55 protein-coding genes and 1 riboswitch (2 of these 56 cut by a window edge) are annotated in these 55,983 nt (G+C 70.7%); of the genes, 21 read left to right on the top strand and 34 right to left on the bottom strand.

What is annotated here, in order from left to right:
- From HCT63_RS04640 to HCT63_RS04605, 8 genes are all read right to left on the bottom strand, one after another.
- A protein-coding gene (locus HCT63_RS04640) for an HAD family hydrolase (RefSeq protein ID WP_243842879.1) crosses the window boundary here: on the bottom strand, positions 1–569 show its 5' portion. 73 nt of this gene lie to the left of the window's left edge; the window shows 569 of its 642 coding nt (coding positions 1–569); it begins with the start codon at positions 567–569; its stop codon lies beyond the left edge, outside the window.
- Between the two features lie 303 nt (positions 570–872).
- Positions 873–3,491 (bottom strand): ABC transporter permease, encoded by a 2,619-nt coding sequence (locus tag HCT63_RS04635; RefSeq protein WP_167001583.1) that lies wholly within the window; start codon positions 3,489–3,491, stop codon positions 873–875.
- Positions 3,488–4,228, bottom strand: a complete 741-nt coding sequence (locus HCT63_RS04630) for an ABC transporter ATP-binding protein (protein WP_182397141.1) — start codon at positions 4,226–4,228, stop codon at positions 3,488–3,490. Before HCT63_RS04630 ends, HCT63_RS04635 begins: the two co-directional genes overlap by 4 nt.
- Positions 4,225–4,779 (bottom strand): PadR family transcriptional regulator, encoded by a 555-nt coding sequence (locus HCT63_RS04625; RefSeq protein WP_167001582.1) that lies wholly within the window; start codon positions 4,777–4,779, stop codon positions 4,225–4,227. The genes HCT63_RS04630 and HCT63_RS04625 overlap by 4 nt, the downstream gene beginning before the upstream one ends.
- Before the next feature lie 145 nt (positions 4,780–4,924).
- A complete protein-coding gene (lon, locus tag HCT63_RS04620; protein WP_167001581.1) occupies positions 4,925–7,264 on the bottom strand; it encodes an endopeptidase La in 2,340 nt (779 codons plus the stop codon).
- Positions 7,265–7,301: 37 nt separating this feature from the next.
- Positions 7,302–8,378, bottom strand: coding sequence for a YihY/virulence factor BrkB family protein (locus HCT63_RS04615; protein ID WP_167001580.1), 1,077 nt, complete (start codon positions 8,376–8,378; stop codon positions 7,302–7,304).
- Positions 8,379–8,435: 57 nt separating this feature from the next.
- Positions 8,436–8,843 carry a VOC family protein gene (locus tag HCT63_RS04610; protein ID WP_167001579.1) on the bottom strand — a complete coding sequence of 136 codons (408 nt, stop codon included), beginning with the start codon at positions 8,841–8,843 and terminating at the stop codon, positions 8,436–8,438.
- The gene (locus HCT63_RS04605; RefSeq protein WP_167001578.1) at positions 8,840–9,001 is read right to left on the bottom strand and encodes a hypothetical protein; all 162 of its coding nucleotides are present in this window, start codon (positions 8,999–9,001) and stop codon (positions 8,840–8,842) included. The genes HCT63_RS04610 and HCT63_RS04605 overlap by 4 nt, the downstream gene beginning before the upstream one ends.
- A gap of 87 nt (positions 9,002–9,088) precedes the next feature.
- Here HCT63_RS04605 and HCT63_RS20355 point away from each other — a divergent pair, with 87 nt between their 5' ends.
- A complete protein-coding gene (locus HCT63_RS20355) occupies positions 9,089–9,571 on the top strand; it encodes a CGNR zinc finger domain-containing protein (protein WP_167001577.1) in 483 nt (160 codons plus the stop codon).
- Between the two features lie 83 nt (positions 9,572–9,654).
- Here HCT63_RS20355 and HCT63_RS04595 read toward each other — a convergent pair whose 3' ends face one another.
- Complete coding sequence (locus HCT63_RS04595) at positions 9,655–10,119, bottom strand: type II toxin-antitoxin system PemK/MazF family toxin (RefSeq protein ID WP_243842878.1); 465 nt, start codon at positions 10,117–10,119, stop codon at positions 9,655–9,657.
- Between the two features lie 51 nt (positions 10,120–10,170).
- On the opposite strand from HCT63_RS04595, the gene HCT63_RS04590 reads away from it, so the two are divergent.
- From HCT63_RS04590 to HCT63_RS04560, 7 genes are all read left to right on the top strand, one after another.
- Positions 10,171–12,036, top strand: coding sequence for a helicase-associated domain-containing protein (locus tag HCT63_RS04590; protein WP_167001576.1), 1,866 nt, complete (start codon positions 10,171–10,173; stop codon positions 12,034–12,036).
- Positions 12,033–12,869: a thioesterase family protein gene (locus HCT63_RS04585; RefSeq protein ID WP_208322266.1), complete on the top strand. Its 837-nt coding sequence runs from the start codon at positions 12,033–12,035 to the stop codon at positions 12,867–12,869. The genes HCT63_RS04590 and HCT63_RS04585 overlap by 4 nt, the downstream gene beginning before the upstream one ends.
- 171 nt (positions 12,870–13,040) lie before the next feature.
- Complete coding sequence (locus HCT63_RS04580; RefSeq protein WP_167001575.1) at positions 13,041–13,613, top strand: CGNR zinc finger domain-containing protein; 573 nt, start codon at positions 13,041–13,043, stop codon at positions 13,611–13,613.
- Positions 13,610–15,244, top strand: coding sequence for a DNA repair helicase XPB (locus tag HCT63_RS04575; RefSeq protein ID WP_167001574.1), 1,635 nt, complete (start codon positions 13,610–13,612; stop codon positions 15,242–15,244). Before HCT63_RS04580 ends, HCT63_RS04575 begins: the two co-directional genes overlap by 4 nt.
- A 28-nt stretch (positions 15,245–15,272) precedes the next feature.
- Positions 15,273–15,971: a haloacid dehalogenase type II gene (locus HCT63_RS04570; RefSeq protein WP_167001573.1), complete on the top strand. Its 699-nt coding sequence runs from the start codon at positions 15,273–15,275 to the stop codon at positions 15,969–15,971.
- Positions 15,972–16,029: 58 nt separating this feature from the next.
- Entirely contained in the window at positions 16,030–16,617 is a 588-nt protein-coding gene (locus tag HCT63_RS04565; protein ID WP_167001572.1) for a TIGR03086 family metal-binding protein, read from the top strand.
- Positions 16,618–16,730: 113 nt separating this feature from the next.
- Positions 16,731–17,246 (top strand): calcium-binding protein, encoded by a 516-nt coding sequence (locus tag HCT63_RS04560; RefSeq protein ID WP_167001571.1) that lies wholly within the window; start codon positions 16,731–16,733, stop codon positions 17,244–17,246.
- A 4-nt stretch (positions 17,247–17,250) separates the two neighbouring features.
- On the opposite strand, the gene pflA is transcribed toward HCT63_RS04560, so the two are convergent.
- Together pflA and pflB are read right to left on the bottom strand one after the other, a co-directional pair.
- The gene (gene pflA / locus HCT63_RS04555; protein ID WP_167001570.1) at positions 17,251–18,060 is read right to left on the bottom strand and encodes a pyruvate formate-lyase-activating protein; all 810 of its coding nucleotides are present in this window, start codon (positions 18,058–18,060) and stop codon (positions 17,251–17,253) included.
- A complete protein-coding gene (gene pflB, locus HCT63_RS04550) occupies positions 18,060–20,324 on the bottom strand; it encodes a formate C-acetyltransferase (RefSeq protein WP_167001569.1) in 2,265 nt (754 codons plus the stop codon). Before pflB ends, pflA begins: the two co-directional genes overlap by 1 nt.
- 163 nt (positions 20,325–20,487) lie before the next feature.
- On the opposite strand from pflB, the gene HCT63_RS04545 reads away from it, so the two are divergent.
- Complete coding sequence (locus tag HCT63_RS04545) at positions 20,488–21,060, top strand: hypothetical protein (protein ID WP_167001568.1); 573 nt, start codon at positions 20,488–20,490, stop codon at positions 21,058–21,060.
- Between the two features lie 43 nt (positions 21,061–21,103).
- Positions 21,104–21,460 (top strand): hypothetical protein, encoded by a 357-nt coding sequence (locus HCT63_RS04540; protein ID WP_182397140.1) that lies wholly within the window; start codon positions 21,104–21,106, stop codon positions 21,458–21,460.
- Between the two features lie 119 nt (positions 21,461–21,579).
- Here HCT63_RS04540 and HCT63_RS04535 read toward each other — a convergent pair whose 3' ends face one another.
- From HCT63_RS04535 to HCT63_RS04495, 9 genes are all read right to left on the bottom strand, one after another.
- On the bottom strand, positions 21,580–23,721 hold the full coding sequence (locus tag HCT63_RS04535; RefSeq protein WP_243842877.1) for an AAA family ATPase: 2,142 nt from the start codon (positions 23,719–23,721) through the stop codon (positions 21,580–21,582).
- Positions 23,722–24,258: 537 nt separating this feature from the next.
- Positions 24,259–24,987 carry an SRPBCC family protein gene (locus HCT63_RS04530; RefSeq protein WP_167001566.1) on the bottom strand — a complete coding sequence of 243 codons (729 nt, stop codon included), beginning with the start codon at positions 24,985–24,987 and terminating at the stop codon, positions 24,259–24,261.
- Positions 24,987–25,841: a xanthine dehydrogenase family protein subunit M gene (locus HCT63_RS04525; protein WP_167001565.1), complete on the bottom strand. Its 855-nt coding sequence runs from the start codon at positions 25,839–25,841 to the stop codon at positions 24,987–24,989. The genes HCT63_RS04530 and HCT63_RS04525 overlap by 1 nt, the downstream gene beginning before the upstream one ends.
- On the bottom strand, positions 25,838–28,318 hold the full coding sequence (locus tag HCT63_RS04520; protein WP_167001564.1) for a xanthine dehydrogenase family protein molybdopterin-binding subunit: 2,481 nt from the start codon (positions 28,316–28,318) through the stop codon (positions 25,838–25,840). Before HCT63_RS04520 ends, HCT63_RS04525 begins: the two co-directional genes overlap by 4 nt.
- Positions 28,315–28,821 (bottom strand): (2Fe-2S)-binding protein, encoded by a 507-nt coding sequence (locus tag HCT63_RS04515; RefSeq protein ID WP_167001563.1) that lies wholly within the window; start codon positions 28,819–28,821, stop codon positions 28,315–28,317. Before HCT63_RS04515 ends, HCT63_RS04520 begins: the two co-directional genes overlap by 4 nt.
- A 246-nt stretch (positions 28,822–29,067) precedes the next feature.
- The gene (locus HCT63_RS04510; protein ID WP_167001562.1) at positions 29,068–30,201 is read right to left on the bottom strand and encodes an XdhC/CoxI family protein; all 1,134 of its coding nucleotides are present in this window, start codon (positions 30,199–30,201) and stop codon (positions 29,068–29,070) included.
- A gap of 82 nt (positions 30,202–30,283) precedes the next feature.
- Positions 30,284–31,381: a VWA domain-containing protein gene (locus HCT63_RS04505; protein WP_167001561.1), complete on the bottom strand. Its 1,098-nt coding sequence runs from the start codon at positions 31,379–31,381 to the stop codon at positions 30,284–30,286.
- A gap of 3 nt (positions 31,382–31,384) precedes the next feature.
- Entirely contained in the window at positions 31,385–32,269 is an 885-nt protein-coding gene (locus HCT63_RS04500; protein WP_243842876.1) for a MoxR family ATPase, read from the bottom strand.
- A 9-nt stretch (positions 32,270–32,278) separates the two neighbouring features.
- On the bottom strand, positions 32,279–32,890 hold the full coding sequence (locus HCT63_RS04495; protein WP_167001560.1) for a nucleotidyltransferase family protein: 612 nt from the start codon (positions 32,888–32,890) through the stop codon (positions 32,279–32,281).
- Between the two features lie 56 nt (positions 32,891–32,946).
- On the opposite strand from HCT63_RS04495, the gene HCT63_RS04490 reads away from it, so the two are divergent.
- Positions 32,947–34,212, top strand: coding sequence for an ArgE/DapE family deacylase (locus tag HCT63_RS04490; protein WP_167001559.1), 1,266 nt, complete (start codon positions 32,947–32,949; stop codon positions 34,210–34,212).
- Between the two features lie 22 nt (positions 34,213–34,234).
- Here the strand turns inward: HCT63_RS04490 and HCT63_RS04485 are convergent, their stop codons facing one another.
- The 3 genes from HCT63_RS04485 to HCT63_RS04480 are packed head-to-tail and all read right to left on the bottom strand — an operon-like array spanning position 34,235 to position 36,125.
- Entirely contained in the window at positions 34,235–34,864 is a 630-nt protein-coding gene (locus tag HCT63_RS04485) for a hypothetical protein (RefSeq protein WP_167001558.1), read from the bottom strand.
- A 5-nt stretch (positions 34,865–34,869) separates the two neighbouring features.
- A complete protein-coding gene (locus HCT63_RS20645) occupies positions 34,870–35,004 on the bottom strand; it encodes a hypothetical protein (protein ID WP_279587724.1) in 135 nt (44 codons plus the stop codon).
- 38 nt (positions 35,005–35,042) lie between these two features.
- On the bottom strand, positions 35,043–36,125 hold the full coding sequence (locus HCT63_RS04480; RefSeq protein WP_167001557.1) for a hypothetical protein: 1,083 nt from the start codon (positions 36,123–36,125) through the stop codon (positions 35,043–35,045).
- A gap of 78 nt (positions 36,126–36,203) precedes the next feature.
- Here HCT63_RS04480 and HCT63_RS04475 point away from each other — a divergent pair, with 78 nt between their 5' ends.
- Both HCT63_RS04475 and HCT63_RS04470 read left to right on the top strand, forming a co-directional pair.
- Positions 36,204–37,025, top strand: a complete 822-nt coding sequence (locus HCT63_RS04475) for an N-acetylmuramoyl-L-alanine amidase (RefSeq protein ID WP_167001556.1) — start codon at positions 36,204–36,206, stop codon at positions 37,023–37,025.
- Positions 37,026–37,040: 15 nt separating this feature from the next.
- Complete coding sequence (locus HCT63_RS04470; protein WP_167001555.1) at positions 37,041–37,919, top strand: metallophosphoesterase; 879 nt, start codon at positions 37,041–37,043, stop codon at positions 37,917–37,919.
- Here HCT63_RS04470 and HCT63_RS04465 read toward each other — a convergent pair.
- Entirely contained in the window at positions 37,874–38,536 is a 663-nt protein-coding gene (locus HCT63_RS04465; RefSeq protein WP_167001554.1) for an FMN-binding negative transcriptional regulator, read from the bottom strand. The two genes, HCT63_RS04470 and HCT63_RS04465, sit on opposite strands and share 46 nt — an antisense overlap.
- Before the next feature lie 79 nt (positions 38,537–38,615).
- Here HCT63_RS04465 and HCT63_RS04460 point away from each other — a divergent pair, with 79 nt between their 5' ends.
- Both HCT63_RS04460 and HCT63_RS04455 read left to right on the top strand, forming a co-directional pair.
- Positions 38,616–39,182 carry a SigE family RNA polymerase sigma factor gene (locus HCT63_RS04460; protein ID WP_167001553.1) on the top strand — a complete coding sequence of 189 codons (567 nt, stop codon included), beginning with the start codon at positions 38,616–38,618 and terminating at the stop codon, positions 39,180–39,182.
- Complete coding sequence (locus HCT63_RS04455) at positions 39,179–40,357, top strand: hypothetical protein (protein ID WP_167001552.1); 1,179 nt, start codon at positions 39,179–39,181, stop codon at positions 40,355–40,357. Before HCT63_RS04460 ends, HCT63_RS04455 begins: the two co-directional genes overlap by 4 nt.
- A 90-nt stretch (positions 40,358–40,447) precedes the next feature.
- Here the strand turns inward: HCT63_RS04455 and groL are convergent, their stop codons facing one another.
- Entirely contained in the window at positions 40,448–42,079 is a 1,632-nt protein-coding gene (groL, locus tag HCT63_RS04450; RefSeq protein ID WP_167001551.1) for a chaperonin GroEL, read from the bottom strand.
- Between the two features lie 258 nt (positions 42,080–42,337).
- Here groL and HCT63_RS04445 point away from each other — a divergent pair, with 258 nt between their 5' ends.
- Positions 42,338–42,811, top strand: a complete 474-nt coding sequence (locus tag HCT63_RS04445) for a dihydrofolate reductase family protein (RefSeq protein WP_167001550.1) — start codon at positions 42,338–42,340, stop codon at positions 42,809–42,811.
- On the opposite strand, the gene HCT63_RS04440 is transcribed toward HCT63_RS04445, so the two are convergent.
- A complete protein-coding gene (locus HCT63_RS04440; protein WP_167001549.1) occupies positions 42,801–43,733 on the bottom strand; it encodes a LysR family transcriptional regulator in 933 nt (310 codons plus the stop codon). The genes HCT63_RS04445 and HCT63_RS04440 overlap by 11 nt on opposite strands.
- Positions 43,734–43,807: 74 nt before the next feature.
- Between HCT63_RS04440 and HCT63_RS04435 the strand changes: the two genes are divergently transcribed.
- Positions 43,808–44,755, top strand: coding sequence for an EamA family transporter (locus HCT63_RS04435; RefSeq protein WP_182397139.1), 948 nt, complete (start codon positions 43,808–43,810; stop codon positions 44,753–44,755).
- Positions 44,756–44,775: 20 nt separating this feature from the next.
- On the opposite strand, the gene HCT63_RS04430 is transcribed toward HCT63_RS04435, so the two are convergent.
- From HCT63_RS04430 to otsB, 4 genes are all read right to left on the bottom strand, one after another.
- Positions 44,776–45,054 carry a MoaD/ThiS family protein gene (locus tag HCT63_RS04430; protein WP_167001548.1) on the bottom strand — a complete coding sequence of 93 codons (279 nt, stop codon included), beginning with the start codon at positions 45,052–45,054 and terminating at the stop codon, positions 44,776–44,778.
- Positions 45,055–45,069: 15 nt separating this feature from the next.
- Positions 45,070–46,272: a threonine synthase gene (gene thrC, locus HCT63_RS04425; RefSeq protein WP_347877920.1), complete on the bottom strand. Its 1,203-nt coding sequence runs from the start codon at positions 46,270–46,272 to the stop codon at positions 45,070–45,072.
- A gap of 105 nt (positions 46,273–46,377) precedes the next feature.
- Positions 46,378–46,519: riboswitch (SAM riboswitch) on the bottom strand.
- Positions 46,520–46,591: 72 nt separating this feature from the next.
- A complete protein-coding gene (locus HCT63_RS04420; protein WP_167001547.1) occupies positions 46,592–48,253 on the bottom strand; it encodes an alpha/beta-hydrolase family protein in 1,662 nt (553 codons plus the stop codon).
- Positions 48,237–49,085 carry a trehalose-phosphatase gene (gene otsB / locus HCT63_RS04415; protein ID WP_208322265.1) on the bottom strand — a complete coding sequence of 283 codons (849 nt, stop codon included), beginning with the start codon at positions 49,083–49,085 and terminating at the stop codon, positions 48,237–48,239. The genes HCT63_RS04420 and otsB overlap by 17 nt, the downstream gene beginning before the upstream one ends.
- Positions 49,086–49,149: 64 nt before the next feature.
- Between otsB and HCT63_RS04410 the strand changes: the two genes are divergently transcribed.
- Positions 49,150–49,839 (top strand): CPBP family intramembrane glutamic endopeptidase, encoded by a 690-nt coding sequence (locus tag HCT63_RS04410; RefSeq protein WP_167001545.1) that lies wholly within the window; start codon positions 49,150–49,152, stop codon positions 49,837–49,839.
- 7 nt (positions 49,840–49,846) lie between these two features.
- Here the strand turns inward: HCT63_RS04410 and HCT63_RS04405 are convergent, their stop codons facing one another.
- From HCT63_RS04405 to HCT63_RS04395, 3 genes are read right to left on the bottom strand one after another with little or no spacing between them, the layout of a single operon-like run.
- Complete coding sequence (locus HCT63_RS04405) at positions 49,847–51,481, bottom strand: alpha/beta-hydrolase family protein (protein WP_167001544.1); 1,635 nt, start codon at positions 51,479–51,481, stop codon at positions 49,847–49,849.
- A gap of 45 nt (positions 51,482–51,526) precedes the next feature.
- Positions 51,527–52,030, bottom strand: a complete 504-nt coding sequence (locus tag HCT63_RS04400) for a LytR C-terminal domain-containing protein (protein WP_167001543.1) — start codon at positions 52,028–52,030, stop codon at positions 51,527–51,529.
- 10 nt (positions 52,031–52,040) lie between these two features.
- Positions 52,041–52,349 carry a DUF3263 domain-containing protein gene (locus HCT63_RS04395; RefSeq protein ID WP_167001542.1) on the bottom strand — a complete coding sequence of 103 codons (309 nt, stop codon included), beginning with the start codon at positions 52,347–52,349 and terminating at the stop codon, positions 52,041–52,043.
- A gap of 89 nt (positions 52,350–52,438) precedes the next feature.
- Here HCT63_RS04395 and HCT63_RS04390 point away from each other — a divergent pair, with 89 nt between their 5' ends.
- Genes HCT63_RS04390 through HCT63_RS04380 form a run of 3 tightly spaced genes read left to right on the top strand, consistent with a single transcriptional unit; the run spans position 52,439 to position 55,628 of the window.
- On the top strand, positions 52,439–53,467 hold the full coding sequence (locus HCT63_RS04390) for a Gfo/Idh/MocA family oxidoreductase (protein ID WP_167001541.1): 1,029 nt from the start codon (positions 52,439–52,441) through the stop codon (positions 53,465–53,467).
- A 49-nt stretch (positions 53,468–53,516) separates the two neighbouring features.
- Positions 53,517–54,992 carry a trehalose-6-phosphate synthase gene (locus tag HCT63_RS04385; protein WP_167001540.1) on the top strand — a complete coding sequence of 492 codons (1,476 nt, stop codon included), beginning with the start codon at positions 53,517–53,519 and terminating at the stop codon, positions 54,990–54,992.
- A gap of 45 nt (positions 54,993–55,037) precedes the next feature.
- On the top strand, positions 55,038–55,628 hold the full coding sequence (locus HCT63_RS04380; RefSeq protein WP_182397138.1) for a GNAT family protein: 591 nt from the start codon (positions 55,038–55,040) through the stop codon (positions 55,626–55,628).
- Positions 55,629–55,635: 7 nt separating this feature from the next.
- Here HCT63_RS04380 and HCT63_RS04375 read toward each other — a convergent pair whose 3' ends face one another.
- Positions 55,636–55,983: the end of an MFS transporter gene (locus tag HCT63_RS04375; protein WP_167001539.1), read on the bottom strand. It continues 861 nt past the right edge of the window; the window shows 348 of its 1,209 coding nt (coding positions 862–1,209); its start codon lies beyond the right edge, outside the window; the stop codon is at positions 55,636–55,638.

The following is a 55,983-nucleotide window of genomic DNA, read 5'->3' as shown; positions in this document are numbered from 1 at the left end:
GCCGCCCCTGCGGCGCCGAGCTCGTCGCGCGAGCACGGTCCGGTCGTGACGCCGACACCAGGGATCCCGACGAGCTCCGCCGCCTCCATGTCGTGCACGTGGTCGCCGATGTAGGCGACCGCTCCGAGCTCACGCAGGGCGTCTGCCTTGCCCGTACGCCACGCCCTCCCCCGGACCTCGTCGGCCTCGAGCCCGAGGTGGTCGAGGTGCCGCTGGGCGTCGGCAGAGTTCTTGGCGGTGATGACGGCGACCCGGCCGCCGCGTTGGCGGACCGCGTCGAACGCCTCGCGTGCTCCACCGAGGGGGGCGATCCGCGCCACGGCGATGTCGGCGTAGAGCGCACGATAGAGATCGGCCATCGCCGGGACGTCCGCGTCGGGGAACCAGTGCGCGAGCTCAGACTCGACGGGTGGACCGAGCCGCGAGACGACCAGGTCGGAGTCGAGGGGCACGCCGGTCCGCGCGGAGAGCTCGTCAAAGACGGCCTTGATCCCCGGACGCGAGTCGATCAGCGTCATGTCGAGGTCGAAGCCGAGGAGCGGGGAGGTCCCGAGATCGTGAGTGGGCACCCCCGCAGGCTACGCGGCCCTGCGCGCCATCACGACGACGCTAGCCTCACGACGAAGACTTGGGCTCCCTGCCCGCCGTGCGTTCCAGGCCGCTGGCAGTCGCGCGCCTGAGCGCGACGAGCTGGGCGATCCGGAGCCGTGCGGCCCGTCTTTGGCGTTCTGCAAGATCGATGTGCGACATCAGTGCCCCCTACACCTTGTGCCGTACCTTGTGACCACTGTAGACGTCGGTGCTACTCAGAATGTTTCCGTTCTCCGGTAACGGTTGCGTAACAGTGGGTGACGGGCTAGTGACTTCCAGCGTCATTGCGCGAGCCTCCGGGTGAGCGGAACCCGGCCGCGGGTGACGATCGCCGACGCCCCTGCGGCGATCAGCGGGACCACGAAGACGAGGGTCGCGAGGATCCCCCAAGGAATGTCGATGACCGGCCCGCTGCCGGTTCCCTCAAGCGCTCCCCACCGCCCGGAGGTCAGCGGCCAGGCCGCCGCGAGCCCGGGCGCGAAGCCCACGAGGACGCCGAGCAGTGCCCCGAGAACGCCGAGCACCACTGCCTGGGCGGCAGCGACTCCCCGACGAGTCCGAGGCCCGGCACCGACCGCCGCGAGCGTCGCGAAGTCCGGACGGGCGTCGGCGAGCGCCAGCCCGGTCGCGCTGAGCGTGCCGATGAGAACCGCGATGCCTCCGGCGCCGATCAGGAGCAGCAGCTGCACGGTGAACGTCCCGCCGAACCCCTGCTCGGTCCATGTGCTCTGCTCCCCGGGCAGCTCACGCAGGGCCGCACGGACGTCGCGGAGCTGCTGGTCCGAGAGGATGGAGTCGGCGATCGCCCTGCTCCGCTCGTACGGGACGGCCTGGGCCTGCGCGGTCTGCGGGGCGATCACGGCGAGCGCGACGACCGGCTCGCGCCCCTGCGGCACCGCCCCCATGCCGAGGTCGGCGGGAGAGGCATCGAGCGAGACCGTGCGCGAGTGGCCCGATGTCCCGTCGGCTGGTTGCTCGTCTACCGCAACCCTGACCCGCCCGCCCGCATCGAGCACGGAGGGTCCTGCGACCAGCGCGCCTCCCGTACGAAGGGTCTCGATCTGATCGGGCGTCAGCTCGACACCCCACGCAGCAAGCTCCTCGGCTGTCGCGACGGCGACCGACGTCGTCGCCCAGGGACCCCACTCCTCGGTCTCCACCGCGACGTCGGTCCACCAACCCTCGCCGGCCCTCTCGTTCCCGACTCGCCCTGCTGTCCCGATCGGCGTGAAGGCGACCCCCGCGGCTTCGCCGGCAGCTCGCGCTACCGCGTCGATCGGTCTCCCACCTTCGCTGAGCACCGTCGTCCCGACCGGATAGGTGAACTCGTACGACCGGCGGTCGTGCTCGAAGTCGCTCGCGTTCGCGATCGCGAGCGCGGTGAGACCGGCGACGGTCGCCATCACGGCCGCGATGGCAGGCGTGCTGCGGGATCGCTGTCGGGCAGTGTCGCGCACCGCCAGGCGAAGCGTCAGCGGCAGGCGTCCACCGACCCTGCCCACCAGCCCGATGACCAACGGCGTGAGGAACACGGTGCCGAGGACGATCGCGACCGTGCTGGCGGCGACCGCCGTCTCGCCACCAGGCTGGATCCCTGCGGTGAAGCAGACACCCAGCCCGACGGCCACCAGCGCGAGACCGACGAGCGGCCACCCGTTGCGCCGGCTCGGCGCCGCGCGGTGGCCGACGAGGGCGGCGGTGACGTCCTGGTTCGCGACCTGTCGCGCCGGAACCAGTGCCGCGAGCAGCGAGGCCACCACGCCAAGGACGACCGCCGCGGCAACCGCCGGCCACATCACGTCGTACGGCCCGAACCCCTCGTCGAACCATCGCGGCAGGACCGCGACAACGAGCGGAGACGCCGCGAGCCCGAGCGCGGCACCGACGACGGACGAGCCCGCGCCCAGGACCGCCGCCTGAGCGAGCACCGTACGGCGGACGTCGGCCGGCGTCCCGCCCGCAGCGGCCAGGAGCGCGAGGTCGCGGCGCTGGCGTCGCACTCCGACAGCGAACGCCGGACCCGCGAGCAGCACGACCTGCAGGAGCACCGCGGTCACGATGATCACGAGGACGGCTTGCTCGGTTGTGTCCTGCCCCGCGTTCCACGCGTCGAGGTCGTACCGGGCCGACGCGGGCGGCGGGTTCTCGAGGACGTGCCGCGAGATGACCCAGAAGCCTTCGCTGTTGAGGCGCTTGACGTCCTCCCAGGTGACGGGCGCGTCGCGGTCGACGAGGTACTCGTTCTCCACGCCGTTGCCCTCGCCGAGGTCGAACGTGCCGGGGAACCCGACGGCGCCGGACGCAAGGGGATACGGGTCGACCGACCCGAACGTCCCCACGCCGACCACGGTCACGTCCCGGCCGGCGACGTCGACCGTCGCGCCGAGCGCGGCGTCGAGGCGGTCGCGCAGGTGCGGCGTCAGGACGACCTCGCCGACACGCTCCGGCGTACGCCCGTCGGTGAGGTCGACGAGGCCGTCGGCCATCGGAGGTGTGGTGTCGACCTCGCGGAGCGGGCCGTCGGCGCGCCCGACGAAGGTGACGAACCTCGACCGCACCTCGAGGACCTCGGCTCCCGGCAGGACCGCGCGGACGCCGTCCGGGCCCGGGTCGGGCTCAGGGGCGCGGTCCTCGGCGCTCGAGCCGCCACCGTCTTGGCCGTCCGGCGACTGCTGGACGGGGAAGCCTTTCCACCACAGTTGCGCCTCGGACGATCCAAGCTGTGCGGGCATGGCCTCCAGCGGCGTCACGTCGTCGGTCGCATAGAGCGTGGACAGCATCACCGCGAGCATCACCGGCGTCCCGACCATCACCGCGACGAGAGCGCTGCGGCCCTTGGAGCGACGGACGTCGCGACGCGCCATGCGCAGCGCGAGCCACCAGCGGGCGAGGGCGCTCATGCGGGGGCCACTTCACCGAGACCGGCCAGACGGTCGCGCGCGGCGCCGTCGTCGACGACCAGTCCGTCACGCAGGAAGATGACCCGGTCCGCCCACGCGGCATGGCGTGGCTCGTGGGTGACGAGAAGCCCGCCCGCGCCTGCGTCGACGCGGCGGCGGAGCACGGCGAGCACCTCCTCGCCGGTCTCGGAGTCGAGCGCCCCGGTCGGCTCGTCCGCGAGGAGGACACGGCGCGGCCCGACGAGCGCACGCGCGATCGCGACCCGCTGCTGCTGGCCGCCGGACATCTCGTCCGGGAAGCGGTCGGCAAGGTGGGGCGTACCGACGTCGTCGAGGGAGCGCAGCGCCTCCGTACGGGCCTCGCGTGCGCGGACGCCGTCGAGCTCGAGCGGAAGCGCCACGTTCTCCGCGGCCGTCAGGGTCGGGATGAGGTTGAGGTCCTGGAAGACGAACCCAAGCCGGCGTCGACGTACGCGGGCGAGCTCGCTGCGGCCGTACGAGCGGAGCGCCCGCCCCTCGACGACGACCTCGCCGGAGGTCGGCGAGTCGAGACCACCGGCGATGTTGAGCAGTGTCGACTTGCCGGAGCCCGACGGCCCCATGACAGCGACCAGCTCGCCGGCACGCAGCGTCAGGTCGACGCCGCGCAGCGCGTGGACGGCGGCGGGCCCCTCGCCGTGGGTGCGGTCGACGCCGCGCAGCTCGAGCAGGACCTCCGGGTCCAGGGGTGCGGTCATCGCGCGGTCTCCTCTACGGGGTTGGTCGTACGGCGGCGGGCCCGGCGGATCCGGGCCTCCATGTGGTCGAGCCAGCGCACCTGGGCCTCGGTGGCGAAGATGGAGCGCTCGAGGACCAGCTCGCGGGCGAGGTCCTCCTTATCGAGGGCATCGCGCTTGAGGCGCGTGAGGGCTTGGAGGTGGCGCAGCGAGTCGGCCCGTTGCGCCTGCACCACGGCGGTGACGTCGACGTCGGGGAGGCTGATGCCCATCGCGACCTTGATCGTCAGCTCGTCACGCGGTTCGGAGTCTGGCGAGACGGAGGAGGTGAACCACTCCCCCACGGCGGTCCGCCCTTGCGCGGTGAGGCGGTAGACGATCCGCCCCTCCTCGTCCGCCTCGCCCTCGGGCTCCACGAGCCCGTCGCGCTGCAGTCGGCCGAGTGTCGTGTAGACCTGGCCGACGTTCAGCGGCCACGTGCCGCCCGTGCGTCGCTCGAACTCCGTACGCAACTGTGCGCCGTACATCGGCTCGTGCGACAGCAGCGCGAGCAGCCCTTGCCGGATCGACATCCGACCCCCTATACCGAGTATTCATCCTGGTAGAGAGATGTATACCGGGTATTGCACGGTCCGCGCAAGACGTGTGAGGCGTTCCCACCCGAAACGCCGCGATCCCGCCTCCGAGCGGAGACGGGATCGCGATACGTGAGGATCGTCAGGCTGCGGCCTGCGAGACCCCTTCGGCCGCCGGCTCCAACGCCTGGGCGACGATCTCGGCCACGTCCGTCATCGGACGGACGTCGATCGCCTCGCGGACCTCGACGGGGACCTCATCGAGATCGGGCTCGTTGCGATGCGGGACGAACACCGTCGTGAGCCCGGCCCGCTGAGCGGCGAGCAGCTTCTGCTTCACGCCGCCGATCGGCAGCACGCGCCCGTTGAGCGTGACCTCGCCAGTCATGCCGACTTCGGAGCGGACCTTGCGGCCCGTCGCGGCCGACACCAGCGCCGTCACCATCGTCACGCCCGCGGACGGACCGTCCTTGGGGATGGCCCCTGCCGGGACGTGGATGTGGACGTGGTGGTCGAAGAACGCCGGGTCGACCCCGAGCGCCTCGGCGTGCGAGCGGACGTAGGAGTGTGCGATCTGCGCCGACTCCTTCATCACGTCGCCGAGCTGGCCGGTGAGCGTGATGCCGGGCTTGCCGTCGGTCGGCGTCGCCTCGATGTAGAGGACGTCACCACCGAAGCCCGTGACCGCGAGGCCGGTCGCCACACCCGGGACCGCCGTACGCTCGTCGGACTCCGGCGTGAACCGCGGACGGCCAAGGTATTCCTTCAGGTCCGGCTCATCGACCACGACGGTCTCCTGCCCCGTCGCCCCGGCGAGCTTCGTCGCCACCTTGCGGAGAATCTTGGCCAGCAGCCGCTCGAGCTGCCGCACACCCGGCTCACGGGTGTAGTCGGCGACGATCTTCGCGAGCGCCGCGTCGGTCAGCGAGACCTCGTCGGCGTCGAGCGCAGCGCGCTCCAGCTGGCGGGGCCACAGGAAGTCGCGAGCGATCGCGGCCTTGTCGTCGGCGGTGTAGCCGTCGAGGGTCACCAGCTCCATGCGGTCGAGCAGTGCCTGCGGGATCTGCTCGACAACGTTGGCCGTCGCGAGGAACAAGACGTCGGACAGGTCCAGGTCGAGATCGAGGTAGTGGTCGCGGAACGTGTGGTTCTGCGCCGGGTCCAGGACCTCGAGCAGCGCGGCCGACGGGTCACCCCGGAAGTCGGCGCCGAGCTTGTCGACCTCGTCGAGCAGCACGACCGGGTTCATCGAGCCGGCCTCGTTGATCGCACGGACGACACGGCCCGGGAGCGCCCCGACGTACGTCCGCCGGTGACCGCGGATCTCGGCCTCGTCGCGGACGCCACCGAGGGCGACGCGGACGAACTTCCGGCCGAGGGCGCGGGCGACGGACTCACCGAGCGACGTCTTGCCGACTCCGGGCGGCCCGGCGAGCACCATGACGGCACCCGAGCCGCGACCTCCGACGACCTGCAGACCACGCTGAGCGCGGCGCGCACGGACCGCGAGGTATTCGACGATGCGGTCCTTCACGTCGTCCAGGCCGTGGTGGTCAGCGTCGAGCACGGCGCGGGCGCCGTCGACGTCGTCGTTGTCGTCGGTCTTCACGTTCCAAGGGATCTCGAGGACCGTGTCGAGCCACGTACGGATGTAGCCGGTCTCCGGGTTCTGCTCGGAGGACCGCTCGAGCTTGTCGACCTCGCGCAGCGCCGCCGTACGGATGGTCTCAGGCAGGTCGGCGGCCTCGACGCGCTCGCGGTACGAGTCGGCGCCGTCGGGCTCGTCCTCACCGAGCTCCTTGCGGATCGCGGCGAGCTGCTGACGGAGCAGGAACTCGCGCTGCGTCTTGTCCATGCCTTCACGGACATCCTCGGCGATCTTCTCGGCGACGTCGGCCTCGGCGATGGCGTCCTTCGTCCAGGCGAGGAGCGTCTCGAGCCGCTCGGCCGTGTCCGGGGTCTCGAGGAGCTGACGCTTCTGGACCTCGGTGAAGTACGGGGCATAACCGGCCATGTCGGCCAGCGTCGAGGGATCAGTGACCTTGTTGACCATGTCGACGACCTGCCACGCGTCACGGCGCTGCAGGTTGGCGATCACAAGGGACTTGTACTCCTTGGCGAGCTCGGGGATGCGCTCGTCGTCGAGACCCTCGTCGACCTCCTCGGCCTCCACCCACAGGGCAGCGCCGGGGCCGGTGACGCCGGTGCCGATACGGGCACGACGGTGGGCCTTGAGGACGGCGGCGGACTCACCGGTCTGGGTCCGCCCGATCTGCACGATCTCGGCCACGACGCCGAACGAGGCGTAGCGGTCCTCGAGCCGGGGGGCGACCAGGAGCCGGTCGTCGGAGCTGGCACGCGCGGCATCCACCGCGGCGCGGGCGGCCTCGTCGAGCTCGATCGGGACGACCATGCCGGGAAGAAGGACGGGCTCGGTCAAGAACAGGACGGGCAGCTGCTGGGGGGCGTGAGCCTCAGTCATGAGCAACCTTTCAAAGTTGAGCGTGCTCTACTCAACTTCAATGAGGCTTGGCTTGTTCCCCTTCGGCGGTCGATTCCGTTCGCCGCGGGCGAACACGGTCGTGGCGCTCCGGACTCGGCGGCGGAAGCTCGACGCGGTGCCGCTCCTCGGGCCGGCCGAACATGACCCGGATCGACTCGAAGCCCTTGTGACGCTGCGCCTTGGCGTAGTCGGAGTATGCGCGCTGGTCGGCCTTGGTGAGGGTGACGTTGTCCGTGAACGGCGTGAGCAGCGCGCGCGGATAGAGGCGCTTGGTGCGGACGACGTTGATCTGGACCCCGATCATGGCCATCACGGCGCCGATGTAGATCAGTCCCATCATCCCGAGGACGACGGCGAAGACCTGGTTGAGGTTGTTGGAGCGGGCGATCACGTTCTGGACGTACGCGGTGCCGGCCAGCTGCAGCCCCTGCCAGAGGATCGCCACCGCGAACGCGCCCGGTGCGGCCGACCGGAAGCTGTGCTTGCGCGCCGACGCCATGAGGAAGAGGACCGTGAAGGCGAGGCCGCTCAGCACCAGCGTGCCGCCACGCGCCAGCCACCCGGCCCATTCGTGCTCGTCGGAGAACCACGGGTTGGTCGACAAGAATGCCGTGAGGCCCGCGATCACGAGGATCGAGAAGCCGGCAAAGCCAAGCATCACCAGACTGCGCCCGCGGCCCACGAACGGGTTGGGGCGAGCGTTGCGCGGCACGGCCCACGCGACGTTCATGGCGAACTGCGAGGACTGACCGAGCCCCAGAACCCCGTACAGCGCAACGAGAGCACCGAAGATCACCGCCGTCGCGGAGCCCGTCAGCCCCTCGGTGCTCTCGATCTGGTCGCCGATGATCGGGAAGCTGCCGATCGCGGTGTCGAGGAGCTGCTCACGCAGAGCCTCATCGTTCTGGAGAAAGAAGCCGAGAATGCTCGACCCGATGAGCAGCAGAGGGAAGATCGCAACGAAGGCGTAGTAGGTGACGGCCGCCGCGAGGTAGTTGCTCGAGTCGTCGAAGAACTTGTAGACGACCGCGATGGGGAAGCCGACGAACGGGTGGGTCCGCTGGTAGCGGTCGATCCGGTCGGCAACTGACACTCCGCAAAACTACCCGCTCGGAGGATCGCGCGGGTTGACACCACCCCTTGGCCGCCGCTAGGACGCCGGCATGCAGGTGCAGAGACAGAACGGATGGCCCGCAGGATCCGCGTAGACACGGAAGTCCCGATCCTCCAGGCCGCTCGGCGGGGTGACCGGATCGAGCGGTGTCGCGCCGAGGGAGATCGCGAGCGCGTGCGGACCCTCGTACGCGTCGACGAAGAGGTCGAGGTGCGCCTGCTGCGGGGCTCCATCGGGCCACTGGGGCGGCTCGTGGTGGGCGACACGCTGGAAGGCCAGCCCCTTGCCCGGCCCGTCCAGCTCGACCCAGCCGTCGCCGGAGTCCGCGATGAACTCCGCCCCGAGGAGGCCGCCGTAGAAGGTCGCGAGCGCGCGCGGGTCTGCGCAGTCGAGCACGTACAGGCCGAGGCGGACGCCGGTCTCGATGTGCGCGCCGACGCTCATACGACGCATCCCCTCGCGCGCAGCGGCCGCGGCGCGCGTGCCGGGCTGACCCCCGCACGGCGGGCGTCCGTCGGAGCCGGTCGCTGAGCGACCGTGCGCCGCCGCTCGTCTCGCTCCAGGAAGTCCTTCGTGATCAGGTACGACGCCCAGGGATGCATGGTCTCCTCCTCGATCCAGTAACTCCTTAACTCACTTTGCCAGTTACGGGGTCAAGATGCAACCGTCTAACGCGTTATGCTGGTTTCATGAGCCCGTACGCGCAAGCAGCCGGCGATCCGGCCGACCGGGTCGTGGCCTTCCTCAACACGCTCGACGTCGAGGACGGGATCGACGACCTCGAATCCGTCGCGTCGTACGCCGCGTGGTCGGGCCGCGACCAGACTCGGTCGACGCTCGACCAGGCGCGCCGCCTCCGCGACCAGCTGCGCGCCCGGGCCGCGGGCGCGCCCTCCGTCGACGCCGTCACGATCAGGGTGGACGTGGTGCTCGACGACGAGGTCGCGCTGCGGGGGGAGACCGTCGCTGCCGAGATCGCCATCGCCGTCGCGCGGCTCTCGATCGAGGGACGCCTCGGCAGGGTGAAGATCTGCCCGGCCGGCGACTGCCGGTGGGCCTTCTACGACCACTCGCGCAACCAGTCGCGCCAGTGGTGCTCGATGCAGGTCTGCGGCAACCGCGCGAAGGTCCGCCAGCATCGCGAGCGGTCGGCGGCGCCGACGCACGGCTGACCGTACGGTGTCCGTCTCAAAAGGCTGTTCGGGCTCGTACGGACAAAAGTCCGCGCCCGCCCGCGCACAGATCCGCTGACCGCTCAGCGCACGTCGGCGTGCTGACGGACGCCCGCCACGACCTCGTCGAAGCGCGCCCGGTCCAGCACCGCGCCCTCGCGGCGCACGGCTGTGGCATCGACCGTGATCAGACGGTCGAGCCGCACCTCGCTGGGCCGGCCTTGCCGGTCCCAACCGCCGGACCCGATGTCGATCCAGTAGCGACCCCACCGCGCCTCGTCGGCGGCGTCACGGTCGTGGTCCTTGCTCGTGAGCATGACGCCGACGAGCGCGGCGCCGCGTCGGCCGACGAGCAGGACCGGCCGGTCCTTGCCCTGGCGCGGATCGTCCTCGTACGGGACCCACGTCCACACGATCTCGCCGGGATCGGGCCGGCCGTCGGGCTTCGGGTCGTACTGCATGACGAGGCCGGACGACCCCGGCGACGGACGACGGGAGGGAGCAAGCACCGACGCGAGCCGACCGAGAAGGTCGCGAGTCCTGGACATGACCGCACTGTAGTGCGGGGCGGCGCCCGCGCCCGGACTACCGTGGTACGGATGAGCGAGACCGACACCACCCCGCGTACGCTCGCCGACGACCTCCGGGCTCGCGGCGACGATGCGCTCGCGGTGCTGCTGCGGGCCCGCCCCGACCTCGCCACCCCGACGCCGTCCGACATCGGACAGCTCGCCTCACGGGCCGCGTCCCGACCGTCCGTCGCGTGGGCGCTCGACCGGCTCGACCTCGCTCACCTGTCGACCCTCGCGGCGATGTCCGCACTCGAGCCACCCGTCACCCTCGCTGCGCTGCGCCGCCAGGTCGACGCCGACGACGCCCGCATCTCCGCGATCGTGGCGAGACTGCACGCGAGCGCGCTCGTGTGGGGCAGGCCCGACGGCTGGCACGTGGTCCGCGAGGCGCGTGACGCGCTGAGGGTGCTCGGACCGCGAGGCCCGTACGACGGCCCGCCTGCGCTGCGGACCCGCGAGGTCGACGACCGGCGCATGCGGCACGCGAGCGCCGGCTCGGTCATGGAGCTGCTCCAGCGCGTCGAGCACCTGCTGGCGACCTGGGGCGAGCAGCCGCCTCCCGTGCTGCGCTCGGGCGGCCGCGGCGTACGCGACGTGCGCAACGCCGCCTCACTGCTCGGCGTCGGCACCGACGAGGTCGAGTTCCTGCTCGACCTGACCCAGGCGGCACGCCTCCTCGGCCGGGCCATCCATGCGGCCAACGGCGAGGTGTGGGCGCCGACGACGGTCTTCGACGCGTGGCGGGAGAAGCCGCCGGCCGACCGCTGGATCGCCCTCACCTCGGCCTGGATGAGCCAACCGGGCCGTCGCGTGCGCGCGCAGGTGCTCCGGACGCTCGCCTCGGCCGACAGCGCCGCGTACACCGACGTCGAGGACGTCGTCGATGCCGTCGCGTGGCACCTCCCCCGCGCCGAAGAGGGCCGCGACGACCTCGTACGGCGCACGCTCGTCGAGGCCACGTGGCTCGGCGTGGTCGCACTGGACGCCCTCTCGCCCGCCGGGGCCGTCCTCGGACTGCCAGACGCACGCGACGTCGTCGATCGCCTCTTGCCCGGCTCCGTCACCCATGTCCTCGTCCAGGCCGACCTCACCGCGGTGGCCCCCGGCCCGCTCGAGCCCGCACTCCGCGCCCGGCTCGAGGACGTGGCGGTCGTGGAGTCGCGTGGCGGCGCCACTGTCTACCGGTTCACGCCTGCCTCGCTGCGCCGCGCTCTCGACCTCGGCTGGCCGGCCAGCGAGATCCACGCGTTCCTCACAGAGATCTCGGCGACGCCGATCCCGCAGCCGCTCACCTACCTCGTCGACGACACCGCACGGCTGCACGGACGGCTCCGTCTCGGTGACGCCGCCTCGTACCTCCGCGCGGACGACCCCGCCGAGCTGGACGCGCTGCTCGCCGACCCGACGCTCGGCCCCACGCTCCACCGGATCGCCCCGACCGTGGTCGTCAGCACCGTCCGCGCCGAGCTCCTCGCCGAGCGTCTCGCCGCGTCGGGACGCCAGGCGGTGGCCGAGGAACCCGGCGGGGTCCTGCGCGTCCATCGCCGCGACCTCGTACGCGCCGAGGCCGTCGACGTCGGCCTGCGACCGCCGCCGGACCCAGCCGAGGCCGTCGCCGCCCTCCGGGCGGGAGAGATGGCCGCGTCGCTGCGCCCCGCCGACGGCCACGACGATCAACGAGGCTCGCTCGCGACGATGGCGCAGCTGCGCGAGGCCGCCGAGGCCCAACAGCGGATGTGGGTCGCCTACATGGACCAGGCCGGCACCCGTACGGAGCGCGTGGTCGACCCCTTGCGGGTGGACGCGGGGTGGCTCACCGCCTTCGACCACCGCACGCAGAAGGTGCAGCGGTTCGCGGTCCACCGCATCGTCCAGGTAGCGTCCGCGCCGTGACCTCTGCCACCTCACCAGCCGCCGTCATGCTCCCCGACCTCCCCGCCGACAGCTTCTACGAGCAGGTCGGCGACGCCAGCTTCCTCTCGACCGCGGCGACCGAGAGTCCCTGGGACGCGCGGGCACAGCACGGCGGCCCGCCTTCGGCGCTGCTCGGACGCTGTCTCGAGGCGAGTGTCGGCGACGAACCCCTGACGGTTGGCAAGATCGACGTCGACTTCCTCGGCCCGATCCCTCAAGGGACGTGCGACGTCGAGGTGACGGTGCTCCGCCCGGGCAAGCGTGTCCGGCAGGTCCAGGCCACAATGAGCGCGGACGGCCGCACGGTCGTCACCGCGCGCGCTTGGCTCATCGCGTACGAGGAGGACCGGGCGCCGAGGTCCGGAGTCGCGGTGCAGCCACCTGAGCTCCCTGACCCGCAGCCCCAGCTGACGGTCCCGGGCACTCCGGCCGCGTGGGGGTACGGCCGCGCGGTGGAGTGGCGGTTCGTCGAGGGGCGCCTCGGCGGAGGCGACGAGGAACGCGCGCGGGTCTGGGGACGCATCCGCGTGCCGCTGGTCGCGGGCGAGGAACCGACCGGGCTGCAGCGCCTGCTCACGCTGGCCGACTCGACGAACGGGATCAGCGCGCAGCTCGATGTGCGCGACTGGCTGTTCGTACCGCCGGGCATGGGGGTCACCCTCCAGCGGGTGCCTGCATCGGACTGGATGTACTTCGACGCCACGTCGCACGTGCAGCCGCGCGGCACCGGGGTGGCGCACGCCGTCGTGTCGGACGGGGATGGCCTGTGCGGCTACGTCAGTCAGCCGCTGCTGGTCGCTCCCCGCAGCTGACCTGACCTGGACAGACATCACCCTCGCCGCGCCGGGGGGAACAGCGGCGAGGGTGACGATGTGGGTAACAAGCATTGATCTTGCTACTGCTTACATCTTACCGACGGGGCCGTCATGTCCAAAGTGATCTACAGCGCTTACCGATCTCCGTCCCCCGGCTACCATGGCCGGATGGACTTTGTGGGCTACGCCGAGCGCGCGGCAATGCTCGCCAACGCGTCACTGGGCTCGGTGGACGACGTCCGCGACCACCTCGCCGAGCGCGAGTGGCTCGTCCCGCAGGTCACCGACCGCGACGTCCGCACCCTGCAACGGTTCCAGCGGCGCCTGCGACCGGTCTTCGAGCATGGTGGAGCGGGCAGGGCTGCGGACGTGGTGGTCGCCGTCAACACCCTGCTGGCCACCCACCGCATCACGCCGCTCATCGTCCCCACCGACATCGCCGCCACCGACACCGGCACGAGCCCGAGCGGGTGGCGTCTGCACGTCGCCGACCGTGCCGCCTCGGTCGCCGATCTGCTGGTCGCGGAGTCGCTGATGGGCATCGCGATCCTGGTCTGCGACCTCGACCCTGGACGCCTCGGCGTCTGCGCGGCGCACGGCTGCGCCAACACCTACGTCGACACCTCCCCCAACCGCTCGCGCCGCTACTGCTCCGATCGCTGCTCCTCCCGAGCGAACGTCGCGGCGTACCGTGCACGGAAGCGGGCAGGCGCCGCCGCAAACCCCCGAGGAGACGTATGAACGACGGTCCCCTGATCGTCCAGTCCGACAAGACGCTCCTCCTGGAGGTCGACCACGACCAGTCGGCCGCGTGTCGGCGCGCCATCGCACCCTTCGCTGAGCTCGAGCGGTCTCCGGAGCACATCCACACCTACCGCATCACGCCGCTCGGCCTGTGGAACGCGCGCGCCGCCGGCCACGACGCCGAGCAGGTCGTCGACGCGCTGATGGACTACTCGCGCTATCCCGTGCCGCACGCGCTCCTGGTCGACGTCGCCGAGACGATGTCGCGCTATGGGCGCCTGCGGCTCGAGAACACCCCGACCCACGGGCTCGTCCTCGCCACGACCGATCGGCCGGTTCTCGAGGAGGTGATCCGCTCCAAGCGCATCGCGCCGATGCTCGGGGCGCGGATCGACGACGACACGATCGTGGTGCACCCCTCCGAACGCGGCGCGCTCAAGCAGGCACTGCTCAAGGTCGGATGGCCCGCGGAGGATCTCGCCGGCTACGTCGACGGCGAGGCGCACGCGATCGCCCTGTCGGACGGCGAGTGGCACATGCGGCCGTACCAGGCCGAGGCCGTCGAGTCGTTCTGGCACGGCGGGTCCGGCGTCGTCGTCCTCCCGTGCGGTGCGGGCAAGACGATCGTCGGTGCTGGCGCCATGGCACAGGCGCAGGCGACCACCCTGATCCTCGTCACCAACACCGTCTCGGCACGTCAGTGGAAGGACGAGCTGCTGCGTCGTACGACGCTCACTGAGGACGAGATCGGCGAGTACAGCGGGGCCAAGAAAGAGATCCGACCCGTCACCATCGCCACGTACCAGGTGATGACGACGCGCCGGAAGGGCGTCTATCCGCACCTCGAGCTGTTCGACGCCCGCGACTGGGGCCTGATCGTGTACGACGAGGTCCACCTGCTGCCAGCGCCGATCTTCCGGATGACCGCCGATCTCCAGGCACGGCGCCGGATCGGCCTGACCGCCACCCTCGTGCGCGAGGACGGCCACGAGGGCGACGTGTTCAGCCTCATCGGGCCCAAGCGGTACGACGCGCCGTGGAAGGACATCGAGGCACAGGGCTACATCGCTCCCGCCGACTGCGTCGAGGTGCGCGTGACGTTGAGCGACTCCGAACGGATCGTGTACGCGACGGCGGAGGCCGACGTCCGCTACCGGCTCGCGGCGTCGACCGGCCGTAAGACCGAGGTGGTCCAGAGGCTGGTCGAGGAGCACAGGGGTGAGCCGACCCTGGTCATCGGCCAGTACATCGACCAGCTCGACGACCTCGCCGAGCGCCTCGACGCTCCCGTGATCAAGGGCGAGACGTCGGTCAAGGAGCGCGAGGCGCTGTTCGCGGCGTTCCGTACCGGCGAGATCGACCTGCTCGTGGTCTCCAAGGTGGCGAACTTCTCGGTCGACCTGCCGGAGGCGTCCGTCGCGATCCAGGTGTCGGGCTCGTTCGGGTCGCGCCAGGAGGAGGCGCAACGGCTCGGCCGGCTGCTGCGTCCCAAGGGCGACGGGCGTACGGCCCGCTTCTACGCGGTGGTCGCCCGCGACACCGTCGATGCGGAGTTCGCCCAGCACCGGCAGCGGTTCCTGGCCGAGCAGGGCTACGCCTACCGGATCGTCGACGCCGCCGACGTCTGAGTACACCCGCCGAACGTGAGGAGGGCTCGTGATCGAGAACGGTGACATCGAGGTCGTGGTGTTCGACGTCCTGGGGACGCTCGTCGACGAGCCCAGCGGCCTTCGCGCGGCGATCCGCGAAGTGGTGCCGTCGTCGGAGGCGACGGTCGATGCGCTCCTCGCCGCCTGGCAGCAACACATCGAGCGCGAGCAGGAGGGCATCGCCCGAGGCGGCCGCCCGTACGCCAGCACCGACGTCCTCGACTGCGAGGCCGCTCGGGTCGTGGCGGACCTGGCCGGTGTCACCGACGTGGCCACGCTCGCGCGGCTATCCACAGCCGGCCGGCGCCTCTCCCCGTGGGGCGACTCCGTCGCTGGGCTGGAGCGACTCGCCGCCCACTACCCGCTGATCGGACTGTCCAACGCCAGTCGTACGACGCTCCTCCACCTCAACGCCCGTGCCGGACTGCGGTGGCACCAGGCACTCTCGTCCGAGACCGTCCAGGCGTACAAGCCGGCACCAGAGGTCTACGGGCTCGCCGTCGAGACCGCGGGCTGTGCCCCTGAGCGGATGCTGATGGTGGCCGCCCACGCCTGGGACCTTCGCGGAGCGCAGGCGATCGGGATGCGGACGGCCTTCGTCGAGCGGCCGGTCGGAGATCCGCCGACGGGCTCCGACACGTTTGACGGGCAGTTCGGCACCCTCGACGACCTGGTCTTCGCACTCACACCGTCGACACCTCGATGAGTTCCTGCGTCGGTCGTGGTCTGATTTTCGACAGATCCGGACGACGAAAGGCCCCCGAATGCCTGACCTTCTCGATCTCGGCCCCTCGACCCGGCGGGTGGCAGCACTGCTCGACGGCGTCGGCGACGACGACCTGACCCGGCCGACCCCGTGCGACTACGACGTCGCGACCCTCCTCGAGCACCTCGACGGCCTCTCCCTCGCCTTCACGCTCGCGGCCCGCAAGTCCGACGACCCGATGCTCGGCGCCGCTCCCGCACCGTCCGGCGCCGCACTCTCCCCTGGATGGCGACAGCGGATCCCCGAGCGCCTCGACGCGCTCGCCGAGGCCTGGCGCTCGCCCGAGGCGTGGGAGGGCGAGGCGACCGCCGGAGGCGTCACGATGCCTGCCGACATCGCGGCGACGGTGGCGCTCGACGAGGTCGTGCTGCACGGCTGGGACCTGGCGCGCGCCACGGGGCAGCCGTACGAGGTCGACCCAGGCGATCTGGCCGTCGTGCACCGCTTCGTCGAGGAGTCCGCGAAGCCGGAGCAGGCGCAGGCCCGCGAAGGGCTGTTCGGACCCCCGCTGCCCGTGCCGGGGGACGCCCCTCTACTCGACCGGGTCGTCGCGCTCGCCGGACGCTCGCCTTCCTGGCCGCACTGAAATCCGGCGCTGCGGACCTGATGAGAGGCCTCTCATCGGGGACTTATGCATGCCTCACGGTCCGAGGGTTACCTGAAGTCGTCACCCCGACGGTTTCGGACAAAGGAGACATCATGACTCGCACCACCGCGCGCCGTACCCTCGCACTCGGAGCCGCGTCCCTGCTCGGGATCGCCGGCATGGCTCTCACGACCGGCTCGGCCGAGGCCGCGCAGGCCGCCACCTGCGGGGGCCTGCGGGCCACGATCATCGGCACCCAGGGTGACGACAACCTGCGCGGGACCAGCGGACGGGACGTCATCGCCGGGCTCGGCGGCGAGGACGACATCGTGGGCCTCGGCGGCAACGACGTCATCTGCGGCGGGGCCGGAGAGGACGACATCGAGGGCAACGCCGGCAACGACCACATCTGGGGAGGGTCGGGCAACGACGACATCCAGGGCAACGCCGGCAACGACCGCATCCGCGGCGGCTCCGGCAACGACGACCTCGAGGGCAACCGCGGTCGCGACCACCTGTGGGGCGGCCCGGGCAACGACACGCTCGTCGGCGGACCCGGCAGGGACATCCTGCGCGGTGGCCCGGGACGCGATCGCCTGTTCCAGGGTCAGGAGCCCGACGACGACTGAGCCTTCAGCCGACGTACGTCGTGAGGCCGTGCGCCTCGAACTGCTCCCGGACCCGCGCCACGAGCTCGGGTGAGGGCGACGTGACGTCGGCGAGATCGTACGAGGCACCGAGCCGCTCCCACTTCTCGCGGCCCATCTGGTGGAACGGCAGCACCTCGGCACGGCTGACGTTCGGCCAGCGCTCGACGATGCGGGCGACGTTCTCGACGTTCTCGTCCGCATCGGTGAGACCGGGGACGAGGACGAACCGCACCCACACCTCGGTCCCGCGCGCGGCGAGCCGGTCGCCGAAGTCGAGCGTGGGCTGGAGCGTACGGCCCGTCACCCGCCGGTAGGTCTCCTCGTCGCCCGACTTCACGTCGAGGAGGACGAGGTCGACGTCGTCGAGCATCTCGTCGGTCGCCGCGGTCCCGAGGAAGCCCGAGGTGTCGAGCGCGGTGCGGACGTCAAGCTCCTTGGCACCGCGCAGCACCCGCGCGACGAAGCGAGGCTGCATCAGCGGCTCGCCTCCCGACAGCGTGATGCCGCCGCCGGTCGCGGCGAACACCGGCCGGTAGCGGGCGATCCGCGCGACAAGGTCGTCGGCACGCACCTCCGTACCGTCGCGCATCCGCCACGTGTCGGGGTTCTGGCAGTACAGGCAGCGCAGCGGGCAGCCGGTGAGGAACGTCGTCATCCGCGTCCCCGGCCCGTCGACCGCGGTCACGAGCTCCCACGAGTGGACCGCCCCGACCTCGCCGGAGCGCATCGCCGCCATCCGCTCCCCGCGGTCGAGGTCGGCCGCGGGGACGTCGGCGAGGAGGGCGGCGGTCATCAGACGGCTCCGTGGAACGTCCGCGAGAGCACGTCGAGCTGCTGCTCGCGGGTGAGGCGGACGAAGTTCACCGCATACCCGGAGACCCGTACTGTGAGCTGCGGGTAGTTCTCCGGGTGTTCCATCGCGTCCTCCAGCGTCTCGCGGTTCAGGACGTTGACGTTCATGTGGTAGCCCTCGGAGCCGGTGTAGGCGTCGAGCAGACCGACGAGGTTCGTGACCTGCTCGTCCTTCGTACGCCCGAGCCCGGACGGGACCACGGTGTTCGTCAGCGAGATGCCGTCCTGCGCGTCGTCGTACGGCAGCTTGGCGACCGACAGCGCGCTCGCAAGCATGCCGTGCGTGTCACGCCCGTTCATCGGGTTGGCACCCGGCGCGAACGGCTCGCCGTGCCGGCGCCCGTCCGGCGTGTTGCCGGTGGCCTTGCCGTAGACGACGTTCGACGTGATCGTGAGGACCGACTGGGTGTGCAGCGCATCGCGGTACGTCTGGTAGGCGCGCACCTTCTCCATGAACCGCTCGACGAGGTCGCGGGCGATGTCGTCCACGCGGTCGTCGTCGTTGCCGAACGTCGGGAAGTCGCCGGTGGTCTCGTAGTCCACGACGATCCCGCGCTCGTCGAAGACGGGCACCACCGTCGCATACTTGATGGCCGACAGCGAGTCCGCCGCCACGGACAGGCCCGCGATGCCGCACGCCATCGTCCGCAGCACGTCGGAGTCGTGCAGCGCCATCTCGAGCCGCTCGTAGGCGTACTTGTCGTGCATGTAGTGGATGACGTTGAGTGCCTCCACGTACGTCGCCGCGAGCCAGTCCATCTCGGCGTCGAAGCGGCGCATGACGTCGCCGTAGTCGAGCGGCCCCTCGCCGACCGGAGCGGTGGCCGGGCCGACCTGCTTGCCGGTGATCTCGTCACGGCCGCCGTTGATCGCGTAGAGCAGCGTCTTGGCGAGGTTCACCCGCGCGCCGAAGAACTGCATCTGTTTGCCGACCCGCATCGGGGACACGCAGCACGCGATCGCGGCGTCGTCGCCCCAGTGCTCGCGGATGTGGCGGTCCGACTCGTACTGGATCGCCGAGGTGTCGATAGAGACCTGCGCGGCGAACCGCTTGAAGCCCTCAGGGAGGCGGTCGCTCCAGAGCACCGTCAGGTTCGGCTCCGGCGCGGGACCGAGGTTGTAGAGGGTCTGCAGGTAGCGGAACGTCGTCTTGGTGACCAGCGGCCGCCCGTCGTCGCCCATGCCGGCGAGCGACTCCGTCACCCAGGTCGGGTCACCGCTGAAGAGCGCGTCGTACTCGGGCGTACGGAGGAAGCGCACGATGCGCAGCTTGATGACGAAGTCGTCGATCAGCTCCTGCGCCTGCGACTCGGTGAGGTCACCGCGGGCGAGGTCGCGCTCGAGGTAGATGTCGAGGAACGTGGCGGTGCGTCCGAGCGACATCGCGGCGCCGTTCTGCTCCTTGACCGCGCCGAGGTAGGCGAAGTAGGTCCACTGGACGGCCTCGCGGGCGCTCGTCGCGGGACCGGAGATGTCGAACCCGTACGAGGCGGCCATCTCCTTGAGCTCGTTCAGCGCGCGGATCTGCTCGCTGTTCTCCTCGCGTGCGCGGATGACGTCCTCGGAGGCAGGCTGCATGTCAAGGGCGGCACGGTCGTTGCGCTTGTCCGCGATGAGGGCGTCGACCCCGTACAGCGCCACGCGGCGGTAGTCGCCGATGATGCGGCCGCGGCCATACGCGTCGGGGAGCCCCGTGATGACGTGCGCCGAGCGGGCAGCGCGTACGGACGGCGGGTAGGCGTCGAACACGCCCTGGTTGTGCGTCTTGCGATATTCGGTGAAGACCTTCTTGAGCATCGGGTCGACCGGGTAGCCGTAGGTGTCGAGCGCGGTCTCCACCATGCGCCACCCACCGTTCGGCATCATCGCGCGCTTGAGCGGAGCATCGGTCTGGAGCCCGACGACGACCTCGTTCTCGCGGTCGATGTAGCCGGGCTCGTGGGCCGTGATGCCGGCCGGCGTCTGCCAGTCGACGTCGTAGACACCCTTCTCGCGCTCCTCGGGGAACATCGCGCTCAGACGCTGCCAGATCCGGGTCGTCCGCGCTGTCGGGCCGGCGAGGAACCCACTGTCGCCCTCGTACGGGGTGTAGTTGCGCTGGATGAAGTCCCGCACGTCGACGCGGTCCCGCCAGGGCCCGTCGGCGAAACCCACCCAGCCACGGGCGGCGCTCGTGTCGAGCCGTGAGTCGGTCGCGATGCTCATGTTCCCTACCCCTCGATGGAGACGATGCCTTCGCCTCCAGTCAACGCCTCATTTTTGTTGTTTGGGCCATCAAAGGGTGTCGTCTTGGCCACACTGCGCCCATGTCAACAACCGACACACGTCTCCCCTGCGCCTGCTTCCGACCCCCCGTAGGCTGGACAGAGTGCACCCCCGCATCCGGCTCGAGCTGGCGAAGCGCTGGTCAGAGCCACACCGCGAACATCACGACATCGATCACCTGTCCGAGGTGATCGGTGCGCTCGACACGCTCGCCGTTGAGGGCCTTGCGTTCGACGTCGAGCTCGCCCGCGCCGCGGCGTGGTTCCACGACGCCGTCTACGACGTGCACCGCGCCGACAGCGTCGAGCGCTCGGCGCTCCTCGCTCAACGGTGGCTCGGCCCGGGCTACGGCGACCGGGTCGCCGAGATCGTCCTCGCCACGCGCGACCACCTCGCCGCACCCGGCGACATCGAGGCGGCCGCAGTCTGCGACGCCGACCTCAGCATCCTCGGGCAGGACGAGGCGCGATACGACCGGTACGCCGCGGCGATCCGTACGGAGAACGACTACCTCCCGGCCGCGGACTACCGCCAGCTGCGCGCCATGGTGATGTCGCGCTACCAGAACCGTCCGCGGATCTTCGTCACCGAGCCCGGCTACCGACTGTGGGAGTCCAGCGCCCGCGCCAACATCACCCGCGAGCTGACCGCGCTCGGACGACCGGTGCCCGTGTGACGTCGGGCCGCGCGGCTTGCCCTCGACACTTACTCTGGACGCCGTGACGGAGTACCTCCTCGAGGCGCGCGCCCGCGTCCTGCATGACCTGGCCGCTTGCCGCATGGCCGACGCGACCGCGGTCTCCGTTCTCGAGGACGCGCTGAGCCAGCGCGGCTGGTGGGTCGCGCAGTGGCCGGACGGCGCGCCGTTCCTCGTCGGGCTCGTCGCTCAGGACGTCCAGGACGCCCTGCTCGACGCCGGCAGCCGCTGGCCGCGCTGCACGTCGTGCGAGGAGACCGCCGAGCACACCCTCGGCGTCGAGCCCGAGCTCGGCGACGCGCCACGCTGGGTGTGCACCGAGTCGGGCATCGACGTCGCACCCCTCGGCGCGCTTCGGGTGCATCCCACGCGCCCGTAGGGCGCGGATGATCTTTGACGACGTGGGAGTGACCTTCCCCGATTCCAGCCGCCCCAGGAATGGACGCAACGTGCAGGCTTCCCGTACGGGGTCGGTCGAGCCAGTCTCAACCAACGAGATCAATCAGGTCGGGCACTCACGCATGCGTTCCAATCGACCTGACCTGGTCCAAGTGACGGTCTCGATGGGGTCGTGACCTCAAGGGTGAGGAGGCGTTTAGTTGCTCGCGTTTGCGCGACGTAGAGGTCGCGGAGACCTGCCTCGTTGGCCGATCGGATGCCGACCGGGTCGATGATGATCACGGTGTCGAACTCCAGCCCGCGCGTGTCGGGCGCGGCGATGATCGTGGCGTCGGTCTCGCTGACCTCAGCGTCCAGTGTGGCGGAGCGGTGTGCGGTGGCGATGACGCCGATCAGTTCTCCCGGATGCGTCTGCCGGATGCGTGTGATGAGCTCGTTGAGAACGGAGACAACGTCTTCTCCAGCGACTGTGAGGGCGGTCGGTGGTTCGCCGTGTCGGATCGAGCGAGAGAGCCGCTGTTCGGGGGCGATGCGGGCGAGTAGGCCCGCTGTCGCCTGCAGGATCTCCGCGGTGGTGCGGTAGTTGACTGTGAGCGTGTGGTGGGCGAACCTCTCGTCGACGAATGGTTCCAATGCCTCACTCCACGTGCGGATGGTCGTGGTGGGACCGGCCTGGGCGAGGTCTCCCACGATGGTCATTGAGCGTTGCGGGCAGCGGCGCATCAGCCCCCGCCATTGCATTTCGGAGAGCTGCTGGGCCTCGTCGACGACGACGTGCCCGTACATGGTCTCGGGGAGGCCATCGATGAATGTGCGTGCTTCATCGAGCAGTGCAAGATCGGCGCTACTCCACCCCGTCTGGGCGAGGCCGACCAGTTGCGCGAGATCCTCCTCCGGCACATCGGGAAGCGCATGGGCGAGTGCGGCGTGGTCCCCGAGGAGACCTCGGACGACGTCCTCGGATCGAAGCCGGGGCCAGACTGTGGCAACAATCCGGTCGATTCCGGGATCGTCGAGAAACTCTTCACGGAGCTGATCCCAATCGATGTCCAGACCGTCCGCGGACACGTCAGCATCGTCGGAGCTGACGCGCCGTGGATTCCCCGCGAACATGCGATCGAGGTCGATGCCGAGGAACTCCTTGATCTCGGCTTCGAAGTCCGTGAGTTCCTTCGCGGTCTGCTGCTCCAGTTCGTTCACCAGCTCAGCGACGACGTGTTCGGTGAACAGTTCCCGGGCACGGTTGTGTCCGATGCCGCCCTGGAGGGCGCTGCGCCGCGCGGCGTCGACCCGGTCGGAATCAAGGACAACCGTGCCGTGCGCGGTCTGAAATTCGAGCGGTACGCCGTGAGGCTGACGTGCCTGCACCCAGCGTGCGAGCCCGTCAGCGAACTCCGCACGGCCTTTGAGGCGCGCGACTTCGTCTGGTTCGGTTTTCGTCGCTTCCGCGCCGATCAGGTCGGGCAGCGTCGCCAGCTGCACATCGTTCTCCCCGAGCGAGGGGAGCACTTCGGAAATGTAGGTGAGGAACCGTCTGTTCGGGCCGAACACGAGGACCCCACGATCAGCGATCTGGGAGAACGCATAGAGCACGTATGCCGCTCGGTGCAGGGCGACAATCGTCTTGCCGGTTCCTGGGCCGCCATCGACCACCATGATTCCGCGATGCGGTGACCTGACGATCTCGTCCTGCTCGGTCTGGAGAGTCGCCGCGGCCTCTCGCATCCGCCCCGTTCGTGTACCGCTCAGCGCAGAGACGAGAGGGCCATCGCCGACGACGTCCTCGGCGGTCGGTGTGGTTCCGTTAAGGATCTCGTCACTGACGTCGACGACCGTGCGGCCATCCGAGCGCAGATGTCGACGCCGGCGAAGACCCAGTGGCGAGGCCATCGTGGCCGAGTAGAACGGCCGTGCGGCCTCCGCCCGCCAGTCCACGAGCACCGGTTCTCCCGCGTCCGTGCGCAACCCGATCCGGCCGACATGCAACGATTCGCTCTGCTCGGCATTGTCGATGCGTCCGAAGCACAAGGACCGTTCTGCCGAACGGAGCTGGCGAATCTTGTCGGACAGCCGCGAGGCCTCAAGATCCCTTTCGTAGAGCTCTTCCGGCCCTTCAACGCGCGCGGCCATCGCCCGCGCATGTGCGGATAGGCTCCCGCTCAGGTCAGCGTCAAGACGCGCGTACATCGCATCAAGAGACCGCTGTTCTTCTTCGATCTGTTTCGCCTTGCTCGCACCCATATCCATGTGCATCGTTCTCCCTCATCCGGCGTCTACTATGGGGCGCAGGTTCGGCAAGAACAACTTTGACTTTCCGGGATAATTTTGGCCTTCCGAGAACCTGCGTCACACAGAAAGGCGATTGGGTGACGCAATGTCGCGTCAGATGTCACGCGGTCGGAAGCCACTCACCTCCCTGTTGGAAGAAGAAGCGGGAATGACCGTTTCGAACGGGCTGGCGTCGGTCCCGGCTGCTGGTCACGATTCGCTGTTGCCGGTGTCGTGAGTGCGACGGGCACTCGAAGGGATCGTGGTCGCGTGGAACACCGACGACGACGCCGTTCTCGCCGAGGGCAGACGGGTCCCCCACGCCGCTTCGACGGCGTCCAGGTCCTGGGCGTCGACGTCGGAGTGATCGTCGTCCCCGGCCACACGTGCGCGATCTCTAGCCAGGATGGGTACGCAGCGATCTGCGCTCAAGGATCCAGGTAACTGGCACCGCGATTCTCGCGCGAGATCCCGCGTGGTCCGGAGCATGTGCTCCGGACCGGACTCGCGTCAGCCCCTGCGCCGCCGCACGAGCCGCCAGACCACGAACCCGGCGACCGCGCCGACCGCGAGCCGCGCCCCATACCGCTTGAGCAGCACTGGGAGCACCGTGGCTCCGAGGTCGAGCTCGGCGGAGTCACCCGCCGGGCCTGCGGCCGAACCCCCGACCAGGCCCGGAGCGGGAGTCGGCACCGGCACCGGCTCAGCGAGAGGCGGCTCAGGTGCTTCCGCGGCGTGCCGCCCGCGCTCTGGCGGCGCCTCGGGCACGACGACCTCCTCCTCGACGCCCGGCGGAGGCGCCGACAACCGATCGCTGATGCACCCGACGAACTGCGACAACAGCTTGTCGCTCACGTCCTGGATCACCCCCCGTCCGAACTGTGCGGGCTTCCCAGTGATCGCGAGGTCGGTCACCACCTCCACACGGGTCCCCTCGCCGTCAGGGAAGAGCCGCGTGGTCACCTTCGCCCCCGCTGTGCCCTGGCCGCGCTTGTCCTTGCCCTTTGCATCGATGACGACCCGACGCTCGGCCTCGTCACGCTCGACGTACGTCCCCGACCCTCCGTACACCAGCGAGATCGGCCCGAGCTTGATCTTGATCGTGCCGGTGAAGTCGTTCTCGTCGACCACCTCCACCGTCGCCCCCGGCATACACGGCGCAATGGACTCCAGGTCGTTGAACGCGGCCCAGGTCGTCTCGATCGGTGCAGGGACGGTGAAGGTGTGCGAGAGATCCATCAGGCACCCGCCGCCCGGACCACGGCCCGCCGAGTCAGGACGCGCGCGAGGTGGCGTCGGTAGTCGGGCGAACCGTTCAGGTCGTCGGGTGGCGTGGTGCCGTCGGCGACCCCGGACACGGCGGCCTCGACCGCCTCGGCGACGGGCGAGACTCCGATGAGGGCCTGCTCGACCGCCTTCGGGCGTACGGGCGTCGAGCCCATGTTGGTGAGCCCGAGCCTTGCCTCGGCGATCGTGCCGCCTTCGAGCCGTACGGTCGCCGCGACCGCGACGATCGACCACTGCTGGGAGACGCGGACGAACTTCTCGTACGCCGCGCCCCACCCGGTGCGCTTGGGGATGCGGACGGCCGTGAGGATCTCGTCCTCGCCGACGGCCGTGGTGAAGAGATCGACGAAGAAGTCGGACGCCGGCACCGTACGGGAGCCGGACGGGCCGGTGATCTCGAACGACGCCCCGAGCGCCAACGCCGGAGCCGGCAGGTCACCCGCCGGGTCCGCGTGCACGAGCGCACCCCCGAGCGTGCCGCGGTGTCGCACCTGCGGGTCGGCGACCGTCGACGTCGCCTCGGCGATCAGCGCGGCGTGCTCGCGGACGAGTGCGCTCGCCGCGACCTCGTGGTGCGGCGTCATCGCGCCGATCACGAGGTCGTCGCCGTCCTCGCGGATGCCCCGCAGACCGTCGATGCGGCCCAGGTCGACGATCAGCTCGGGCCCGGCGAGCCTCATCTTGAGCACCGGGATCAGGCTCTGTCCGCCGGCGAGGACCTTCACGTCGTCGCCACCCTCGGCGAGCAGACGCACCGCGTCCTCGACCGTGTCCGGCGACTCGTACTCGAAAGATGTCGGAATCACTGTTCATCCCCCTGGGCCGTACCCGTCTGGACCGCGCCGGTCGACGCGATGTCGCGGTCAGCGACCTCGGGGCTGTTCACCGTCGGTGCGGCGGCGTCGGCCCCCCGGCCCTTCTCCGCTCCCTGCAGCGCCGCCCAGACTCGGCTGGGCGAGCATGGCATGAGGATGTCATCGACTCCGAGATGTCGCACGGCGTCGATCACGCCGTTGACGATCGCGGGGGTCGATGCGATGGTGCCTGCCTCGCCCACACCCTTGACGCCGAGGACGTTGGTCGTCGACGCCGTCTCCGTACGGTCGGTGACGAAGGACGGCAGGTCCGCCGCGCTCGGCACGAGGTAGTCCACGAACGAGCCGGTCACGAGGGTCCCGGACTCGTCGTGCACCGCTTCCTCGTACAGGGCCTGCGCGATGCCCTGCGCGAGCCCACCGTGGACCTGGCCCTCGACGATGAGCGGGTTGATGACGTTGCCGATGTCGTCGACGCAGACGTACTTTCGGAGGGTCACCTGCCCCGTCTCGGTGTCGACCTCGATCGCCGCGAGATGGGTGCCGTGCGGGAAGGAGAAGTTGTCCGGGTCGAACGTCGCGTCCGAGTCCAGGCTCGCCTCGACACCGTCGGGCAGGTCGTGCGCGGCGAAGACCGCGAGCGCGATGTCGCCGAGCGCCACGCCCTGGTCGGTGCCTCGTACGGTGAACGTGCCCTCGGCGAACTCGAGATCGTCCTCGGACGCCTCGAGCATGTGGGCCGCGATGACCTTCGCCTTCGCGATCACCTTGTCCGCCGCCGCGACGACCGCCATGCCACCGACGGCCAGCGAGCGAGAGCCGTACGTGTCGAGGCCACGCTGGGCGATCGCCGTGTCGCCGTGCAGCACCTCGACGTTCTCGAACGCGACTCCGAGCCGGTCGGCGACGATCTGGCTCCACGCCGTCTCGTGACCCTGGCCGTGCGGGCTGGTGCCCGTGACGACCTCGACGTTGCCGGTCGGGAGCATGCGCACCTGGGCGTATTCCCAGCCGCCCGCGCCGTAGTCGAGCGACCCGAGAACCCTCGAGGGCGCGAGACCACACATCTCGGTGAACGTCGAGATGCCGATCCCCAGCTGGACCGGGTCGCCCTCGTCGCGTCGCCGCTGCTGCTCGGCCCGCAGCTCGTCGTACCCGAACAGCCCGAGCGCCTTCGCCGTCGCCGCCTCGTAGTTGCCGCTGTCGTACTCGAGTCCACAGACGCTCGTGAACGGGAACTCCTCGTGCGGGATCCAGTTCTTGCGGCGCAGCTCGATCGGGTCCATGTCGAGCTCGGCGGCCAGGTCGTCCATGAGGCGCTCGATCGCGAACGTCGCCTCCGGTCGGCCGGCGCCGCGGTAGGCGTCGGTCCAGACCTTGTTGGTGAACAGGTTGGTGCACTCGAACCGGTACGACGGGAACTTGTAGATGGCCGGGAACATGAACGCCCCGAGGATCGGCACTCCCGAGGTCACGAGCCCGAGATAGGCGCCCATGTCGACGAGCAGCTGCACCTTGAGCCCGGTGACCTGACCGTCGCGCGTCGCGGACAACGAGAGCCGCTGGACCTGACCCCGGCCGTGATGGGCGGCCATCAGCGACTCGGAGCGGGTTTCGGTGTACTTGCAGGGCTTGCCCGTACGCCGCGCCACGATCATCGTGATGACCTCTTCGGGCGTGACCTGGAGCTTGCCGCCGAAGCCGCCGCCGACGTCCGGCGCGATCACGCGAACCTTGGACTCGGGGATGCTGAGCGTGAGCGCGAGCATCAGCCGGAGGATGTGCGGGACCTGGGTCGACGACCACATCGTGGTCTGCTCGCCGGTCGGATCCACGACGGTGGAGCGCGGTTCCATGAACGCCGGGATGAGGCGCTGCTGGTAGTACGTGCGTTCGACGAGGATCTCGTCGTCGGCCTCGCGTGCCTGCGACAGCGCCTCCTCGACGTTGCCACCGGTGCCTGCCTCGCCCGAGTCGAAGATCCAGAGGGCGGACCTGTTGGTGCCGAGGTCGGGATGCGCAAGGATCTCGTCCTTCTCCGCCTCCTCGAGGTCGAGCACGACCGGGAGCTCCTCATAGTCGACGTCGACCATGTCGGCCGCGTCCTGGGCCGCGGACTTGCTCCGAGCCACGACGACGGCGACGATCTCGCCGGCGAACGCGACGTGGTTGACGGCGATCGACGGGTGGTGCGGGGACTTCTGGTCCGGCGTGATGGGCCAGGCGTTGGGGAGCGTTCCGCACAGATCCTGGATGTCGGCGCCCGAGAGGACGGCGACGACGCCGGGCGCCGCTGCGGCGTCGGAGGTGTCGAGGTTGGTGATGCGGGCGTGGGCGAACGGGCTGCGCACCATCGCCAGGTGCAGCATGCCCGGGAGCACGATGTTGTCGGTGAAGCGCGAGCGGCCGGTGATGAGGCGCTGGTCCTCCTTGCGGCGGCGTGGCGAGCCGATCTCGGTGACGGTCATGCCGCACCCGCCTCGGTCGACTCGGGCGTACCGGCCATCTCGCGTGCGCCGGCCTGCACGGCCTTGACGATGTTCTGGTAGCCGGTGCAGCGGCAGAGGTTGCCCTCGAGGTTCTCTCGTACGGTCGCCTCGTCGGGGTCGGGATGCTCGTTCACGAGATCGATGGACTGCATGATCATGCCCGGCGTACAGAACCCGCACTGCAGGGCGTGGGACTCGTGGAACGCCTTCTGCATCGGGTGCAGCGCGCCGTCCGCGGCCGTGATCCCCTCGATGGTGGTGACGTCGTGGCCGTCGGCCTGGACGGCGAACATCGTGCACGACTTGATGCTGCGGCCGTCGAGGTGGACGGTGCAGGCGCCGCAGTTCGTCGTGTCGCAGCCGACCAGCGTGCCGACCTTGCCGAGCTGCTCGCGGAGGTACTGGACGAGAAGCGTCCGGGGTTCGACATCGTCGGTGTACGTGACTCCGTCGACGGTGAGGGTGATCGGTTTCTTGGCCATGGACTTCACTCCGCTCGGCGTTGCACGTGCCCGACTGGTTGAAGCCTTTCCTACACCCGCGTGACGTAGATCACAACGCGATCGCAGAAGCTCGTACGGTTTGCCACGCCAACGTGGCTGCGATCGGTTGGCGCGGCGTGCCAGCCTCGCTAACCGAGGTCTCCCGCGCCAACGTGGCATCCAGTCTCCCGCCGTCGCCCACGCTGGCGTGGCACACCGTGCGGGGCGGCAGGGCGACGCCGAGGGTCACTCCATCTCGTGGTGGATGCGTCCGTCGCGGGCGCTGAGGCGGTCGCCGCGGCCACCCCATTGGAGTGCGATGATCTCCGCGGCGATCGAGACCGCGGTCTCCTCGGGCGTACGGGCGCCGAGGTCGAGACCGATCGGGCTGGACAGCCGAGCGATCTCCTCCTCGCCGACCCCTGCCTCACGCAGCCTCGCGAGGCGGTCGTCGTGCGTACGCCGCGAGCCCATCGCCCCGACGAACGCGGGGCGGTGCGGCGGATCGAGGCGCAGCGCGAGCTCGAGCAGCGGCACGTCGAACTTCGGGTCGTGGGTGAGCACGCAGATCACGGTGCGCTCGTCGATCGCGCCCGCCTCGACCTGCTTCTGGAGGTACTTGTGAGGCCACGAGACCACGACCTCACGCGCGTCGGGGAAACGCGCCGCCGTGGCGAAGACGGGCCGGGCGTCGCACACCGTCACCTGGTAGCCGAGGAACGCGCCCTGCCGCGCGACCGCCGCCGCGAAGTCGATCGCGCCGAACACAAGCATGCGTGGCTTCGGCGCGTACGAGGCCACGAAGACCCGCATCCCCTCGCCGCGCCGTTCTCCGTCGGGGCCGTACGTGAGCGTGGCCGTACGACCGGCCGCGAGCAGGCCACGCACGTCGTCGGCGATCGCGGCATCGGCGCGGCCAGAACCCAGCGAGCCGCCGAACGCGTCGGGGCGGACGATCGCACGGCGCCCGACCCACGAACCGTCCGGGTGCGCGATCACCGTCGCCACAGCCACCGGGCGGCCGGACTCGATGTCGGCGGCGACCTCACCGAGCTCGGGGAACGTCTCCTGCGACACCGGCTCCACGAACACATCGAGGAGCCCGCCGCAGGTCAGCCCAACGGCGAATGCATCGTCGTCGCTGACCCCGTACCGCTGGAGCACGGGGTCGCCTGCGCCGACGACCTCCTGGGCGAGCTCATACACGGCGCCCTCGACGCAGCCGCCCGACACCGACCCGTACGCGCTCGCGTCCGGGGCGACGACCATCGACGCGCCGGCCGGGCGCGGCGCCGAGCGGAAGGTCGCGACCACGGTCGCGACGCCGGCCGTCTCGCCGGCCTTCCACGTCTCCATGAGCTCGTCGAGGACGTCACGCATGTGATCCACACTACGTTCTGGCCGTACGGAGTGGCTGCGCCGGCAGGTCGCACGCCGCGCTGGAGACACACCGCGGCGAGCCTCAGCGCCCGACCTCGTCGAGAAGGGCCTGGAACGCCGCCAGCGAGTGCCCGGCGACGAGCGCGTCGAGGTGCGGATGGACCGCGGCGATCCCGCCCTGCACGGGCGCATAGCCGGGTCGCCCACGGTGGGGGTTGGCCCACAGGACCCGGTACGCCAACCGGCGCAGGCGCTCGACCTGGGCCCCGAGCAGCACAGGGTCGCCCCGCTCCCAGCCGTCCGACGCGATCACGACGACCGCGCCCCGCGCCATGCCCCGCTGCCCCCAGCGATCGGCGAACGCCCGCAGCACCTCACCGAGCCGCGTGCCGCCAGACCAGTCGGGCACCGTCGCCCCTGCCGCGGCGAGTGCCTCCTCGGGGTCGCGCAGCCGCATCGCCGCCGTGACCCGCGTCAGCCGCGTACCGAGCGTGAAGACCTCGACGTCCCGCGGGGACACGCTGACCAGGCGGTGCGCGAGCCGCAGCAGGCTGTCCGCGTACGCACTCATCGATCCGGAGACGTCGATCAGCAGCACGACTCGCCGGGGCCGTCGCCGTGGCGCGCGGTAGCGGAGCGGCCCCGGCTCCCCCGCCCGGCGCAGCTGGTCGCGCAGCGTCCTCGTCGGGTCGAGGTCTCCCCGTCGGTGCGGCGTACGGCGTGGGCTGCGGCGCAGCGGCACCCGTACGGTCAAGCGGTCAAACATCCGCGCCACCTCGACCCGCTCGGTCGGCGACAGCGAGGCGACGTCGCGGTGTCGCAGCGTCTCCGCGCGGCTCGCGATCATCGCGACCTCCTGCGTGTCGTCGCTCGCGCCGACACCGCCGTCGTCGCCCTCGTCGAGCCCGGCCTGGACCACGACGCGGGGCGGCGGCTGTGTCCTCGTTCGCAGGCGCGGCTCGTCGGGACTGAACCACGCCGCGAACACCTGGTCGTACACCCCGAGGTCGTCGGGCTCCGCGCACAACGTCGCACGCCCCGCCCAGTAGACGTCGTGACGACGCTCGGGACCGAGCAGCGACACGGCCTCGACGAACGCCTGCGTACGGTCGGGCGTCACGCCGATGCCCGCCTCGCGCAGGGCGTGGGCGAAGCCGACGAAGATCGCGACGTCCGCCACGGGTCAGGCCAGCATCGTCGAGAGCGCCTCGCGGACGCGGTCGATGTCCTCGCGGTACTTGCAGACGGCGCCGATCGTCGCGGCGGCAGTCATGAGGTCGAGCTCGTCACGGCCGAGACGGTCGAGCGCGGCCGTCCAGTCGAGCGTCTCCGCCACGCCCGGCGGCTTGAGCAGGTCACCACGGGCACGCAGCTCCTGCACGACCCCGACCACCTGCTCGGCCAGTCGCTGCGAGACCTCCGGCATCCGGGTCCGGACGATCTCGACCTCGCGGGCCATGCCCGGGTGCTCGATCCAGTGATAGAGGCAACGTCGCTTGAGCGCGTCGTGGAGCTCGCGCGTGCGGTTGGAGGTCAGGACGACGATCGGCGGCTCCACGGCGCGGATGGTCCCGAGCTCGGGGATCGTGACCTGGTTTGTCGACAGGACCTCGAGCAGGAACGCCTCGAACTCGTCGTCGGCGCGATCGATCTCGTCGACGAGCAGCACCGCCGGCGCCTCGCGCAGCGCCCGCAGGATCGGGCGCGCCAGGAGGAACCGCTCGTCGAACAGCGACTGCTCCACCGCATCGGCGTCGACCGGTCGGCCCGGATCGGTGATCGCCTCGACGGTCCGCAGGTGGAGGATCTGGCGCGGGAAGTCCCAGTCGTACAGCGCCTGGGTCGCGTCGATCCCCTCGTAGCACTGCAGGCGGATCAGCGGGACCTCGTACGCGGCCGCGAGCGCCTCCGCCAATGCGGTCTTGCCCGTCCCCGGCTCGCCTTCGAGGAGGAGTGGTCGGCGCATCGCGAGCGACAGGTACGCGATGGTCGCGAGCCCGTCGTCGGCGAGATAGCCGACCCCGTCGAGGTCGCGGACGAGGTCGTCGCTGGTCTGCGGCTGCTTCACGCGCTCAGCCTATGCCGGTCCTGAGGTGCCGGGCGGCGTGTCCTGATCTCGCCCGGCCGCGAGGTCGCCGCACTCGATCGCGGTCGCGTCGTGCGCGTCGAGGTAGCGGCGACCGCCTTCGTCTCCCGACAGCGTCGCCGCCATCGCCGCCCAGTGCCCACGCCCGACGAGCACGGGATGGCCGGGGCGTCCGTCGTACGTCGCCCGCGCAAGCACGTCCTGTGCGGCGCCGGCGCCGTCGGCGTGGTCGAGCACCCGGCGTACGACCGGTGCGCCGACGTCCGGCAGGTCGACGAGCATGATCAGCGCCGCGTCAGCCCTCTCACCTGCCCCGGCCGCCAACGCCTCGAGGCCCGCCCGCAGCGACGCCCCCATCCCCGAAGCCCAGTCCTGCGCGAGGACGAACGACACGGGCGGACCCTCGTACGAGGCCCGGACCCGCCGCTCCTCGGCACCGACGACGACCAGGAGGTCGGTGCACCCAGCGGCCGCGATCTCCCGTACGGTCCGAGCCAGCCAGGTCGAGCCGTCCCCCGCGTCGACGAGGGCCTTCGGCATGCCCATCCGCCTGCCCTGGCCGGCGGCGAGGACCACTCCCGTCACCCGTGCGCACGTCGTCATGTCGCCAGATCCTGCCACCTGGACCCGGCGGCGAACCGGTGACGCACACTGGTGGCGTGACTGCTGTGCCCGACGCCGCCACCGTCCTCGCCCATCTCGATGAGGACGCCATCGCGGCCGACCTTGCGGAGCTCGTGGCCCTGGCGCCTGTCGACGGCACGGTCGGCGAGATCGCCGCCAGCCACTGGGCGGCCGATCGCCTCGCCCGCCTGGGGGCCGACGTGGACCACTGGGAGATCGACCTGCCGGTCCTTCGCCAGGAGCCCGAGTTCCCGGGGATGGAGGTCGAGCGGTCGGAGGCCTGGGGAACCGTCGGGATCTTCGGGGCAGGCTCTGGCGACGTCCCCGCGCTCGCCTTCAACGGACACCTCGACGTGGTACCGGCGGGCGACCCGTTTCTGTGGGCCGACAACGACCCGTTCACCGTCCGCCAGCGCGACGGCCGCTGGTACGGACGCGGCGTGTGCGACATGCTCGGCGGCGTCGCCGCCCTCTTCGGCGCGGTCCAGGCGCTGCGCGCCTCGGGAGTCACGCTCGCCCGTCCGCTCGCGATCCACGCCGTCATCGGCGAGGAGGACGGCGGCCTCGGCGCGTACGCGACGCTGCGACGTGGACACACCGCGGACGCCTGCGTGATCGGAGAGCCGACCGCCCGGCAGGTCGTCACCGACAACGCGGGGTCGCTGACCTTCCGGCTCGTCGTCCGCGGACGCGCGGCGCACGGCTCGATGCGGTCGAGCGGGATCAGTGCCCTCGACGCCTTCGACACCGTACGGGAGGCGCTGCGAGAGCTCGAGCGTGCGCGCAACGTCGATCCCGGCGAGCGGTTCGCGCACCTCGTGATCCCGTACCCGCTCTCGATCGGCACCGTCCACGCCGGCGACTGGGCGAGCACCGTGCCAGACCTCTGCATCGCCGAAGGCCGGTACGGGGTACGCCCGGGCGAGTCGGTGGCGGATGCCCGTGCGGCCCTGATCGCGGCCGTCGGCGAGGCGTCTCGCGCGGACCTGTGGCTGCGCGACCACCCCGTCGAAGTGACGTTCCCCGGCGGCGTGTTCGCCCCGGGGCGGCTCCCCGACGACCACGAGCTGCTCGACGTGGTGTGCGAGGCGGCAGCCGAGGCGGGCGCCCCGCGGCCGGTGCCGATCGGTGCCCCGTACGGCTCAGACCTGCGGCTCTACGCGGCCGCGGGCGTCCCGACGCTCCAGTACGGGCCAGGCAGCATCGGCGACGCGCACGCGGTCGACGAGCACGTCGAGATCGCCGACGTGATGGGCTGCGCGAGGGCGTACGCACTGACGGCACTTCGGCTGTGCGGCTGAGCGCCTGTGCGGGTGAGCGCCGTCAGGAGGTGAGCTCGATCGACAGGAACGGCCGTGACTGCGCCCCGGCACCGATCGGCTGCAGCGAGAGCTCGGCCTCGAGCCCGCCCGCGAGGACCGCGTCCGACCAGCGGGTGCCCGCCGCGGTGCCGAGGCCGATCGGGCGTGCGCCCAGCGCGTCGGCCCAGCCCTGGACGACTGCCACCGCGTCCTCGGTCGGCATCGCCCGGTCGCTGAGCTGCACCGACGTGACCTGGTCCCCGTCGGCCCACAGCGTCGCCGTATAGACGTCGGTCGCGAACCGGGAGCCGTCGGGCAGCACCAGCGCGACCCGGTCGGAGTCGTACTCGAACGCGCCGGGGAACCCGGGCATCTCCTCCTTGTCGAGCGAGGCGACCGTGACCGGCTCCCTGACGTCGAGGCGCAGCGTCCCGGGATCGCCGGAGAGCCGCGCCCAGACGACCGTCGCGATCACGGTGACTGCCACGGCGACGAGCACACCCCCGCCCGACCAGAGCAGGGAGGTGGAGCCGCGGCGCTGGCGCGCGAGCACACCGGCGACGACGAGGGCGAGGCCGATGGCGGCGAGCGCGGCCAGCCCGAGAAGCGCGAGGACCACGAAGATCCCCGCGGCGAGACCGGAGGCCCCCATAGGGACTAGCGGTCGCCCTTGCGACGCTCGAGCATCCGGCGCACGCGGGCCTCGTCCTGTCCGAGCACCTTCGACAGGAGCTGGACGCGATAGACGTAGGCAAGGACGACGATCCCGATGATGATCAACAGCCACAGCATGTGCTCAGCGTACGGGGCGCCGCGCAACGTGGGCAGTCTCAGCGTCGGGCGAGCTCGATCTTCCAGGCGATGAGCGACAGAGCCCCGAGGACGAGCGGGACACCCAACGAGATCACGCGCCAGATCAGGAACGCCGCGACGAGCTCTGGTTCGAGGCTCCTGTCGACGTCGACGTGGTAGAGCAGCGTCGCGATCACCACCGCGTCGAGCACGCCGAGGCCGGAGAAGAACAGCGCAGTCAGCGGATAGGCCACGAGGAACGCCGTCAGCACGGGGACAGCCGAGAGCTGGTCGGCGGGAACCCCGACGAATCGGATCGACAGCACGATCAGGCCCGCGTCGACGACGACCATCGCGACGAGCGCGAGAAGGGAGCGCGGGAGCGCCGAGCTGACGCGCCCGTACGCCGCGTGGCGGAACGCGACGACCGAGTCCCGCCACGCGTCGATGTCGATCCCCCGCTTGAACCTGCCCACCACCCGCGCGGCCCAGCCGCCGATCGAGGCAGCGAGCCGCTCGTCTCGGAAGCCGAGCCAGATCGCCAGCAGGATGGCGACGCTGATCAACGCGCTGAGGAGTGCCGGCACGATCTCCGCGGAGTCGTACATCCCGGTGACGATCATGACGAGGACGCCGAGGAGCGGGGCGCCAAAGCGGATCACGTAGAAGCTCAGGGTGTTCATCACGGCACCGGCGGTCGCCGCGGGCAACGCGATGCCCCACGAGCCGAACATCGCCATTCGTGTCACGTAGTCCGCCGGCGGGGGTGCAACGGCGTACATCACGGCCGAGGCCTGGTCGTTCTGGAAGGCACGCGGCACGCTGCATCCGTCGATGAACCACACGAGGGGCAGGCAGTTGAGGAGCTGCCTCATCAGCAGCCCGAGCACAAGGACGGCGAGCTGCCACCAGTGCAGGGTGGTGAGCGTCTCCCACACCTCCGCCCACTCCAGCCCTTGCGCGAGGGTGACGAGGACGACCAGGATCAGGGCGGTCAGGATCCACGGACCGACGGTGCGGACCGTACGACGCCACCTGGGCTGCGACGGATCGGCGGTGTCGCCGACACCGTCCGGGAGGGGGCGCGCCGACCCCGATCGTCCGGCGTCCGCGGCTGGCATAGCCCACAGCGTGCCAGATCGGGCGGTGTCCGCACGGCACACGCGACGGCGACCTCGCGATCCGGGTAGCCTCCCAGGATGCGCTTCTCGCCCGCGTTCGTGGTCGCCTGCGTCGGCGCTGCCGTCGTCGCAGCTCCTGCCCAGGCTCCGCAGACGAGACCGACGGCGAGCGTCCAGATCGGCGCGGCCATCGTCCCGGCCGCCTCGACCGTCGTCCCGGCCGCCGCCGCTGCACCGCTTGCGGGCCGGACGATCGTGATCGACCCCGGCCATCAGCTCGGCAACTCCCGGTTCCCGCGCAAGATCAACCGGCAGGTGAACGCGGGCGGTCTGCGCAAGGCCTGCAACACCACGGGCACCGCGACGGCCTCCGGATATCCCGAGGCGACGTTCACCTGGCGCGTCGCCGTCCGGCTCCGTTCACAGCTGGAGGCGCTGGGCGCGACGGTCGTCATGACCCGAAGCCGCAACAGCCGGCGCCTGTGGGGGCCGTGCGTCGACGTCCGCGGCAAGCTCGGCAACGCGGGCTACCGCGGACGCGAACGAGCCGCCGACCTCAAGATCAGCATCCACGGCGACGGTGCGACCCGGTCGGGACGCGGGTTCCACGTGATCACCACGAGGCGTCGCGGCGCGGTCGTACGCTCCGCCCGGTTCGGCCGCGAGGTGCGCGCGGCGCTCGAGCAGCGTGGCTTCCACCGCTCGACGTACACGGCCGGCGGTCGTGGTCTGGTGCGTCGCGGCGATCTCGGCACCCTCAACCTCAGCCGCATCCCCACCGTGATGGTCGAGCTGGGCAACATGCGCAACCGCCGCGACGCCCGCACGATGCGCTCGGCGGCCGGGCAGCGCCGCTACGCCCGGGCACTCACGACGGCGGCCGTCGAGCACCTTCGGTGACCTAGGCTGCGTGGGGTGCCGACCACGCATCGCCTCCTCCACCTCTCCGACACCCACGTGAGCCGTACCGGTCCTGACGAGGACGGTGTCGACGCGGTCGCCGCGCTCGAAGGGCTGCTCCACGACGCACGCCACGTCCCCGCCCTCGACCTCGTCCTCGTGACGGGCGACATCGCTGACGACGGCTCGTACGAAGGATGCGTCGCCGTCCGCGAGATGGTGGGCGCGTTCGCCGCGGAGCGCGGCATCCCGCACGTCTACACGACCGGAAACCACGACGACCGCGGTGCGTTCACGCGGGCGCTCGGCTCGGGGCACCTCGACGCCGACGGACGCGACGTGGGGCGGCTCGCCGGCGCCTCAGCCGGCAAGCGCGCCGCCGTGAGCGACGTCGGCGGCCTGCGGGTGATCACGCTCGACAGCCTCGTGCCCGGCGCCGTCCACGGCGAGCTGAGCGGCGGCGAGCTCGCGTGGCTGCGGGGCCAGCTCGCGACGCCCGCGCCGTACGGGACGATCGTCGCGCTCCACCATCCCCCGCTCTCCCTCGACTCGTCGCTGATCATGAAGGACGTCGGGCTGCACGATCGCGACCTTTTGGCCGACGCGGTCGCAGGGACAGACGTCCAGGCGGTGCTGTGCGGGCACTTCCACCACCAGCTGTCGGGCACGATGCGCGGGGTCCCCGTCTGGGTGACCCCGGGTGTGGTGACCCGCATCGACCTCACCGCACCGCCGTCGCGCACGCGCGCCGTGCTCGGTGCCGGAGCCACGGTGGTCGACCTCGGGGGGCCGTTCTCGCCGGCTTTCCACGTGCTGCAGGCGCGGGAGCCGCGCGCGGGCGAGCTCGTCTACCTGGTCGATGCCGTGTCGTGGGCCGACGTCGACGAGGAGTGAGCTGACATCGCGTCGGCGACCGCGCGCGGCTCGGCACCACCCTCTGCCCGCATCCCGGCGATCACCCCGGCCTGATCGGCGGCCGAACGGTTCTGGCTGAGCTTGGCCTTGGCCTCGACAGAGGTGACCGCGATCTCGATCCCGACGATCCCCCGCAGCTGCCCCTCGACGAACGGCTCGGGCGCATCCGTCACCGCCCACGGCTCCGCACGCGGCTGCTCGTGGAGATCGGTCAGCCGGGTGACGGCGTCGCGGAGCCATGAGGCATCGCGGTGCACACGGACCGTGCCGCGCAGCTCGACCCGCGTGTAGTTCCAGGTCGCGACGACACGTCCATGCTCGGCCTTCGCCGCATACCAGGACGGCGACACGTACGCCTGCGGTCCCGTGACCACGATCAGCGCGGGCGCATCGTCGGCAAGGGTGCGCCAGTGTGGGTTCGCGAGCGCCATGTGCGCGATCACGCGGTCCTCGTCGCGCAGCCAGACCAGCGGCAGCCGCGTCGCGTACGGGATGCCGTCGGCGTCCGCGGTCACGAGATCGCCGGCAGCGACCGTACGGATCAGCGTGTCGATCGCGGCGTCGTCGTCGAGGGCGTTGAAGCGGGGCACGTACACCTCGCCACCGTACGACCCTGCGGCAGCTTTCTCGGAACGCGAGTGAACCGATCTTGCGCCCGCTAGCGTCCCTAGGATCATGACCCCCCAAGAGCGCGACGCCTTTGAAGCGTTCGTCACCGCGCGCTGGACGCCGATGTTCCGGCTCGCACACGCCTTGACCGGCAACCGCGACGACGCTGAGGACGTGGTGCAGTCCGCGTTCGCGAAGGCGTTCACAGCATGGCAGCGTGTCCGAGCCGCCGACAGCCCCGACGCGTACGTGCGACGCATGATCGTCAACGAGGTGCGCGACGGGTGGCGCCGACGCTGGCGCCACGTGGAGCGGTCGGTGCCGGACGTGCCCGAGCGAGCCAGCGGCGGACACGATGACGCGGTCGCAACCTCCGACATCGTGTGGCGCTGTCTGCAACGGCTCCCCGCCAAGCAGCGCGCCGTCGTCGTTCTCCGCTACTTCGAGGACCTGAGCGAGCGCGAGGTCGCCGCTGTCCTCAAGATCCCACCGGGCACGGTCAAGAGCCGGACGAGCGCGGCGATGCGGATGCTGCGCACCGAGCTCGCCGCGCGCGGCCACGGCCTCGACCCAGATCCCGACCAAGGCGACACCCCGCGATCCACGATCGACCTCGGCAGGAGCCCGGCATGAACCTCGAGACCCTCGTCCGCGACTCCGTCGCCGACCACACCTCTGGCCCCGTACCGGAGCCTGACATGGTGGCGCTCACGCGTCGCCACCTTGCACGTTCTCGACCGCGGGCCGGCATGCTCGTCCCCGCCGTGGCCTTGGCCGCCGCCGGGGCCATCGCCGTCGGCAGCATCCTCGTCCGACCGCTGATCGCCGACGACCAGGCGCCGCTGGCCGTACAGCCGACCGACGGCCTCCACGTCTATCTCGCCGCAGCGACGCAGGTGGCGATGGACGGCACCCTGCACACGCGCACCCACGGCGGCCCCAAAGGCATGGCAGTGGCCACCCCCGAGGGAGTCGTCTATCTGGGCGACGACCGCCGGCCGTACCTGATGACGCCAGAGGGAGAGGAGACGCCGATCGGCGACCTGGTCAGCGACGATCCCGACTGGTCCCCGAGCCTGGCCGCGGACGTGGCGTCGTCGACGGTCGCCTGGACGAGCCGAGCCGACGGTCGTACGACCGTCCACGTGTACGACCTCGTCGACGGCAAGGAGCAGCGGCGACGTATCCCGCTCCAGAAGTCCGACACCGACACACCTGCGAGCGACGGGGTCATCCACGGTGTCGCGACCGGGATCGTGGTGATCGCGATGCGGTCGGACGCCGGCACCGAGTACCGGATCTGGAACACGATGACCGACGCCGGGTTCTTCGAACCCGAGGTGACCGGCGACCTGATGGTCTCGGGTGTCGCCGGCCGAACGATCCTGACCTACGGGCCGGGCGAGCTCGGCCGAGGTGGACCAGGTGGCGGTCTCGACGGTTGGGCGGTCGTACGCCTGGAGGGCGAGCACGACGGCGAGCAGCAGTACCTCTCCCCTGACGGGCGGCTGAGGCTGATCGCCGGGAACTCGGTGCACCAGGACGGTCGCCCCGGCGATCCCGTCGTCGTGGAGGACGTCGCGACGAAGCAGCGCACCGAGCTTCGGATCGAGGAGGATCGGCGCGACATTCCCCAAGTCTCCTTCGACACCGACGGGAGTCCGATGGTGCTCACGAAGCTAGAGGGGCGGAAGGGCTGGACCTTGTACGACTGCGAGGTCCCCGAGGAGGGCGAGGAGTCGTTGCCGTGCCACGTGCAGGCAACCGAGATCCGCCAGGCGTCCTTCCCCGGAGAGGGCACCTTCTGAGGACCACGTGACGCGACAGCGCCCCGCCGGTCCGAGGACCGACGGGGCGCCGCGTGGTGCTGAGCCGAGCTCAGACGGTGGGTTCTGAGATCAGAAGCCCATGCCGCCCATGTCGCCCATGTCGCCGCCCGGCATGGCCGGAGCGTTCTTCTCGGGCTTGTCGGCGACGACGGCCTCGGTGGTGAGGAAGAGCGCCGCGATCGAGGCTGCGTTCTGCAGCGCCGAGCGGGTCACCTTGGCCGGGTCGAGGATGCCTGCAGCGATGAGGTCGACGTACTCGCCGGTCGCGGCGTTGAGGCCGTGACCCAGGGGAAGCCCCTGAACCTTCTCCGCCACGACGCCGCCCTCGAGGCCGGCGTTCACGGCGATCTGCTTGAGCGGAGCGGTCGAGGCCGACTTGACGATGGCCGCGCCGGTCGCCTCGTCACCCTCGAGCTCGAGCTTCTCGAACGCCGCAGCGGTGGCCTGGACGAGTGCCACGCCGCCACCGGCGACGATGCCCTCCTCGACGGCCGCCTTCGCGTTGCGCACGGCATCCTCGATGCGGTGCTTGCGCTCCTTGAGCTCGACCTCGGTGGCCGCGCCGACCTTGATGACCGCAACACCGCCGGCGAGCTTCGCCAGGCGCTCCTGCAGCTTCTCGCGGTCGTAGTCGGAGTCGGAGTTCTCGATCTCGGCACGGATCTGGTTGACCCGTCCGGTGATCTGGTCCTCCGAGCCGCCACCGTCGACGATGGTGGTCTCGTCCTTGGTGACGACGACCTTGCGCGCGGTGCCGAGCAGCGAGATGTCGGCGTTCTCGAGCTTGAGACCGACCTCCTCGCTGATGACCTCGCCACCGGTGAGGATCGCGATGTCGGTCAGCATGGCCTTGCGGCGGTCACCGAAGCCCGGAGCCTTGACGGCGACGGACTTGAAGGTGCCCTTGACCTTGTTGACGATCAGGGTGGCCAGCGCCTCGCCCTCGATGTCCTCGGCGATGATCAGCAGGGGCTTGCCCGACTGCATGACCTTCTCGAGGACGGGGACGAGATCCTTGACCGAAGTGATCTTGGAGTTCGCGATGAGGATGTATGGGTCGTCCAGCACCGCCTCCATGCGCTCAGGATCGGTGTAGAAGTACTGCGAGATGTAGCCCTTGTCGAAGCGCATGCCCTCGGTGAGCTCGAGCTCGAGCCCGAAGGTGTTGCTCTCCTCGACGGTGATGACGCCTTCCTTGCCGACCTTGTCCATCGCCTCGGCGATGATCTCGCCGACGATGGGGTCAGCAGCGGAGATCGCGGCCGTCGAAGCGATCTGCTCCTTGGTCTCGATGTCCTTGGCCATCGAGAGCAGCTGGGCGGAGACGGCCTCGACGGCCTTCTCGATGCCACGCTTGAGCGCGATCGGGTTGGCGCCGGCCGCGACGTTGCGCAGGCCCTCGCGCACGAGCGCCTGAGCGAGCACTGTGGCGGTGGTGGTGCCGTCGCCCGCGACGTCGTCAGTCTTCTTGGCGACCTCCTTGACGAGCTCGGCGCCGATCTTCTCGTAGGGATCCTCGAGCTCGATCTCCTTGGCGATGCTCACACCATCGTTGGTGATGGTCGGAGCGCCCCACTTCTTCTCGAGGACGACGTTGCGGCCCTTGGGGCCGAGGGTCACCTTCACCGCGTCGGCGAGGACGTTCATCCCTCGCTCGAGGCCGCGGCGGGCTTCCTCGTTGAATGCAATGGTCTTAGGCATATCTCCCGCGATTCCTCCGCGTAGAGGTGGATGGTTCAGGGCGATGCCCGCGACGGACGGCCCGCGTCCGCGGCGATCCCTTCTCGCCGTGACCTTCGAACCTCATCGACCTGTCCCGTTCGTACGTTGGCACTCGTACGAGACGAGTGCTAACGCCCTTTCTAGCACTCGGGCCCAGCGAGTGCAAAGACTGGGGCACGCGATGAGTTCCCCGGGGACGGCCGGTCCCCCCTCCGATCCCGACCGAAGGACCTGCCCATGGCGACCTCGCTCTACCACTCCACGGCCTCGCTCGACGGCTTCATCACGGGCCCCGACGAGGAGATCGGCTTCCTCGTCGAGCCCGCGATGGGCGACAACGCCCTCGTCGACGCGCTCACGGCCCGCCCGTACGGCGGTGCGTGGGAGGGGCCGATCGTCGTGCACACCCACGACCCGGACGAGCCTCCCGCCGAAGGGATCGTCTTCGTCACCGGCACGGTCGAGGACGCCTACGCGGTCGCGGCGGAGGCGGCCGGCGACAAGTACGTGGTCGTGCTCGGTGCGGTCACCGCGAGGCGTCTTCTGGAGGCGGGCCTGCTGGACGAGGTGATGCTGCACGTCGTGCCCCGGTTCGTCGGCGCCGGCACCCCGGTCCTCGACGCCCCCGAAGGTCTCCCGGTGAGGCTGGACTGGATCAGCCGCTCGACGTCCGGCGAGATCCAGAACCTCTGGGCGCGCGTCATCGGCTGACGCGCGCGGCGAGCTCGCCGGCCACCACCTCGAGGTCACTCAGCACGGTTCGGACCGCTGCACGCTCGGCACGGTCGGGTCGCGCCAGCGCGAAGACGTGCCTGCCCGCTCGCACACCGTCGAGCCCGAGCAGCCGGACGTCCCGCGGCTGTGCCGCCGTCGCCCACAGGCGCGGGAGGAGCGCGATCCCCTGCCCCGACGCGACGAACGCCGCGACGACGTGGTTGTCGAGGAACCGCTGGACGACCTGGGGCGCCTGTCCGTCGACGGCGAGCATCGGGAGGAGCAGGTCGAACGGGTGCCCCTCCGGCACGCCGATCCACGGCTCGCCGGCGAGGTCCTCGGGGCGCACCCGCTCCTGCGTCGCGAGCCGGTGGCCCTCCGCGACGGCGACGTCGAGCGGCTCACGCAGGAGCGGCGTGACGTGCAGGCCCGTCGTACGGGCGTCGGGCACCGCCACGACGGAGTGGCCGATGACGACGTCGTGGTCGGCGGTCGCCGCCGCGAGGTCGTGCTCGGCGAGGTCGAGGTCGCTGAGCCGTACGGTGACGCCAGGCGCGTGGGCGGCCAGACGAGGGACGAGCGGCGCGAGCAGCATCTCGGCGCCGCTCGGGAACGCCGCCACGGCGACCTCGCCGCGCACGTCACCACGGAACTCCTCGAACCGTGCCCGGGTCCGTGCCACCACCTGCGCGATCTCGACGGCTCCCTCCGCCAGGAGGTGGCCCGCCTCGGTGAGCCGTACGCCGCGGCCGTCGCGCTCGACGAGCACCGCCCCCAGCTCGCGCTCGAGCGCCTTGAGGGCCTGGGAGATCGCCGACGGCGTCCGGTACGTCGCGGCGGCGACCGCCGTGATGCTCCCGCGCTCGGCGAGCTCGCGCAGAACCGCGAGCTTGTCGACGTCGAGTCCGTCTCCATTCATTGAAGCAACGCTACAAGGTGACAAGAGAAATAGTCGCTTGTGCTACATCCAAGAAGGCCCGCACGCTGGGACGCGTGACCTCCCGTGACCGTTCCCTCGCCGTGCTCGTCGCGGTCACCTGGGGGCTGAACTTCCTCGCCATCCACGCCTCGCTCGAGCACTTCCCGCCGATGTTCTGCGTAGCGCTGCGGTTCGGCCTGATGGCGATCCCGACGATCCTGCTCGTCCCGCGGCCGGACGTGGAGCTGCGCTGGCTGATCGGGTACGGGGCAGGGTTCGGGATCGCGCAGTTCGTCTTCCTCTACGCCGGGATGAACGCCGGCATGCCTGCCGGGCTCGCCTCGCTGGTCCTCCAGGCGTCCGCCCCGTTCACCGTCGTCCTCGCCGGCGTCCTGCTCCGCGAGCGCCTGAGCGGCCGTCAGGTCCTCGGGATCCTCCTCGCGATCGCCGGGCTCGCCGGAGTCGCGTGGCACCGGTCGCAGACGGCGGCGCTCCTCCCCGTCGTACTGACCCTGCTCGGCGCCCTCGGATGGGCCTTCGGCAACCTCGCGAACCGGCAGGCCCGTCCGTCGAACCCGTTGCACCTAACCCTCTGGATGTCGGTCGTCCCGCCGATCCCGATGCTCGCCCTGGCACTGCTCGTCGAGGGCCCCGGGCGCGTCGGCACCTCGATCACGACCGCGTTCACCGCCGAGGCGCTCCCAGCAGTCCTCGGTATCGCCTACACGATCGTGATCGGCACGGTCGTCGGCTCGGGGCTGTGGACGATGCTGATGACCCGCTATCCGTCGAGCACGGTCGCGCCGTTCTCGATGCTCGTCCCGGTGGTCGGCATGAGCACGAGCGCCGTCGTCCTCGGGGAACGCCTCCACCCGTTCGAGCTGGCCTCGGGGGCGGTCGTCATCGCCGGTGTCCTTCTCGGGTCGACCCGGCGCAAGACGACGACAAGCGATCAAGCCGGGACGACTTCGCGCGCCTCGCGACCCTTGGGGCCGTCCGAGATCTCGAAGACCACGGCCTGACCGTCCTCGAGGGTCTGGGGTCAGCAGCCGCCGGCGACCGCCGGGATGATCGAGACCTGCTGGCCGGCCGGGACCGAGGTCTCGAGGCCCTCGGCGAAGCGCACGTCCTCGGTGCCGACGTACACGTTCACGAACCGCCGGATCGCGCCGGTCTCGTCGACCACGCGCGCCTTGATCCCCGGGAAGGAGGCCTCGAGCGAGTCGATGACGGCGGCGACGGTCTCGCCGTCGACGTTCACCTCGGAGTCACCCTTGGTGTAGGTGCGCAGGATCGTCGGGATGCGGACGGAGACGCTCATGGGTGTCCTCTCGGATCAGACGAGGTTGGCGGCGGTGAACGCCGTGTAGGTCGGGTCGATGGTCGCGGCCGGGCCGACCCGGTCCGCGATGGCATCGAGGGTCTTGAGCCCGTCGCCGGTGTTGAAGACGACCGTCTCCGCCTCCGGGTCGAGCTGCCCGCTCGCGAGGAGCTTCTTGAGCGTCGCGATCGTGACGCCGCCGGCGGTCTCCGCGAAGATGCCCTCCGTACGGGCGAGGAGCTGGATGCCGTCGCGCACCTCGTCGTCGGAGACGTCCTCGACCGCACCGCCCGTACGGCGGCAGGTGTCGAGCACGTACGGACCGTCGGCGGGGTTGCCGATCGCGAGCGACTTGGCGATCGTGTCCGGCTTGACCGGGCGGACGACGTCGTGGCCCTCGCGGAACGCCTGTGCGACGGGCGAGCAGCCGGTGGCCTGGGCGCCGAAGATCTTGTAGGGCGTCGCGTCGACGAGACCGAGCTTGCCGAGCTCGGTGAAACCCTTGTCGACCTTGGTGAGCTGCGAGCCGGACGCGACCGGGATGACGACCTGCTCCGGGATGCGCCACCCGAGCTGCTCGGCGGTCTCGTACGCCAGCGTCTTGGAGCCCTCGGCGTAGTAGGGCCGGACGTTGACGTTGACGAACGCCCACCCGTCCTCCTCGCCGGCGATCTCGCTGGCGAGCTTGTTGACGTCGTCGTAGTTGCCGCGGACGGCGACCAGCGTGCCGCCGTACACCGCGGTCGTGAGGATCTTGGGCCGCTCGAGGTTCTCCGGGATGAAGACGACGCTCTTGATGCCGGCGCGGGCGGCGGCCGCGGCGACGGCGTTGGCGAGGTTGCCCGTCGAGGGGCACGCGAGGACCTTCAGGCCGAGCTCGCGAGCCGCTGACAGTGCGACGGCGACGACGCGGTCCTTGAAGGAGTGCGTCGGGTTGCCCGAGTCGTCCTTGATCCACAGCGTCTTGATGCCGAGCTCGCGGGCCAGGTTGTCGGCCTTCACGAGGCGGGTGAAGCCGGGATCGGTGTTGGGGATCGCGGCGATGTCGGCCGGCACCGGCAGCAGCGGCTGGTAGCGCCAGATGCTCTTGGGCCCCGCCTCGATCTGCTCGCGGGTGATCGCCGGGAAGTCGTACGCCACCTCGAGCGGGCCGAAACACTCGAGACAGGCGTAGTGGGGACCGAGCTCCTGGTGGGCGCCGCACGCGCGGCACACCAGGCCGGTCGCGTTGCCGAAGGCGCCCTCGCGAGGCTGTCCTGAGCCCGTCGAAGGGCCGGTCGTACGGTCAGGGTTTTGCAGCGTGCTCGCGCTCACGAGGCCTCCTCGTCATCTTCCCTGCACGCGACTTTCGCCACAGGACGGACTTGGCACCATGCCTGGCGGCGGCCCCGCGGGATCGCGAGTTCACGTCAGCTGGTTGCCGGGGCTTCGTCGGGCCGTGTCCCTCCGCCCCTCGTGATGAGCTGCGTTCAGCCTACGTGTCCGTCTCACATACCGTCTACTCATTCCACCATGTGGACAGCGCCTGGTCCTCCCCTCAGCGCACCCCGCGCAGCCTCTCGCGCAGCGCCTCGACGCGCTCGTCGTCCCAGTCGGCCTGCGGCAGCATCGCTCGCCAGGCGTCGAGCGGCTGCGTCCCGTACAGGTGACCGTTGCCCTCGTCGAAATCGTTGCCGCCCGCCATATCGAGCGCGAGCGCGAAGAACGTGCCCGTGGGCCACCACCGCAGGTACGGGGAGACCGCGGGGTCGCGACGCTCCTGCATCCAGTCCGGCTCGCCCCACGCCAGCGACGGCTCCCACCAGACGATCGGGTCGTCCGCGTTCTGCAGGTACGTGACGCGCGGCGAGGCGCCGTCGAGGTCGCTGATGCGGTTCGCGAAGCGGATCGTGCCGCCGTCGCCGACCACCGGCGCGACCTGCCGCGAGCCGCGGACGCGCTCACGCTCGGCCGTCCGACGAAGCTCGGTGAAGGCGGGCGACCCCACCCACAGGGCGCGGTCGACCTGCGCCGTCATCGCGTCGAGGTCCGCGAACGCACCCTGCCCTCCGTACGCGCCGAGGCTCTCGCCGGTGACCACCAACAGCGGACGCTCGGCCTCCGGGACCGCGGCGAGCCGCTCACGCACGGCGTCGAGCATCGCGCGCGCGGTGACGATCGCGGCGTCCTGCTCCATGAGGTAGGCGATCGGGCTCGGCAGGTGGGAGTACTGGATGCCGACCACTGCGGAGTCGCCGTCGTAGAAGTACTCGAGCGGCACGAACAGCTGCTCGTTCATCCAGCCGGTGCCCGTCGGGACGTTCACGACGACCACGCTCCGCGTCCAGGCGTCCGTACGGTCCATCTCCTCCAGCAGCACGTCGACGCGCTCGTCGACGCTGTCGGCGGTGCCGCGCCCGACGTACAGCCGGATCGGCTCGGCCGCCGGCTCCCCCGTCAGCTCGGTGATGCGCTCGGCCGACGGCCGCCGTCCGAGGAACGTACGGCCCTGGTCGCCGAGCCCGTCCCACGCGACGTCGGAGCCGGGACCGGACGTCACGTACGAGGTCTGCGGCGGGTCGGGGTCGAACGGGGTGAGCACGGTGTCCGACAAGGACATCGTGCTGTTGAGCCCGTCGATCGTGCGCTGATAGGCCCACGTGTTGAGCGCCGCGATCACCACCACCGCCGTCAGCACCGTCGCGAGGACCGACGCGACCACCGGGCCGAGGAACCGACGCCCCCGCCGCGCGAGCACGTTGCGGACCGCGCGGAGCGCCAGCGCCACGCCGACGACCACGAGCAGCACCAGCGCCGCCACGAGCGGCACTCCTAGCAGCGGCCACCCGGGCTCGTCGACGCCCAGACGCTCGTACGTCCACGCCTGACGGTCGAGGCTCTCGCCGTACGTCAGGACGACGACCACGGCGGCGAGCGCGGGGAGCCACAGGCGCATGTGCCGGCTGCGCAGCACGACGACCGCTCCGGGGCGCACCCGCGCGAGGACCGTGCGGACCACCAGGCCGATCAGCGCACCCAGCCCGTAGCCGATCGCGGTCAGGAGGCCGCTGAGCACCCCTTGCAGCACCCACGTCCGCGGGAGCAGCGACGGCTGAAGAGAGAACCAGAAGAACGCCGCCGCGAGCAGGAGACCGGCCGGGCTGCGTCGCAAGACCCAGGACGCGACCGCGCGGGCCGCCCGCTCAGCAGCCGAGCGCATCGGCGAGCCGCTCGAGCCAGCCGGCAAGCTCCTCGGGACCGTGGACGACGAGGTCGGCGCGCGGCATGAGCGCACGTTGCTCGTCGGAGGCGACGGCGATGAGCATGACCTCGGCCGCGCCGTGAGCCCGCATGCTCTTCAGCGCCGCGTACGCAGGGAGGTCGCCCAGGTCGTCGCCGGCGTACACGATCGTCCGCGTGCCGGTCTCGGTGACGAGGGCCCTCAGCGCCGCACCCTTGTCGACGGACGAGTCGCGGACCTCAACGACGTAGCGACCGTGCTCGGCCGACAACCCGTGGAGGCGGGCGAGCTCGGCGAGCGGCTCGGCCAGCAGGTCCTGCGCCGATGCGGGGTCGGCGAGGCCACGCGTGTGGACCACGACGGCCCGACCTTTGTCCTCGAGCCGAGCCTCTTCGATGCCCAGGCGTGCGAGCAGCGCCGGGATCTCGGCGCGGACGAGCGCGACGGCCTCCGGCGGTGGGGGTACGGAGGACTCGCGCGTCTCGGCGTCCCAGCGCTCGGCGCCGTACTGACCGAGGATCGTCATCCGCGACAGTCCCTCGCGGTCGGCGAACCCGCCCAGCCGCAGCGCCGTCTCGACCGGCCGTCCGGTGACGACGGCGATCTTGCCGACGCACGGACCGATCCGTTCCAGCGCGTCGACGGACCGGGCGCTCGCGTGCGCGTGCTCCGGGTCGTCGACGATCGGGGCGAGCGTGCCGTCGAAGTCGAACGCGAGCATCGCCTGCTCGGGATCGGCCAGCAGCGACGCCAGCGCCGAGGCGCCTGCGTCGGTGCGCGGATGCGGCTCGAGGACCGCGGGGAGGGACATGCTTCCCATCCTTCCAGGCGTTCAACGCCGGCGGTGCGGGAGTCGTGAACCCTACGATGGTCCCGTGACCCGGGGCCGTTCGTACGCCGTCGTCGTCGGCGCGATCGTCGTCACCGGCGCGCTCCTCGCCGTCCTGCCGCTCGCGGTGTCCACGATCGTCGCCGTCGCGGCGACCCTCGTCTTCCTCGGTCTCGCGCGGCGGCTCCTCCTGACGGCCGACGACCTCGGCCTCGCGCGCGACCACCTCGGGTCCGGCGCGCGATGGGCAGCGGCCTCCGCCGGCGGGTTCGCGCTGGTCTACGCAGTCGCCCTCGTGGTCCCCGCGACGCACGACCTGCTCGTGGACGACCGGAGCCCCGACTCGCTCGCGGACCTCGCCGTACGGGTGCTGCTCGTGATCCCGCTGCACACGGTGGTGCTCGAGGAGCTCGTGTTCCGCGGCGTGGTGCAGGGGATGGTCCGGCGCGACCGCGGCGTCCGTACGGCGACGGTCGTGTCCTCGCTGCTGTTCGGGTTGTGGCACCTGGGCTCGGCCTCATCCGCGCTCGCCGGCAACCAGGCCGTGTCGGAGACCCTCGGCGCCTCGCCGCTGGTCACCTTCGCCGGCATGGTCGCGATCGTCTCCGGCACCGCGCTGGCCGGGGTCGTGCTCGCCTACGCCCGCGAGCGCAGCGGCAGCCTGCTCGCGCCGATGGGCCTGCACTGGGCCGCGAACGCCGCAGGCACGATCGCTACGTACGTCGCGACCCGCTGAGGCGGCGCTACGGTCGCTCGTCCTGCGTCACCAGCGCGCGCAGCTGCTGCGACTTCTCGGTCGACCAGTCCGGCGTCCGCAGGATCGTCGCCCACGCGTCGACGTGCTCGCCCGCGTAGTTGTGCCCGTACCCCGGCGGCACCTCCGTACCGAGCGCCATGTCGGCGGTGACCTGCCAGAACGTGACGAGCGGGATCCACTGCACCGACGGCAGCACCTCCGGGCCGCGCTCCTCGCGCAGCCAGTCCGGCCGGGTCATGAGGAGCTGGGTGTTCCACCACACGATGGGGTCGGACGCGTGCTGGAGATAGAGGACCCGAGTGCCGTCCCACGGCTCGCCTGCAGGCGCGATCGGTTCAGAGGTACGCCGCGCGAACCGCACCGTACGACCGTCCTGATAGACCGGCAGCACCTCCGGCGTGCCTGCGTCGCGGTCGCCGACGAAGCGGCTCCACAACGGGTTGAAGCTCGGCGGCCCGACGAAGAGCGCGCCGTCTGTGCGGTTGGCGACGTCGTACGCGCCCGAGAACGCGGCCTCTCCCCCGAACGACCCGAGGCTCTCCCCGAACACGTACAGCTCCGGACGCGCGTCGACGGGCATCGCCGACCAGTGCGCGAACACCGCGTCGAACAGCTCACGACCGGAGTTCTGCGCCTGCTCCTGGTCGACGAGGTAGGAGATCCACGACGGGAACGACGAGTACTGCATGCCGACCACGGCGGAGTCGCCGTCCGCGAGGTACTCGAAGCTCGACGCCGACGTCTCCTCCACCCACCCCGAGCCCGTCGTGGTGACGACGAGGAGCCGCTGGCGCGCGAACCCTCCCGCGCGCACGAGGTCCTCGACGGCGAGTGCCGCCCGCTGCGAGAAGTCGTCGCCCGACTCCAGTCCCGCGAAGACCCGCACCGGCTCGCGGGCAGGGCGGCCCGTGTACGCCGCGATGTCGTCGGCCCGTGGACCTGACGCGGCGAACACCCGGCCCTCACGGCCGAGTGTCTCCCAGGCGACCAGCGAGTCCGGGCTCCCGGAGCGCTCCGGGTTGGTCGGCTGCTCGACCCCGTCCGGCGTGATCGTGTTGCGGTACGAGAAGACGTCGTCCGCCGTGGCGCGCAACCGGTCGAACAGCACGCCGTCGATCGCACCGACCAGGAGCCAGGCGACGACGAGGAGGCCGAGCGCCTTGGCGGCCCGCTCACCCAGCGCACGGTCGAGCAGCCGGACGAGCTTGTGGTAGAGCCACCGAAGGCCGCGACCGAGCTGGATGAGCAGCAGCGCGACGAGTGCCCAGGCCAGCGGGATGGTCAGCAGCCACGGCCACGGCTCGCGGTCCATGCCCATCAGCGCGCGGATCTCGTCCTGCCACAGCCGGCCGGCCACCAGCGAGGCAGCGACGGCCACGGTCGCGATCGCGGCGAAGACCGCCCAAGAGCGGCGCTGTGCCGGATGGGTGTCCCGATCGACGAGCTCGCGCCAGACGTACGCGGCGAGCACCCCGAGCCCATACCCGAGCGCCGAACTCACCCCGGCGACGAGGCCCTGGAACACCGCGGGCCGTGGCAGCAGCGACGGCGTGAAGGCCAGGCACCCGAGGAGGACGGCACCGTACGCACCAGGGAGCGTGTAGAGGGAGAGGCGGCGCACGCGCCTGAGCGTAGTGGCCCCCGTGGCGTCAGCCCTCGGTGAGACTCAGCCCTCAGTAAGGATGAGCGTCAGACGGTCGAATTTCATCGGCTCGATCGCCGGCTTGACCCGGTCGATCTTGAGGTCGGCGGCGAGCCGCTTGGCCTGGTCCTCGAGCTTCTTGGGGTAGTAGACGGTCGACTCGGGGATCTTGCCGTACCAGTTGTCGACGCCGACGACCTTCCAGCCGGCGTCCTCGATACGCGCCGCGGTGGCGTCGGCCAGGCCGCTGACCTTCGAGTTGTTGTAGACCTCGACGAACGCGCGCGGGACCTCGGCAGTCGTCGGGGCCGCCGTCGTCGGGGCAGGGGTGGCGACCGGTTCAGGTGTCGGCGCGGCGGTCGTCGCCGTCGGGGTGGGCGCTGCGGCGGGCGCCTCTTCGGGGTCGTTGCTCACGAGCAGCCCGAGGGTCGCGAGAGCGAGGACGACCAGCGCGCCGACGACGGCGACCGACGGGACCGCTCGGGGTGAGATCCTCGTACGCTGCGTGACCCGGCGTCGTTCGTTCACGGCTTGCCTCCTACGCGTCGGCGTCCAGGCGCCGCGCCGAGCGGGTGCGACGACGCGCCGTGCGCATTCTCCGCAGCCGCTTCACGAGCAGCGGGTCGTGCGCGAGCGCGGGCTCGCGGTCGATCAGGGCGTTGAGAACCTGGTAGTAGCGGGTGGCCGACAGTCCGAACTCCGCGCGGATCGCCTGCTCCTTGATGCCGGCGTACTTCCACCAGGTCCGCTCGAACGCCAGGATCGCCCGCTCACGCTCGGTGAGGTCGGAGGCCTTCTCCGGTCGCGACGACGCGGTCGGTGACGGCGACTCGGTGGCGGCATCCATGTGTCCATCGTAGGCGGGCGAATCACCTCCGTGTCATTCGCTGCCTCCCGGCGTGGCGCGCACGGTTCGCGGGCGCGAGGATGGCGGACATGACATCCGACACCTCGCCGGTCGAGCCTGGCCCCTCGCCGGTCGAGCCTGTCGAGACCCGCTGGGGCATCCTCGCCACCGGCGACATCGCCCACTCGTTCGCGCGGGATCTCGCCCTGCTCGACGATGCCGTCCTGCACGCCGTCGGCTCGCGCTCGCTGTCGTCGGCCCGCGCGTTCGCCGACGAGTACACGACCGGCGACACCCGCCCGCGTGCTTACGGGTCGTACGAGAGCCTCCTCGCCGACCCCGACGTGGACGTCGTGTACGTCGCGACGCCCCACGGACGTCACATCGAGGACGTGCTCGCGTGCTTCGACGCCGGCAAGCCGGTGCTGTGCGAGAAGGCGCTCACCCTCGAGGCCGCGTCGGCGCAGCACCTGGTCGACGAGGCGCGCAGACGCGGACTGTTCTTCGCCGAGGCGATGTGGATGCGCCTCAATCCGAACATCGTCCGGATGCGTGAGATGGTCGCCGAGGGCGCGTGCGGGGAGGTGCGCCAGGTTCGTGCCGACCTCGGATTCGTGGCCCCGACCGACAAGGCACGCCTGTGGGACCCCACCCTCGGAGCGAGCGCGCTGCTCGACGTCGGCATCTATCCGCTGACGTTCGCCTATCTTTTCCTCGGCAAGCCTGCCCACGTCAGCGCCGCGGCGACGCTCAGCGACGCCGGTGTCGACCTGAACGGCGGCGCGACGCTGCGGTACGACGACGGCGCCGTGGCGTCGCTGTCGTGGACCCAGGTCGCCTGGTCCGACGGGCGGGCGTCGATCGCCGGTGACGGGGGACGGATCGAGGTCGCGGGCCGGATGAACAACCCGCGCGGCTTCACGTACGCCCGCTACTGGGAGTCCGACGAGATCACGGTGCCCGTCCTCGGCGAGGGGTACGCCCACGAGATCGTCGAGGTCGGCCGCTGCCTGCGTGAGGGCCTCACCGAGTCTGCGCTGCTGCCGCTCGACGAGACCGTCGAGATCCTCGCGATCATGGACGAAATCCGCGCACAGGTGGGCTCGACGACGGGCTGAGGTCCGCCGCCCGCTGACTCCGTCTCCGTTCGCGGATAGGGTCGATCCCATGAGCGACGTACGCAGGTCCGACACGGTCACCAAGAGCCTGCGAGGGCACGAGGGGTCCGCGTCGTTCGTGGTCGCAGCCAACCGTCTCCCTGTCGATCGCGCGCAGTTGCCGGACGGGTCGACGACGTGGCGCACCTCCCCTGGCGGGCTCGTCACCGCGCTCGAGCCCGTGCTGCGCAAGCAGGGCGGCGCGTGGATCGGCTGGACCGGCGCCGCCGACGAGGAGCTGGCGCCGTTCGACCACGAGGGCATGCAGCTGGTGCCGATCCCGATCCACGAGCAAGAGGTCGAGGAGTACTACGAGGGCTTCTCCAACGCGACCCTCTGGCCGCTCTACCACGACGTGATCGCGACGCCGGAGTTCCACCGCGAGTGGTGGGACTCCTATGTCGCTGTCAACCGCCGCTTCGCCCAGTACGCCGCCGCGATCGCCGAGCCGTCGGCCGTGGTGTGGGTCCAGGACTACCAGCTCCAGCTCGTCCCGCAGATGCTGCGCGAGATGCGTCCCGACCTGCGGATCGGCTACTTCCTGCACGTGCCGTTCCCGCCGGCCGAGCTCTTCACCCAGCTCCCGTGGCGCCGACGCATCCTCGAGGGCCTGCTCGGCGCGGACCTGATCGGCTTCCAGACGACCGGGGCCGCCCAGAACTTCGTCCGCCTCGTACGCCTGCGCGTCGGCAACAAGACGCACCGCGACACCATCTATCTCGAGGACGGTCGTACGGTCGTCGCCAAGGCGTTCCCGATCTCGATCGACTCGCACTCGTTCGAACAGCTGGCGCGTCAGCCCGAGACGCAGACGCGGGCCGCCGAGATCCGCGAGAGCCTCGGCAACCCCAAGTTCGTCCTGCTCGGCGTGGACCGCCTCGACTACACCAAGGGCATGCCGCAACGCTTGCGTGCGTTCGGCGAGCTCGCCCAGGAAGGGCTCCTCGATCCGGCCGACGCCGTGTTCGTCCAGGTTGCGCCGCCGTCGCGCGAGCGGGTCGACCAGTACCGCCGCCTGCGCGACGAGATCGACCGCCTCGTCGGGCGCATCAACGGCGACGTCGGCCGGATCGGACAGCCGCCGATCACCTACCTGCACTCCTCTTACCCGCGCAGCGAGATGGCCGCCCTCTACCGTGCCGCCGACGTGATGGTCGTGACGCCGCTGCGCGACGGGATGAACCTCGTCGCCAAGGAGTACGTCGCGTGCCGCTACGAGGAGACCGGGGCGCTGGTGCTGAGCGAGTTCGCGGGGGCCGCCGCGGAGCTCAAGCAGGCCTACCTGGTCAACCCGTACGACATCAACGGCATGAAGGCCACGATGCTCAAGGCCATCACCGATCCGCCCAAGGAGAAGGCCAAGCGGATGCGCGCCATGCGCCGCCAGGTGATGGAGCACGACATCGACAAGTGGGCGCAGAGCTTCCTCGAGGAGCTCGAGCTGATCCGCGAGCCGCACGGCAAGCGGACCCGCCCCATCGACTGAGGCATCCCGCCCGACGCGCTTTTGGGTCCCGTTAGGGTCGAGCGCATGCGACCGAGTCAGTGGTACGAAGCCCAGGACATGTTCGGCGATCACATCACCCTCACGCAGCTGCGCCCGCACCACGCGGAGGGCGTGCTCGCAGCGTCGGAGGACGACTCCGTGTTCCAGTGGATGTCATTCGACCGTCCGACGACCCTCACCGAGGCCGAGGCCGTCGTGGGGCGCTACCTCGCGATGCCGGACACCAACGCCTGGGCGCAGGTCGATACGAAGTCTGGCGAGGTCGCCGGCATCACCACGTTCTACGAGATCAACCCCGAGCGCCGTTCACTCATCATCGGCGGCACCTGGCTGGGCGAGCGGTTCCAGCGCACCGGTGTGAACACGGAGTCGAAGCTCCTGCTGCTCACCCACGCCTTCGGCACCCTCGGCGCTGTCCGCGTCGCGTGGGAGACCGACGAGCACAACACGCAGTCGCAGACTGCGATCGAGCGGCTCGGCGCCACGAAGGAGGGCCTGCTGCGCAAGCACAAACCGCGCAAGGACGGGTCGTACCGGACGACGGTGCTCTACAGCGTCACCGACGACGAGTGGCCGCAGGTCCGCGACGGTCTCCGTACCGCCCTCTCCCGCTGAGGGCCCGTCAGCGCTGAGGGGCGCGGCTGAGGGTGCGCTGCGCGACGAGGGCCATGATCAGGGCCAGCCACGCGGCCGTGACGGTGACACCGAACGCAGGCCCGTAGCCGCCCGCGTCGGCGAGCCGCCCCGCGGTCGTCGACCCCACGGCGTAGCCGATCCCGGTCGCGCCTGCCAGCAGGGTCATCGCCGCACCGACCCGGCTCAGCGGCACGATGCGCTCCCCGAGCGTGAAGTTGCTGATCATGTACGGGGCGACAGCGAAGCCGAGCACCAGCACGACAGCGACGAGCGCGGGCAGGCTGTGCACGAGCACCAGCGGCGAGGACAGCACCGCCAGCGCGGCTGCGGCGAC

This window comes from Mumia sp. ZJ430 (assembly GCF_011751845.1).
Lineage (GTDB): Bacteria > Actinomycetota > Actinomycetes > Propionibacteriales > Nocardioidaceae > Mumia.
This window is presented reverse-complemented; position numbering and strand designations above follow the sequence as displayed.

Bases quoted from the DNA above. Each gene is read 5' to 3' on its own strand.
- HCT63_RS04630 (WP_182397141.1), bottom strand. From the start codon at position 4,228: ATGACCGCACCCCTGGACCCGGAGGTCCTGCTCGAGCTGCGCGGCGTC.
- HCT63_RS04560 (WP_167001571.1), top strand. From the start codon at position 16,731: ATGACTCGCACCACCGCGCGCCGTACCCTCGCACTCGGAGCCGCGTCC.
- HCT63_RS04530 (WP_167001566.1), bottom strand. From the start codon at position 24,987: ATGGATCTCTCGCACACCTTCACCGTCCCTGCACCGATCGAGACGACC.
- HCT63_RS04515 (WP_167001563.1), bottom strand. From the start codon at position 28,821: ATGGCCAAGAAACCGATCACCCTCACCGTCGACGGAGTCACGTACACC.
- HCT63_RS04495 (WP_167001560.1), bottom strand. From the start codon at position 32,890: ATGACGACGTGCGCACGGGTGACGGGAGTGGTCCTCGCCGCCGGCCAG.
- groL (WP_167001551.1), bottom strand. From the start codon at position 42,079: ATGCCTAAGACCATTGCATTCAACGAGGAAGCCCGCCGCGGCCTCGAG.
- HCT63_RS04520 (WP_167001564.1), bottom strand. From the start codon at position 28,318: ATGACCGTCACCGAGATCGGCTCGCCACGCCGCCGCAAGGAGGACCAG.
- HCT63_RS04390 (WP_167001541.1), top strand. From the start codon at position 52,439: ATGACATCCGACACCTCGCCGGTCGAGCCTGGCCCCTCGCCGGTCGAG.
- HCT63_RS04385 (WP_167001540.1), top strand. From the start codon at position 53,517: ATGAGCGACGTACGCAGGTCCGACACGGTCACCAAGAGCCTGCGAGGG.
- HCT63_RS04440 (WP_167001549.1), bottom strand. From the start codon at position 43,733: ATGAATGGAGACGGACTCGACGTCGACAAGCTCGCGGTTCTGCGCGAG.
- HCT63_RS04565 (WP_167001572.1), top strand. From the start codon at position 16,030: ATGCCTGACCTTCTCGATCTCGGCCCCTCGACCCGGCGGGTGGCAGCA.
- pflB (WP_167001569.1), bottom strand. From the start codon at position 20,324: ATGAGCATCGCGACCGACTCACGGCTCGACACGAGCGCCGCCCGTGGC.
- HCT63_RS04395 (WP_167001542.1), bottom strand. From the start codon at position 52,349: ATGGATGCCGCCACCGAGTCGCCGTCACCGACCGCGTCGTCGCGACCG.
- HCT63_RS04635 (WP_167001583.1), bottom strand. From the start codon at position 3,491: ATGAGCGCCCTCGCCCGCTGGTGGCTCGCGCTGCGCATGGCGCGTCGC.
- HCT63_RS20645 (WP_279587724.1), bottom strand. From the start codon at position 35,004: ATGCTGTGGCTGTTGATCATCATCGGGATCGTCGTCCTTGCCTACGTC.
- HCT63_RS20355 (WP_167001577.1), top strand. From the start codon at position 9,089: ATGAGCCCGTACGCGCAAGCAGCCGGCGATCCGGCCGACCGGGTCGTG.
- otsB (WP_208322265.1), bottom strand. From the start codon at position 49,085: ATGTCCCTCCCCGCGGTCCTCGAGCCGCATCCGCGCACCGACGCAGGC.
- HCT63_RS04485 (WP_167001558.1), bottom strand. From the start codon at position 34,864: ATGGGGGCCTCCGGTCTCGCCGCGGGGATCTTCGTGGTCCTCGCGCTT.
- HCT63_RS04605 (WP_167001578.1), bottom strand. From the start codon at position 9,001: ATGCATCCCTGGGCGTCGTACCTGATCACGAAGGACTTCCTGGAGCGA.
- HCT63_RS04430 (WP_167001548.1), bottom strand. From the start codon at position 45,054: ATGAGCGTCTCCGTCCGCATCCCGACGATCCTGCGCACCTACACCAAG.
- HCT63_RS04590 (WP_167001576.1), top strand. From the start codon at position 10,171: ATGAGCGAGACCGACACCACCCCGCGTACGCTCGCCGACGACCTCCGG.
- HCT63_RS04510 (WP_167001562.1), bottom strand. From the start codon at position 30,201: ATGCGTGACGTCCTCGACGAGCTCATGGAGACGTGGAAGGCCGGCGAG.
- HCT63_RS04460 (WP_167001553.1), top strand. From the start codon at position 38,616: ATGACCCCCCAAGAGCGCGACGCCTTTGAAGCGTTCGTCACCGCGCGC.
- HCT63_RS04595 (WP_243842878.1), bottom strand. From the start codon at position 10,119: ATGTCCAGGACTCGCGACCTTCTCGGTCGGCTCGCGTCGGTGCTTGCT.
- HCT63_RS04575 (WP_167001574.1), top strand. From the start codon at position 13,610: ATGAACGACGGTCCCCTGATCGTCCAGTCCGACAAGACGCTCCTCCTG.
- HCT63_RS04445 (WP_167001550.1), top strand. From the start codon at position 42,338: ATGGCGACCTCGCTCTACCACTCCACGGCCTCGCTCGACGGCTTCATC.
- HCT63_RS04420 (WP_167001547.1), bottom strand. From the start codon at position 48,253: ATGCGCTCGGCTGCTGAGCGGGCGGCCCGCGCGGTCGCGTCCTGGGTC.
- HCT63_RS04580 (WP_167001575.1), top strand. From the start codon at position 13,041: ATGGACTTTGTGGGCTACGCCGAGCGCGCGGCAATGCTCGCCAACGCG.
- HCT63_RS04455 (WP_167001552.1), top strand. From the start codon at position 39,179: ATGAACCTCGAGACCCTCGTCCGCGACTCCGTCGCCGACCACACCTCT.
- HCT63_RS04475 (WP_167001556.1), top strand. From the start codon at position 36,204: ATGCGCTTCTCGCCCGCGTTCGTGGTCGCCTGCGTCGGCGCTGCCGTC.
- HCT63_RS04480 (WP_167001557.1), bottom strand. From the start codon at position 36,125: ATGCCAGCCGCGGACGCCGGACGATCGGGGTCGGCGCGCCCCCTCCCG.
- HCT63_RS04380 (WP_182397138.1), top strand. From the start codon at position 55,038: ATGCGACCGAGTCAGTGGTACGAAGCCCAGGACATGTTCGGCGATCAC.
- HCT63_RS04625 (WP_167001582.1), bottom strand. From the start codon at position 4,779: ATGTCGATCCGGCAAGGGCTGCTCGCGCTGCTGTCGCACGAGCCGATG.
- HCT63_RS04610 (WP_167001579.1), bottom strand. From the start codon at position 8,843: ATGAGCGTCGGCGCGCACATCGAGACCGGCGTCCGCCTCGGCCTGTAC.
- HCT63_RS04535 (WP_243842877.1), bottom strand. From the start codon at position 23,721: ATGGGTGCGAGCAAGGCGAAACAGATCGAAGAAGAACAGCGGTCTCTT.
- pflA (WP_167001570.1), bottom strand. From the start codon at position 18,060: ATGACCGCCGCCCTCCTCGCCGACGTCCCCGCGGCCGACCTCGACCGC.
- lon (WP_167001581.1), bottom strand. From the start codon at position 7,264: ATGACTGAGGCTCACGCCCCCCAGCAGCTGCCCGTCCTGTTCTTGACC.